At 54.6% G+C, this 52,332-nt stretch carries 40 protein-coding genes and 1 tRNA gene (1 of these 41 cut by a window edge); 16 read left to right on the top strand and 25 right to left on the bottom strand.

All coding sequences use genetic code 11. The annotated features are described in order from the left end of the window. Positions 1-335 precede the first annotated feature (335 nt). The 4 genes from ABQ298_02810 to ABQ298_02795 form a co-directional block, all read right to left on the bottom strand. Entirely contained in the window at positions 336-596 is a 261-nt protein-coding gene (locus ABQ298_02810) for a hypothetical protein (protein MEQ9823294.1), read from the bottom strand. A gap of 1,447 nt (positions 597-2,043) precedes the next feature. Further along, complete coding sequence (locus ABQ298_02805; GenBank protein ID MEQ9823293.1) at positions 2,044-3,183, bottom strand: ABC transporter permease; 1,140 nt, start codon at positions 3,181-3,183, stop codon at positions 2,044-2,046. Beyond that, on the bottom strand, positions 3,180-4,487 hold the full coding sequence (locus tag ABQ298_02800) for an ABC transporter permease (protein MEQ9823292.1): 1,308 nt from the start codon (positions 4,485-4,487) through the stop codon (positions 3,180-3,182). The genes ABQ298_02805 and ABQ298_02800 overlap by 4 nt, the downstream gene beginning before the upstream one ends. A 31-nt stretch (positions 4,488-4,518) precedes the next feature. Beyond that, positions 4,519-5,457 (bottom strand): ABC transporter ATP-binding protein, encoded by a 939-nt coding sequence (locus tag ABQ298_02795; protein MEQ9823291.1) that lies wholly within the window; start codon positions 5,455-5,457, stop codon positions 4,519-4,521. A gap of 249 nt (positions 5,458-5,706) precedes the next feature. On the opposite strand from ABQ298_02795, the gene ABQ298_02790 reads away from it, so the two are divergent. Together ABQ298_02790 and rapA are read left to right on the top strand one after the other, a co-directional pair. Continuing rightward, complete coding sequence (locus tag ABQ298_02790) at positions 5,707-6,054, top strand: carboxymuconolactone decarboxylase family protein (protein MEQ9823290.1); 348 nt, start codon at positions 5,707-5,709, stop codon at positions 6,052-6,054. Between the two features lie 84 nt (positions 6,055-6,138). Further along, positions 6,139-9,009 carry an RNA polymerase-associated protein RapA gene (gene rapA / locus ABQ298_02785; protein MEQ9823289.1) on the top strand — a complete coding sequence of 957 codons (2,871 nt, stop codon included), beginning with the start codon at positions 6,139-6,141 and terminating at the stop codon, positions 9,007-9,009. Positions 9,010-9,063: 54 nt separating this feature from the next. Here the strand turns inward: rapA and ABQ298_02780 are convergent, their stop codons facing one another. The 6 genes from ABQ298_02780 to ABQ298_02755 all read right to left on the bottom strand — a co-directional run bounded on the left by ABQ298_02780 (position 9,064) and on the right by ABQ298_02755 (position 16,015). Further along, positions 9,064-10,128, bottom strand: a complete 1,065-nt coding sequence (locus tag ABQ298_02780) for a spermidine/putrescine ABC transporter substrate-binding protein (GenBank protein ID MEQ9823288.1) — start codon at positions 10,126-10,128, stop codon at positions 9,064-9,066. After that, on the bottom strand, positions 10,125-10,913 hold the full coding sequence (locus ABQ298_02775; protein MEQ9823287.1) for an ABC transporter permease: 789 nt from the start codon (positions 10,911-10,913) through the stop codon (positions 10,125-10,127). The genes ABQ298_02780 and ABQ298_02775 overlap by 4 nt, the downstream gene beginning before the upstream one ends. Continuing rightward, positions 10,910-11,758, bottom strand: coding sequence for an ABC transporter permease (locus ABQ298_02770; GenBank protein MEQ9823286.1), 849 nt, complete (start codon positions 11,756-11,758; stop codon positions 10,910-10,912). Before ABQ298_02770 ends, ABQ298_02775 begins: the two co-directional genes overlap by 4 nt. 10 nt (positions 11,759-11,768) lie before the next feature. Beyond that, entirely contained in the window at positions 11,769-12,926 is a 1,158-nt protein-coding gene (locus ABQ298_02765) for an ABC transporter ATP-binding protein (protein MEQ9823285.1), read from the bottom strand. A 210-nt stretch (positions 12,927-13,136) separates the two neighbouring features. Continuing rightward, positions 13,137-15,287 (bottom strand): lysylphosphatidylglycerol synthase domain-containing protein, encoded by a 2,151-nt coding sequence (locus ABQ298_02760; GenBank protein MEQ9823284.1) that lies wholly within the window; start codon positions 15,285-15,287, stop codon positions 13,137-13,139. Positions 15,288-15,499: 212 nt separating this feature from the next. Beyond that, positions 15,500-16,015 (bottom strand): ACT domain-containing protein, encoded by a 516-nt coding sequence (locus ABQ298_02755; GenBank protein MEQ9823283.1) that lies wholly within the window; start codon positions 16,013-16,015, stop codon positions 15,500-15,502. Positions 16,016-16,400: 385 nt separating this feature from the next. Between ABQ298_02755 and ABQ298_02750 the strand changes: the two genes are divergently transcribed. The 4 genes from ABQ298_02750 to ABQ298_02735 all read left to right on the top strand — a co-directional run bounded on the left by ABQ298_02750 (position 16,401) and on the right by ABQ298_02735 (position 19,753). Next, positions 16,401-16,781, top strand: coding sequence for a hypothetical protein (locus ABQ298_02750; protein MEQ9823282.1), 381 nt, complete (start codon positions 16,401-16,403; stop codon positions 16,779-16,781). An 85-nt stretch (positions 16,782-16,866) separates the two neighbouring features. Beyond that, positions 16,867-16,941 (top strand) — tRNA-Arg (locus tag ABQ298_02745). 935 nt (positions 16,942-17,876) lie between these two features. After that, positions 17,877-19,280, top strand: coding sequence for a chromosomal replication initiator protein DnaA (gene dnaA / locus ABQ298_02740; protein ID MEQ9823281.1), 1,404 nt, complete (start codon positions 17,877-17,879; stop codon positions 19,278-19,280). A gap of 23 nt (positions 19,281-19,303) precedes the next feature. After that, positions 19,304-19,753: a hypothetical protein gene (locus tag ABQ298_02735; GenBank protein ID MEQ9823280.1), complete on the top strand. Its 450-nt coding sequence runs from the start codon at positions 19,304-19,306 to the stop codon at positions 19,751-19,753. A 73-nt stretch (positions 19,754-19,826) separates the two neighbouring features. Here ABQ298_02735 and ligA read toward each other — a convergent pair whose 3' ends face one another. Beyond that, a complete protein-coding gene (ligA, locus tag ABQ298_02730; GenBank protein ID MEQ9823279.1) occupies positions 19,827-21,845 on the bottom strand; it encodes an NAD-dependent DNA ligase LigA in 2,019 nt (672 codons plus the stop codon). 163 nt (positions 21,846-22,008) lie between these two features. On the opposite strand from ligA, the gene htpG reads away from it, so the two are divergent. Next, the gene (gene htpG / locus ABQ298_02725) at positions 22,009-23,856 is read left to right on the top strand and encodes a molecular chaperone HtpG (GenBank protein MEQ9823278.1); all 1,848 of its coding nucleotides are present in this window, start codon (positions 22,009-22,011) and stop codon (positions 23,854-23,856) included. A 131-nt stretch (positions 23,857-23,987) separates the two neighbouring features. Here the strand turns inward: htpG and ABQ298_02720 are convergent, their stop codons facing one another. Genes ABQ298_02720 through ABQ298_02690 form a run of 7 tightly spaced genes read right to left on the bottom strand, consistent with a single transcriptional unit; the run spans position 23,988 to position 31,287 of the window. Beyond that, complete coding sequence (locus ABQ298_02720; GenBank protein MEQ9823277.1) at positions 23,988-24,845, bottom strand: HDOD domain-containing protein; 858 nt, start codon at positions 24,843-24,845, stop codon at positions 23,988-23,990. A gap of 35 nt (positions 24,846-24,880) precedes the next feature. Further along, positions 24,881-25,255, bottom strand: coding sequence for a response regulator (locus ABQ298_02715; protein ID MEQ9823276.1), 375 nt, complete (start codon positions 25,253-25,255; stop codon positions 24,881-24,883). A gap of 9 nt (positions 25,256-25,264) precedes the next feature. Then, positions 25,265-26,104: a protein-glutamate O-methyltransferase CheR gene (locus ABQ298_02710; GenBank protein MEQ9823275.1), complete on the bottom strand. Its 840-nt coding sequence runs from the start codon at positions 26,102-26,104 to the stop codon at positions 25,265-25,267. Positions 26,105-26,109: 5 nt separating this feature from the next. After that, entirely contained in the window at positions 26,110-27,279 is a 1,170-nt protein-coding gene (cheB, locus tag ABQ298_02705) for a chemotaxis-specific protein-glutamate methyltransferase CheB (GenBank protein MEQ9823274.1), read from the bottom strand. Positions 27,280-27,328: 49 nt separating this feature from the next. Then, positions 27,329-30,388 carry a chemotaxis protein CheW gene (locus tag ABQ298_02700; GenBank protein MEQ9823273.1) on the bottom strand — a complete coding sequence of 1,020 codons (3,060 nt, stop codon included), beginning with the start codon at positions 30,386-30,388 and terminating at the stop codon, positions 27,329-27,331. Positions 30,389-30,425: 37 nt separating this feature from the next. Then, positions 30,426-30,740 carry an STAS domain-containing protein gene (locus tag ABQ298_02695; protein ID MEQ9823272.1) on the bottom strand — a complete coding sequence of 105 codons (315 nt, stop codon included), beginning with the start codon at positions 30,738-30,740 and terminating at the stop codon, positions 30,426-30,428. Positions 30,741-30,780: 40 nt separating this feature from the next. Then, entirely contained in the window at positions 30,781-31,287 is a 507-nt protein-coding gene (locus ABQ298_02690) for a chemotaxis protein CheW (GenBank protein ID MEQ9823271.1), read from the bottom strand. Positions 31,288-31,568: 281 nt separating this feature from the next. On the opposite strand from ABQ298_02690, the gene ABQ298_02685 reads away from it, so the two are divergent. Genes ABQ298_02685 through ABQ298_02670 form a run of 4 tightly spaced genes read left to right on the top strand, consistent with a single transcriptional unit; the run spans position 31,569 to position 37,971 of the window. Continuing rightward, positions 31,569-33,134 carry a response regulator gene (locus ABQ298_02685; GenBank protein MEQ9823270.1) on the top strand — a complete coding sequence of 522 codons (1,566 nt, stop codon included), beginning with the start codon at positions 31,569-31,571 and terminating at the stop codon, positions 33,132-33,134. Positions 33,135-33,181: 47 nt separating this feature from the next. After that, positions 33,182-34,723 carry a response regulator gene (locus ABQ298_02680; GenBank protein MEQ9823269.1) on the top strand — a complete coding sequence of 514 codons (1,542 nt, stop codon included), beginning with the start codon at positions 33,182-33,184 and terminating at the stop codon, positions 34,721-34,723. A gap of 48 nt (positions 34,724-34,771) precedes the next feature. Further along, positions 34,772-36,145: an NAD-dependent succinate-semialdehyde dehydrogenase gene (locus tag ABQ298_02675; GenBank protein ID MEQ9823268.1), complete on the top strand. Its 1,374-nt coding sequence runs from the start codon at positions 34,772-34,774 to the stop codon at positions 36,143-36,145. Next, positions 36,142-37,971 carry an SLC13 family permease gene (locus tag ABQ298_02670; GenBank protein ID MEQ9823267.1) on the top strand — a complete coding sequence of 610 codons (1,830 nt, stop codon included), beginning with the start codon at positions 36,142-36,144 and terminating at the stop codon, positions 37,969-37,971. Before ABQ298_02675 ends, ABQ298_02670 begins: the two co-directional genes overlap by 4 nt. A gap of 64 nt (positions 37,972-38,035) precedes the next feature. Here ABQ298_02670 and ABQ298_02665 read toward each other — a convergent pair whose 3' ends face one another. Both ABQ298_02665 and ABQ298_02660 read right to left on the bottom strand, forming a co-directional pair. After that, a complete protein-coding gene (locus ABQ298_02665) occupies positions 38,036-39,916 on the bottom strand; it encodes an ATP-binding protein (GenBank protein MEQ9823266.1) in 1,881 nt (626 codons plus the stop codon). A gap of 137 nt (positions 39,917-40,053) precedes the next feature. After that, entirely contained in the window at positions 40,054-41,100 is a 1,047-nt protein-coding gene (locus ABQ298_02660; protein MEQ9823265.1) for an FAD:protein FMN transferase, read from the bottom strand. Between the two features lie 220 nt (positions 41,101-41,320). On the opposite strand from ABQ298_02660, the gene fbaA reads away from it, so the two are divergent. The 3 genes from fbaA to ABQ298_02645 all read left to right on the top strand — a co-directional run bounded on the left by fbaA (position 41,321) and on the right by ABQ298_02645 (position 44,853). Continuing rightward, a complete protein-coding gene (gene fbaA, locus ABQ298_02655; GenBank protein ID MEQ9823264.1) occupies positions 41,321-42,388 on the top strand; it encodes a class II fructose-bisphosphate aldolase in 1,068 nt (355 codons plus the stop codon). Between the two features lie 279 nt (positions 42,389-42,667). After that, entirely contained in the window at positions 42,668-43,837 is a 1,170-nt protein-coding gene (locus ABQ298_02650) for an ATP-dependent 6-phosphofructokinase (GenBank protein ID MEQ9823263.1), read from the top strand. 50 nt (positions 43,838-43,887) lie between these two features. Continuing rightward, a complete protein-coding gene (locus tag ABQ298_02645) occupies positions 43,888-44,853 on the top strand; it encodes a cation diffusion facilitator family transporter (protein ID MEQ9823262.1) in 966 nt (321 codons plus the stop codon). A 57-nt stretch (positions 44,854-44,910) separates the two neighbouring features. Here ABQ298_02645 and ABQ298_02640 read toward each other — a convergent pair whose 3' ends face one another. Then, entirely contained in the window at positions 44,911-45,534 is a 624-nt protein-coding gene (locus ABQ298_02640; GenBank protein MEQ9823261.1) for an outer membrane beta-barrel protein, read from the bottom strand. Between ABQ298_02640 and ABQ298_02635 the strand changes: the two genes are divergently transcribed. Beyond that, the gene (locus tag ABQ298_02635; GenBank protein MEQ9823260.1) at positions 45,533-45,760 is read left to right on the top strand and encodes a hypothetical protein; all 228 of its coding nucleotides are present in this window, start codon (positions 45,533-45,535) and stop codon (positions 45,758-45,760) included. The genes ABQ298_02640 and ABQ298_02635 overlap by 2 nt on opposite strands. Before the next feature lie 151 nt (positions 45,761-45,911). Here ABQ298_02635 and ABQ298_02630 read toward each other — a convergent pair whose 3' ends face one another. From ABQ298_02630 to ABQ298_02620, 3 genes are all read right to left on the bottom strand, one after another. After that, entirely contained in the window at positions 45,912-46,907 is a 996-nt protein-coding gene (locus tag ABQ298_02630) for an NAD-dependent epimerase/dehydratase family protein (GenBank protein ID MEQ9823259.1), read from the bottom strand. 11 nt (positions 46,908-46,918) lie between these two features. Then, positions 46,919-48,634: a fatty acid CoA ligase family protein gene (locus tag ABQ298_02625; GenBank protein MEQ9823258.1), complete on the bottom strand. Its 1,716-nt coding sequence runs from the start codon at positions 48,632-48,634 to the stop codon at positions 46,919-46,921. Between the two features lie 97 nt (positions 48,635-48,731). Continuing rightward, a complete protein-coding gene (locus tag ABQ298_02620) occupies positions 48,732-49,892 on the bottom strand; it encodes an ATP-binding protein (protein ID MEQ9823257.1) in 1,161 nt (386 codons plus the stop codon). Between the two features lie 174 nt (positions 49,893-50,066). On the opposite strand from ABQ298_02620, the gene ABQ298_02615 reads away from it, so the two are divergent. Next, complete coding sequence (locus ABQ298_02615; GenBank protein ID MEQ9823256.1) at positions 50,067-51,575, top strand: glycine--tRNA ligase; 1,509 nt, start codon at positions 50,067-50,069, stop codon at positions 51,573-51,575. Positions 51,576-51,634: 59 nt separating this feature from the next. Here ABQ298_02615 and ABQ298_02610 read toward each other — a convergent pair whose 3' ends face one another. Beyond that, positions 51,635-52,332 carry the 3' portion of a hybrid sensor histidine kinase/response regulator gene (locus tag ABQ298_02610; GenBank protein MEQ9823255.1) on the bottom strand. The gene runs 430 nt beyond the window's last position, so the window shows 698 of its 1,128 coding nt (coding positions 431-1,128); the start codon falls outside the window, past its right edge — the gene reads right to left on this strand; it ends in the stop codon at positions 51,635-51,637.

Raw genomic sequence — 52,332 nt, 5'->3', positions numbered from 1 at the left:
AGAGAGAAGAACAAGCTGAAGGTGGTGGGGGCTTCGGTGCGTTGTGTTGTTTTTGAACTCCAACGTGGATCCGAATTCTTATCCCGACTTGTCGGGACTACGGAGGTGAGGGGATGTGTAGGAGGAGGGTCGAGTTCGCTGTGCTCTGAAGGGGGTTTTATTTCTTTTTCGCGAGCTGGAAGCTCCCGCTACCTTCATCCTGTCCTTCCCTCTTAGACTTGCTCCTGGCTACTTGCTACTTACTACTGACTCCTTGCTACTGCGCTAGCTCCTTACTCCTTGCTCCTGGCTCCTGCGGTCCATCCACCTGAGGTAGACGGGAAGGAAGTCGTTTGCTACACCTGCACAACTTCGGTGATGAGGATTTCTTTGATGGCATGGTCAACGTAGTAGGAAAACAGAAACTCATCCACTAACACGCTGTGAACGCTCCGTCCCTTGGCATCTGTAAGCACGAGATCTGAAATTCCTTCGGGCCATTCCGCGATTCGGTCAGCAATGTCCAAAACCCGGTTCTGATTTCGTTTGCCTAGAGAAAACAGGAATCCTACCGCTTCCCTCGAGAAAGAAGCCGTGAAGTGGGGATTATTCTCCATTCAGGATCGAACGCAGAGACTCGGATGATTGGCGCATTGAAGTATCGCTTTGCATTTGATCCAAGCGTTGAGCGGTTTCAAGCTTCCATGATTCCCCTTCCTGACCCAAACGAATGAGGTAAGCGGAAACTTCCCTGCGTTCCGATTCATTGAGTTGGTTCAGTTTTTGTTTTAGTGAAAGTAGTTCCGCGCCGCTCATAGTAAGAAAAAAATTATCGAAATTTGCTAGAACCTCAAGTTTTGTTCTGTTTCAAGGGTAATTCAACGGGTGATTGTGGATGGGATTCCACTGCACTAGTCGCCAATCACGAATCGTAGCGGAAGCTTCCAGCTCGCGAAAAAAAGATCGAACCACAGATGCCTAATGCCTGATGGCGAATCTTACTGCTGGCTTCTAACTCCTTACTTCTGGCTCCTGGCTCCTGGCTTCTGGCTCCTGCGGTCCATCCGCTAAGTGAGAACCACCGATGCCACAGATGGGCACAGATATTGGATGAGGTTCTTCGCTCACGATCTGTGGTATCCTGAAATTTGCTTCGCACCCTACAAGTCAGGTTTGAATGCCGCTGCGTTCTGGAGTGGTTCAAATTCGGCCCCATGCAGACTCGCCAAGGTGAGTCTCACAAAAGGAGATGTTGTGATAAAGACGCGAGCTGGAAGCTCCCGCTACCTTCATCCTATCCTTCCCTCTTAGACTTACTCCTTGCTACTTGCTCCTTGCCACTGCGCTAGCTCCTTACTCCTGGCTTCTGCGGTCCATCCGCTAAGTGAGAACCACCGATGCCACAGATGCCACAGATGGGCACAGATATTGGATGAGGTTCTTCGCTCACGATCTGTGGTATCCTGAAATTTGCTTCGCACCCTACAAGTCAGGTTTGAATGCCGCTGCGCTCTGGAGTGGTTCAAATTCGGCCCCATGCAGACTCGCCAAGGTGAGTCTCACAAAAGGAGATGTTGTGATAAAGGCGCGAGCTGGAAGCTCCCGCTACCTTCATCCTATCCTTCCCTCTTAGACTTGCTCCTTGCTACTTGCTACTTGCCACTGCGCTAGCTCCTGGCTCCTTGCTTCTGCAATTCATCCGCTAAGTGGAACACGTTGGTTTTCGGCAACTCCGACGCTTCGGGATTTTCCCAAATCCCGCTACATAAACGGAAATCCATGCAGCGGAACAACACCCCCCCTGCTTGTTTCGTATTCTCACCTCCGTAGTCCCGACAAGTCGGGATAAGAATTCGGACCCACGTTGCAGTGGCAAACGCGTCCCGTCCACCCGCATTGTCCATGTTCTCCCGAACATGGCTACAGGACAAGATCACCTCCGTAGTCCCGACAAGTCGGGATAAGAATTCGGACCCGCGTTGCAGTGCGAAAACGCGTCCCGTCCACCCGCATTGTCCATGTTCTCCCGAACATGGCTACAGGACACGCCGCCCCGTGATCGCTTCACACCCGGAAAAAACGGGCGGCGAGCAGGTTGGCGCCGAGGCCAAAGGCTGCCAGCACGAGCAGTGGACGCACGATGGTCTCGATGCCGCCCCCAAAACTGATCAGCTGGTGCAGACTGTGCATCGCCCATGCGGACGGCGTAAAATAGGCAATAGTGCGAACACCTTCCGGCACGATTTCCATCGGCCACCAGCACCCGCCCAATGCCGCCAAAGGCAGCGCAATCATGATTCCCAGGCCCACCACACGATCCTCGGACTTCACCAGAAACCCGATGAGCAATCCCAATGAGGATGCCACCCAGGAAAACACCAGCAACGTCAGCACAATGCCGGGCAGCTGGTCACCCAGATTCACCCCAAAGACAAACTGACCGAAAACCAGGAATCCGACGATCTGCACGCAGCCCAACAGCATCAGCCCGTAGATCTTTCCAAACACCAGTTGGTATGCATTGACAGGCTGAATGCTCAGACGCCGCAACACGCCGCTCTGTCGCTCTGACGCAACACCGGCACCCCCGAAAATCAACAGGTTCATGAGCAAATACATCACCATGACTCCGGGCAGTGACATGCTGAACCCCACGGGCATGGGTTTGCGTCCTGCAAAGCTGGAATCGAGTGTGACCGGGTTTTCGAGTTCCATCAGCCGACGCAGGGCGCGCTCGCTGAGCGGTCGTCCTCCCGTGTTGGTGGCATGCTCCAGCAGGTATCCATTGATGGCGATGACCGCACGGATCAAGTTGGCTTCCACCAACTCCGCCCGAAGATCCTGACCTGACCCGGAATCATTCATATCAAAAAATGCGAGCCTGACCTGTTGCTCCTGCAAGACCTGTTCGGTGAAATTCGCCGGAATGCGCAGCCCACGGCGCGCGTCCTCCACCTGCTCACCGCTCACGGGTCTCACACCCTCAGCGCCGAGAATGTCGAGAAAGACTGTGCCCAGAAAGCCTTCATCCAGATTCTCCACCCAGATCGCGGGCTGTGCATCCCTTGGGTCGCCGGGTGGACGGCTTACAAAGCTCATGAAGTAGACAAACGCCAGCGGAATCACGAGTAACCAGACGAACGCCGTGCGATCTTTGAGGAATACACGCAAATCATGGTGCCCCAGGGTAAAAATGGTTTTCATTCCTTGATTCCTTTCTCCAGTCGAAAGCGAAAGACCCACGATGCGGCTGAGATCATTCCGATGGCCAACAATCCCAACAGCGCGGTATGGAAGATCCAGTTGGCCTCATCCGGTTGCATTTGCAGGGTGCGCAGGGTTTCACCAAACCAGTAGGTGGGCGACAATGGCGTTATGTATTTCCCTAGAAAGGGTGGCAAACTTTCAGCGGGCCACATGGAACCCCCGACCGCTGCCAGAAAAATCACAATCATGGTGTTGAACATGTCAGCCCGGCGCTCCTTGCCCGCCAGTGCCGCGATGAACCCCATGAATCCTGCAGCAAACAGACTGTAGCACAGAATCAGGAGCAGAGTCGGCCCCAAGTGGCTCCAGGAAAATCCAAAGATCAGACTACCGCCGCCAAGCAGGATGAGCGAAGCCAACAGCAAGACAACCACGGTATACACCGACTTTTCCGCAAGCAGAATCCACAAGCCATCCCGAAAAGTCCGGTAGCGGTCAAAGGTGCGATTGCGGTATTCCCGATAGAGATCGCGCATGCAGTTGTCTGCGATCATGAGCAGAAACATGGCCGTTGTGCCGATGAGAATGTAGGCGAACGCATTAAACTCCCCTGCCGCTTCGGCTTCCAATTCGTCTCCTTCCTCAAGGACATCGGCCTCACTGGACTCTCGCTCGTAAGAAACCAGCGGTGGATTGAGATAGACCTCCGCTGCGTCGAGACGATTCCGCGCCCGCTCGATCAACGTGCTCACCGCGAGTACATCACGGAAAAAATCAAACTCGCGCTCCGAATCGATCAACCCGTGCAACTCCTGCAAATCCTTTTGAAAGTTTCGAACCAGGGCGTTGAGCATACTGACCAGCACATCCGCTCCCTCCTGAGCGAGTGTGGGATAGATCCACTCTGAGGGGTTTTTGATGAGGTAGAGCTTGATCCCATTTTCCCCACGCACAAATGCATCCGTAAAGCCCTCCGGGATGCGCAGCACTGCACTGAGCTTGCCATCCTGAATGAGCCGGACACCGCTGGCTTCATTCTCAAGAAAAGTGATCTGGATGCGCTCGGCAAACTCATCCTGCCCTGCGGCTCCGCGCAGAAACTGCGAAAACAGAGAGTCATCCTCATCCACAATTCCCAGACGAATCGGTGCGATGGCATCCTGACCTGACCCCGAACCGCCAAAAACCAATCCGATCATCGACGTGATCGCTACGGGGATGCCCAGAAGGATCAGAATCGGCACCGGATTGCGCAGCACGCGCCGCAAATCCTTCCACAAGAGGGTGATGAACAATTTCATAGCGCAAATTTCAGGGCTGGCATCCGGTTTCCTATTCCCGCAAATCGCGACCCGTCAATTTGAGGAAGGTATCGTTGAGACTGGGGCGTTTGAGCGTCACATTCTCCAGCTGTACGGGTAGCGTGAGCAGTTGTTTCAGGCCTGCAGCCGGATCCATCTGTGTGCGAGTGGATACAACCATTTGCCGCTTGCTCTGCTGCACGAGGTTGAAAGTCTCGAGAAACCCGGACCACTGCTCGGGGTCAAGTCCTTCAAAGTTCCCCTCAATGACAAAGAGCTGCTCAAATCCGGTCTGGGTGCGCAGCTCATCCAAAGTTCCCTCAGCAAGGATGCGACCATGATCAATGATACCGATGCGGTCACAGAGGGACTCAGCCTCCTCCAGATAATGCGTGGTGTAGAGGATGCCCACCCCCTCGGCCACGAGCTTTTTGATAAACTCAAGAATATTGGCACGAGCCTGGGGATCGATGCCGACGGTTGGCTCGTCGAGCAGGATCAGACGGGGACGATGCATCAGGGCACAGCCGAGATTGATGCGGCGCTTCATGCCACCGGAGTATTTTTTCACGGCCTGCCGGGCCTTGTCGGCAAGAGACAGTGCCTCGAGCAGTTCGGTGGCACGCGAGCGTGAATCCCCCATGGAGAGTCCGGCAATGCGGCCCCAGAACTCAAGGTTCTCCCGACCACTCAACTCCTCATAGAGCGCAAGATCCTGCGGCACAACGCCCATGCGGGAGCGCGCCCGATGCGGGTCGCTCCAGAACGACACACCCTCAACCGAAACGGAGCCGACATCGGGCTTGAGCAAACCGCAACTGAGCGATATGGTGGTGGTCTTGCCAGCCCCATTCGGCCCCAGCAAGCCATAAATCTCTCCGGCTCGCACCTCGAACGATACGTCGTCAACCGCACGAAGTTCGCCATAGCGTTTGCAGAGTTGTTGGATTGAAAGCAGTGGTGAATCCATGATGGGAGGGGGTTGTGTCTGACTAAACGAAGCGCAATCACATCGATCCCGCAAAAGACGGCAGCAATCAAGGGAATGTTTCAGTTTTTTTGAAATTTGTTGCACCGGCTCAGCCAAGCGACAGGCGGTTACCAGAGCGTAACCCACGGAGTTCGAAATCAAAATGCCATCAAAAAGACTCGAAAAAGCGTTGAAACCTTTTCAATAGTTGGCCTGGACTTGGCAATGAACCGCCAACACCAAAGTTTTATGGACGAATCTAAAAAATACACCCAAATAAACCGCAACTTCCTGCGGGGAATGAATGCGATCAACCGCGAAAATGCGGACCTCACGCGCAGCTTCAACGGACTGCACCAGACGGTCATGAAAGCGGGTACCCTCGACGTTGCCACCAAAGAACTGATGGCACTGGCCTGCGCGATCGTCACGGGCTGTGAGAGCTGCATCGCCATGCACACCGACGCCGCGCTTCGCGCTGGAGCTACGCGCGAAGCCTTTCAGGAAACCCTGAGCGTGGCAGTCCTCATGGGTGGCGGACCGGCCCTGACCTACGCCACGAAGGCTGTGGAAGCCTTTGACGAGTTTTCCGGATAACCCCACCCACCCTGCCCAAACGAAACCCGCTTTGTTGCATCCAACACAAGCGGCGTGCTTCAACCTTTTCCCATTTTCCATTCCATGCAGCTGAACACCGTCGGACAACGATGCATGAGCGAACCCGAGCCTGAGCTGGGGCTCGGCATTGTCGTGAGAGTTGAAACCTATCGCATCTGGGTGGATTACCCTGCAGTGGGCGAACAGCGCCTCTATGCGCGGGATACGCCAGCGCTGCGCCGCATCCGCTTTCACGAAGGAGAACGGGTGGCAGAGGCTGACGGCAAACAGGTGGTCATCGCCTCCATCGAAGAAACCGATGGATTGTGCACCTATGTCAGTGCCGAGGGAGAACGCATCCGCGAGGATGCCATCACGGGACTGAGTGACTTCAGCGCGCCACAGGAACGCTTCATGAAGGCACAGGTGGATGCCAACGCGCTGTTCAATCTGCGTTATCGGGCACTTCGCTCGCATGCAGCCTATCGCAGTTCCCACCTGCGGGGATTGATGGGGGGACGTGTGGAGCTGATTCCGCACCAGCTATCGATCCTCAATGAAGTCGCGTCCCGCCAAAACCCGCGCGTACTGCTTGCAGATGAAGTGGGCATGGGGAAAACCATCGAAGCCTGCCTTATCCTGCAGCGCCTGCTCACAACTGGTAAAGTATCGCGAGTGCTGGTGCTCGTGCCCGATGCACTCGTCAATCAATGGTTTGTTGAGCTGCTACGACGCTTCAACTTCTGGTTCGCGATCTACGATGAGGAGCGATGCAGGGCACTGGAAAAAGGAGATGTCGACGGAAACCCGTTTCGAGATGAATCCCTCGTGCTGTGCAGCCTCGATCTGCTGGCGGACTCCGAAGTACGTGCGGAACAGGCTGCCGAAGCCGGATGGGACATGGTGGTCATCGACGAAGCGCACCACCTGGAGTGGTCCGAACAGCAGGCCAGTCGCGAGTATCAGGTGGCCGAAGCGCTCGCCCGGGCAACACAGGGACTGCTGTTGCTCACCGCTACGCCCACCCAGCTGGGCATGACCGGGCACTTCGCCCGCCTGCGCCTGCTCGATCCCGACCGCTTCGACGACTACGCGCGATTTGTCAGCGAAGCCGACCACTACGCAAACATCGCGGAAATCGCAGCGCGCGTGCTGGATGGAAAGCCCCTGCGCAAAAAGGACCAGAACTTGCTCGAATCGCTCTTTTCCCGAAATCCTGACCGGCTGGAAACATTGATGGAAGGCATGCAAAAGGGTCAAAAAGGCGCGGAAACGGCCCTTCTGCGCACGCTGCTCGATGAGTATGGCACCGGGCGCGTCGTCTTCCGCAATACGCGCGACCACATCCAGGGATTTCCCGAGCGATGCTACCATGCCATCCCCCTGCCCGCTCCGGAAGGCAGCTTGCTGCACGCGCACCTGCGCAAGGAAGTACAGTCCATGGCGGGCAAGGAGGAAACGGACATTCGCTACGACTTTTCGAAGGACCCCCGCATCGAGTGGCTGGTCGGCTTTCTCAAGTCGGACACCGAACGCAAGGTTCTGCTGATCTGTCGCTCCCTTCGCAAGGCGAAGGCCATTCAGAAAGCCCTGCACGAAACTGCCGTTTCCTTTGCCATGTTTCACGAGGAACTGTCACTGGTGCAGCGGGATCGCAACGCCGCCACCTTTGCCGAACCCGACGGGGTTCAGCTGCTGGTCTGCTCGGAAATTGGAAGTGAAGGGCGCAACTTTCAGTTTGCCCATGACCTCGTGCTCTTTGACCTGCCGCTCGACCCGGGCTTGCTCGAACAGCGCATCGGACGTCTGGACCGCATCGGTCAGCGAACCTCCATCCAGATCCATGTGCCCTACGTCATCGGCAGTGCGATGGAAATCATGGCGCGCTGGTACCATGAAGGATTGAATGCGTTTGAATGCTCACTCAAGGGCAGTGAGGCCTATGTGGAGCGCTTTGAGCAGAGTCTGTTGGGATTTGCACTCGCGGTGCCCGACAAACGCAAGAAAGCGGTAAAACCCAGCTTTGAAGAACTGCTGGACGAAGCGCGAAGCTTTCGCGCGGAACTCGACAAACAGCTGCACGACGGTCGGGACCGACTGCTCGAACTGAATTCCTACAATCCCGATGCGGCAGCAAGGCTCATCCAGGAGATACGGGAGCGGGAGCAGGATTCCGAAGCACGCACGCTGCTCTTCGATCTCATGGAGCACTACGGCATTCAGGTCACCGAGCTGGAGGGTGATGCCTTTCACCTGGATCCCTCCCACGCCTATCTCGAAGCCTTTCCGAGCCTGCCACCCGAAGGAACCCTTGCCAGCCTTGACCGCAACCGGGCCGTCAGCCGGGAAGACATGACCTTCATCACCGAGGACCACCCGATCTTTCGCGATGCCATCGAGGCACTGCTCTCGTCCCCTGCGGGTTCGAGCGCATTCAGCGTGATGCCGAGCGAAGACACCAATCTGCTGCTCGAGTGCATCTTTGTGATCGAACCGATCACGGAAAGCCGATGGCAGGTCGAACAGTTTCTCTCACCCACCCCGGTTCGCATTGTGGTCGATGTGCGCGGACGCAATCGCACGGAGGATATTCCTGCCGAACAGATCGCTACCGAGTCGCTCGATGGCAACATTCACCGCTTTCTGGAGCAGCCGATGTTCAACTTCGACATCCTCAAAAATCTCATCTCCGGAGCCAACCGCTACGCACAGCGCCGCTCGGATCGCATTGCCAACCAGGCTGCCGAAAATGCATCGACCACGCTTGGCTACGAGTTGCGGCGTCTGGCCGATCTCAAAAAACTCAACGACCACGTGCGCGATGAGGAAATTCAGTTGCTGCAGGAGCGCATGGAACGCGTCGACACCGCCATCCGTGAAGCACGGCTGCGCCTCGACAGCATGCGTGTCGTCATGATGGGACCGCAGGCAACCCTGCAAAACGTGCTGCAATAGGAGCGACACAGGGCATCGGGTACTGAAGCCGACGCCCTGCGCGCCTGCAAAAACTCAGGGCGCAGCCTTGACCAGATCCCAGTAGCGTGTGAACAGCTGCGTGTGCTCTCCAAGCGGACGAATGACCTCTGCCTTTTGCATGAGTTCATCGGGGACAAAGACCGTCTCATCCTCTCGCAGCTCGGCGGAGATCAGCTCGTAGGCAGCCGTGTTGGGTGCTTTGTAATAACAGAACTCCATGTTGCGTGCACTGATATCGGCCTCGAGCATGAAATTGATGAACGCATGCGCGAGTTCCGGGTTGGGCGCATCCGCAGGGATCACCATGTCATCACACCAAATCCCGAAACCTTCCTGCGGAAGCATGTAAGTGATCTCAGCCGCTTCGTTTTCTTCCATGACCTGGGAGATGTCTCCACTGTAACCGTGAACCAGCAAAAACTCGCCCGAAGCGATGCCCGGTTTATACTGTTCATTCTCAAACTTGGCGATGTTGGCCTTCCACTGCTTCACGACCTCTGCGGCCTCCGCAATTTCGGATTCGTCAATTGAATTGAGACTGTATCCAAGATACTTGAGAGCGGCACCGAGGGTTTCGCGCATGTCGTTGAGAAGTGTCGCCCGATTCTTCACCTCGGGCATCAGGAAGACCGACCATGACGAGGGAAGTTCCGGCAAGGCTGCTGCGCTGTATCCAATACCGGTTGTGCCCGTCATGTAGGGAACACTGTAGTGCATCTGCTGATCAATGGCACCCGTTGCCAGATAGCTGGCATCCACATTGGCCGTATTGGGAATCTGAGCCAGATCGAGAGCCATCAGCAACCCTTCCTCCTGCATGATCGCCGCCTGATAGCTCGAGGGGAAAAGAACATCATAGCCACTCGCACCCGCTTTGATCTTTGCATACATCGATTCGTTGGAATCAAAAAAATCAAGAATGACCCTGCACTGATACTTGTCTTCAAATTCCCGCAGCACCGATTCGTCAACATAATCGGCCCAGTTGTAGAGATGAAGTTCGGGTTTCTTTTCAACACTGCAGCTCGTCAGCAGAAGTGAGACCACCAAACTGGCAGTCGCCGTAAACAACACCATGCTTGTGCGTATAGTTGTCATGATTGAGTCGGTTTTGGATCGTGATGATAGAGGAATCGTTGTCCGAGAATAACGATTGTAAAAGTAACCAGCATAAAGAGCGTACACAAGGCATTGATCATGGTCGGTGAACCCATCTTCATCATGCTGAACACATAGACCGGAAGCGTCGCACTGCCCGGACCGGAAACAAAAAAGGTGATCACAAAATCGTCGATGGACAACGTGAAGGCCAATAGCGCACCGGCCAGAATGCCGGGCCAGAGAATGGGAAGGATAATGCGTGTAGTCAGGGTCCACCAGCCAGCCCCGAGATCGCGGGAAGCTTCGATCAGAGAATCATCAAAATCCTGCAAGCGCCCCAGTACCACAAAAGCGACATAGCTTGAACAGAAGGTGATGTGCGCAAGAATGACGGTTGGCAATCCCAATGGCACTCCCACGTTCACAAAGAGGAGCAGCAGACTGATCCCCATCAGAATATCGGGAAAAACGAGCGGGGCATAGACCAGCAGGTAGTGAAAGCCCTGAAGCCGGGAGTGATAGCGGTGCAACGTCCAGGCAGCGAGTGTGCCGAGCACGGTGGATACCATTGTGGAGGTCAGGGCAACGACAGCGGTGTTCTGCACGGCACGCCAAACGGCGGGAGAATCAAAGAGCAGTGCATACCACTTCAGCGAAAAGCCATGCCACGCACCTCCGTACTTGGCCTCATTGAAGGACTGCAGCACCAGAAACAGAATCGGAAGATAGAAGAAGGTCAGCACGAGCATCGAGACGACCCAGGGAATGCGGCTGCGTTTCATCGGCTCCGACCCTCCCTTCGCTTGCGCTCGGCCAGACCCGTTCGCAACTGATACAGCACGACCGGAGTCAGAACCAGGATGGCCAGGATGCTGGCCAGTCCGCTGGCATGTGGCAGGTTGCGATCCGAAAAGGTTCGCTGGGCAATCTTATTTCCAATCATTTCGCTGCTGGGTCCGCCCATGATGTCGGGAATGGCATACGAACCCAGTGCCGGGATCAGCACGACCAGAACTGCCGTGATCAGGCCGATCCGGATGCCCGGTAGAAAAATGCGCACAAAGGCCTCCAGCCGGTTTGCCCCGAGATCTGCCGCTGCATAGAGCAGGTTGAAGTCAAACTTCTCCGCTGCGGCATAAATCGGCAGAATCGCAAAGGGAAGGTAGGTGTAAACCAGCACCAGCAAAATGGATCCTTCGTTATAGAGCAGTGAAGTTTCGGGAGCAATCCATTGCAGGGCCACCAGTGCCTGTTTCACCCACCCCTCCGGGTGCAGGATGGTCTTCCAGGCAAAAATGCGGATGAGAAAATTCGTCCAAAAGGGAAGGATCACCAACAACAACATCAGGTTGCGCCAGCGCAGCGGCAGCGTCACCAACCAATAACTGACCGGAATCGCCAGCACCAGGCAGATCAAGGTGGTCATCACACTGAGCCACAATGTGCGCCAGATGATCTGGGGATAGCTCGGTTGGGCAAGCCCGCGCAACGTTTCCAGGGTCCACCCCTCGCCGATTCCACCGTACACCGATGCCGGTTTGAAGCTAATCACCCCGATGATCAGGGTGGGCAACAGGAAAAACACACAAAGCCAAACCAGTGTCGGCGCAGTTAACCACCACTCCATTCGCCTGGAATCAGCTCTGGGCATTTTCGCTCACTTCCTCCCCCAGCGCCATCAGCGCTTCATCCGACTCATTGTAGCTCTGCAGCATGTATCCATCCTCCGCATGCCAGCCCAGCCAAACCGATTCGCCCCAGGTGATGGGCTGTTCGTCGAGCAGGTAGCGTCCATGCTGCTGCTCAACGATGAGCGTGTATTCCCCACAGACCAGGCGGTATTTTGTGAGGGACCCCATGTAGATGAGATCCTCCACACGCGCCTGGATCACGTTTCGCATCGGATTCGGCTCCGGCCGATTGCGAAAGAGGCGAAACTTCTCGGGTCGAACTGAAAGGCTGACATCATCCCCCACCCTGAGTTTTTTGTCATTCCAGACCAGAACTTCCCCGATGGAATCCACTGTGACCACGCAAAGGTCACGATCCTGCAATGCTTTCACCTTGCCGATCAGGAAGTTGGTATCCCCAATAAAGGCCGCCACAAAACTGTTCTGGGGTGCTTCGTAAATTTCGGCGGGCGAGCCAATCTGCTCGATTCGCCCTTCGTTCATCACTGCGATGCGGTCGGACAGGCTCATGGCTTCACCCTGATCGTGCGTGATGTAGAGAAACGTGATGCCCACCTCGTCGTGAATGGTGTCGAGTTCGATCAGCATGCGCTGGCGCAGCTTGAGGTCGAGGGCAGCCAGGGGTTCATCAAGCAGCAGGAGTTGGGGCTTGTTCACCAGTGCACGAGCGATCGCAACCCTCTGCTTCTGCCCGCCACTGATCATGTTGGGTTTCTTATAGGCGTGCTGTTCCAAGTCCATCAATGCCAGCATGGCCTCCACTTCCCTGCGAATCTGATGACGCTCCAGACGCTTCATCTGCAGCCCGAAGGCGATATTTTCATACAGCGTCATGTGGGGAAACAGCGCGTAGTTCTGAAAAACGGTATTGATGGCACGCCGATGAGGAGGCAACTCGGTGATGTCCTGTCCATCCAGCAATACCCGGCCCGAGTCCGCTTTTTCAAATCCAGCCAGAATGCGAAGCAGTGTGGTTTTGCCACATCCACTGGGTCCCAGCAACGAAAAGACTTCGCCTCGCTTGAGCGTCAAATCCACTTGATCAACCGCCTGGAGCGAATCAAAGCGTTTGTTGATTCCTTGCAATTCTACCAACTCACCCATGGAACGCATTCATGACATTCGAGCCTTTTCCCAGACAACCGACAATGGAAGGGCGTTGTTTCGTGCCCTTTGAACCGCACCGTTTCAAGCGTATTCTTGAAAAATGCACAACCGAAAAGCACACCCACACCCGGGGAAAATTCAATTCCCTTTCATCCCTGCTTCCAAGAGGAAAACAGAATCAGGCACGCGTTGGTGCCTGAGTGTGGCTCACCTGCCCTGCGGAACAAACAGATCGGGCCAGGAATCGTTGCCCGGATGGTTCGTCAAGCGCTGGATGCCATCGGTCGCACTGCCGACCTTCCACACAAAAACCTCATAGTCCGCAAGGTCGTGCTCATGCCCCCCTTCACTTGCGGCGTAGATCATCCAGGTTCCATTTGCAGAGAAACGGGGGAAATAGAGGTGATGAAAAGCACTGTCGAGATCGAGCAGGACTTCCGCATTGCGACCGTCCGGCTGGATGCGGATGAACGCATTGTCACCCACTCTGCCGTCTGCAGTGTACACCAACTGCGACTGACCCGGAATCCAAAGCAGTTGGCACCCTTCCGGTAATTCCACCGGTGCTCGATCCTGCCTCGGAAAATAGAGCATCTTGGTGCGACGCGATCCACGAATCGTCACCGCCAACGTTTCAGACTGTGGATCCCAGGAAGGTGTTAGGAACTGGAATCCGGATGGGACTCCTCTCGACCCGGCCTGAAGCAACGTCTCGGTGGTATCGCTTTGCAGATCGTGCAGCACGATCTCGTTTCCTCCCCTGGAGTACACAACTTGGTGAGAACTGCCTGCCCAGGATGGATGAAACCCGTCGGGCGCAAGCTCGCGCGATTCACCGCTCTCCAGATCATAAAGCACGACCGACCATCCGGTGAGATGACGGAAGGAGTGATCCGCACGAGCGGCATAGGCATACAGCAGGGACTGCCCATCAGGCGAAATGCTGACGTAATACTCCTTGCCCGGCGTTTCAGTGAGCCGTTCCAATGCGCCCGTCGCAAAATCGAATTTCAGAACCTCGTGGTTGCCAAAGCGGTTGCTCGTCCACACGGCAAACCCCTCTTGGGGCAATTTACTATCGGTATCGGAGATGGGTTCTCCCGCGATGGATGCGGTCTGAATCACGGCAGCATCGGAATGAGAATCAGCAGGATGGGACTCCGGTAGAACCGACAGTGCTGGTTCTGGAGCGTCGTTTCGGGCTTTTTTCAACTCGTACACAAGCACCCCAGCCGCGACCACGGCAAGCACCACGACAAACAACAGCGCGATTCCCGCACGAACACGCGGTGTCTGAAGTGCGGGTTGGGTCGCTGGAGACTGCAGCCAACCAGCCAACCAGGCAATCAACAACGCGCAGGCACCAAGACTGTAGTCTACCACCTGACTGAAGAGGTGCACAATAAACATCGAAATTGCCGCTGCCTGAAGGGTAAATCCAAGGCCCACCAGTGTGACAGCACCCCCTGCTTCATAGGAACCAAAACTCATGAAAGTGGGCAGGGGAAGACTCGCTGCAGCTTCACCCGCCACGACTCCCAACAGCATGCCACCGATCTGGTCGAGTCCGACCGGGGCAAAGGAGCGATCCAGAATCACGAGCAACAGGGTCACAATGCCACCATATTTGAACGAACGAATCAGCAGTGAAAGCAGCGTGATGTGCAGCAGTTTGCCGCTCTGGCGGATTCCGTCGATGCACTCGCGGACCTGCTCCAGCAGGGAGTGCAGTGAACCGATCCAGCCCGAACGAAAACGATCTCTGCGCCAGGACTCCGTTTGGGCCATTGCCCAGGGAAACAGCCCAAACACAGACCATGCACCACATGCAACCCCAAGCACGAGGAACAACACCCAGGCGAACGGAGGCAGCTGGGAGGCAACCCCAAGCGACGCAAATCCCAAAACGGTAAGGATGAGCAATACCAGGGCAACCAAATCAAAAACGAAGGCCGCGCCAAGCGAGGTCAACCCGTTGGCAATGCGCGCTCCCAAAATGCGTTTGACCAGCCACACGTACACCAACTCTCCCAATCGGGAGGGCAGCATGTCCACAAACATGTTGCGCGCAAAGGTGATGGCCAACAGGCGAAAACCGCTGCCCTGCACTGGCACCCCCTGCTCCCAGCGCAGCAGATAGCGATAACGCACGGCCCGCAGCATGCCCTGCATCAGCTGGCAGCCGAGAGCAACGGCAAGTGCCCATAGGGGAATGGCCTGTGCAACTGAAAGCAGGTCATTCAACCGGAAATCCCCTGCAGACTTGCGCACACCCTCGGCGAGTATGAATAGCAGTGTACCTGAAACCACCAGTCCCGCCAGCATCTGCACCCATGTCTTTAAGTATGCACTCTTCATCTTCCCTGATCAGAGCAGACAAAGTCTGGAGCGTTCAAACCTTTCTGGAAAAAAATGTCGTCAATCCCAAGGCTGGTTACTTCCGGGTCACGATCCCGAGAGCAAATCGCGATGCACTGTGAAGTGTGGATACTTGGATCCCATGCACACTTCTTTTTCCCCTACCCTTGCAGAGCAAAAAAGTTCATGCGAATGCCTGACATTCCTGCTTGCTAAAGCAGTTCCAAATCCACCATGAGGTCTGCGGCAACCGCTTCGAGATCGGTTCGCAGTGCATCTACGTTTCGATCTGCAGCGAGGGACAGGCGCACATTCGCCACAAATAACGGCTCGCCCGACATGGGTTCGCTTCGCAGTTCCGTGTGCAATTCCTCCACATTGGCATCGTGTTGAAAGAGCACTGCAGAAAGATCGCGAATGATCCCGGGATGATCCTGTCCCACCAGAGAAATGCGCATCAAGGTCTCCCGGCTCGGAGCAACCTCCTGTTCATCCTCATGTACGATGATGCGAAGCCCCTGTTCCGAAAGCTCATGCAGACTATCCAGCAACTCCATGCGTTGCCGCTCTTCCACTTCTACCTGAACAATGCCTGCAAACTGACCGCCCAAACGGCACATGCGACTCTGCTCCCAATTTCCACCAGCGTTGGCAACACAGGATGCAAGCGTTTCCACCAGTCCCGGACGGTCGGCGGCAATCACGGTCATGACAATAGGAGTCTTCATAGCGATCAGTCAGTTGGATGAAAACCCGCAGCATAACCATGCAACCGCAACAATCAATCCCCAAGCTGCACAATTCCAACTCCTCCGGAATGATGCAATAACAGCTGGGAACATGAGAATTGATGACAAGACTTCCGCATAACCATTCACTGCACTCATTCAAATACCAAACTCCACATTGAACGAAGTATTGCACCTTTTACACTATATTGCATTTGCTGTTGATTCAGTTTCCCGTCATTTGATATAAAAATAGCAGAACAAAACTTAAATAGAGTTTGTAAACGCATCAAATCTTACACAATACTTCATCTTTGAAGTTGCAACCCGACGAAAGTCCCTGCAATGCTTTCCATCCAAAAATCTATTTAAATCCAAATATCTTATGATCGATATAGAAAAGAAACTCAAGGAACTCGAAAACGAAGAACGCAAGCTTGCTGATAAAAAGCAGAAGCTCATTGAAGAACAAAAACTCATTGAGGCCAGACAGGCGAAACTTCAGGATCTTTACAACAACAGTGGTTACAATAGCCCTCGCGAACTGGTGGAAGACCTGATTCAGAAGTTTGGACTCCGCCTGGGTTCCAGCTCCGCTTCCGATTCCCAGCCCCGCCGCACCCGCACCCGCATCACTGCGCAACTGCGGGATGCCGTCAAAGCCGATATCGAAGCAGGAAACACCAAAGTTTCCGTTTCGAAGAAGCATGGCATCAGCTACGTTGTCGTCGGAAAGATTGCCAAGGGCGAATACGACAAGCTCTGATTCGTTGCCCATTAACGCAACTTTTGAGGCCAGTCGGAAAAAAACTTGACTGGCCTCCTGCTTTTCAGCCTTGTTGGACATCACTGCTTCCATAGTTCAATGGATAGAATGTTGGCCTCCGGAGCCGAAGATTTGGGTTCGAATCCCAATGGAAGCACCATCCTTCGCCAAGGCTACGGCTGGCATGCCATAATGGGTCTCTGAAATGGAGACCTTTTTTTGTGTACATTTTCCCCGGAACCGGACGGTGAAAGAATCACCCTCTGAAATTCTCATGCTCCCTCATCCTCTGAAGCAGCGCGATTCCATGCCTGAAGCTGACTTGTGCAATGAACCCAAGAACCTTTCACCAGCCCTGTTGGGGTTTGCACACTCTCAAATCAGAAGGAAGGCTTGCATCAGCGGAGTCCTCAACTCCCTGTCAAATCGTGACTTGAGAAACTGAACAGCGCAAAATTGCTCGCCATCATTCGGCTTTCTACAGCCAACAAAAATCATTACCTCTTCATTACGAGCAGCTTAGCTCACTTCTTCCAAAAAAATCATGGAAATTTTAGCTGCGAATCACAGGAATGAAAGTCCCGTTTCCCGCATCAAAAGGTCAGAAACTCCATCATTTTTTCCGCTCATTTTTTCTCTTCCAACATGGGAGAAAATTAGCTTCCCGCACTTTGCACGACTGTGTCACAAGGCTGTAACACAGGATAGATCAAGGCTTCAGAGAGCCTCTGCGAAAGCATGCCAGTTTCGTAAATTTCACCGTTTTTTTCCACCCAAACCCAGTGTGAATAATTTGTGCACAACATAAACTTGAAGCACCTTCGTCTCTCCCTCTTAAACTACAACCCTCGACTGCCCCAGCATGCCCCTCAATACCGACAATCGGCCTTTGGGGATGCGCGGTGCCGCGAAACCCAAACCGACATCTCATAAAATCTTCTATTACAATAATTTAACGATTTATCAATCCTCATCTATTCCGATCCACCTTCCCTGTATCTCCACTATCAAAGGGGAATGCTTTTTCACCCACATCCAGAGGTGTGCGCGGAAATAGATTGATGCCATTGTGAATAACCTTAATGTTTAGTCCGAATGTCCACTCCGAACACAGTTAATGAGTCTTCCAAATTGTGGTCGCAACTTTGCGAGGAATTGCGCGTTCTTTTCAATCGTGACCTCTTCGAAGAATGGTTTGCTCCACTGACATGCCTCGAAGAAACCCAGGACACCCTGATCCTGGAAACCCAGACCGACTTTTCCGCGATCTGGATTGAAGAAAACTACTTGGAAATCCTGACCCGCAAGGCCCAGGAACTCAGTGGACGCACGATGACCGTGGAACTCAAGGCAGCGGTGCCGGATAACGAAGCGGTTTCTGTATCCGCTCCAGTTCAGGCAGCCCGACGCCCCCAGTCCATTCTCACGGCTGCAGATCGCCATCTCAACTCCCGCTTCAAATCCAAGGAAAGCTTCCCGCTCAATCCTCGAAACACCTTTGAGAATTTTGTGATTGGGGGTGGTAACCAACTGGCACACGCTGCCTGCATGGCCGTCGCCAACGCACCTGCCAAGGCCTTCAATCCGCTCTTCATTTACGGTGAAACGGGTCTCGGAAAAACACACTTGATGCATGCCGTTGCCCACCAGATCCTTAAGCAGCGTCCCGAATCCAAAATCACCTATATTTCTTCGGAAAAATTCACCAACGAATTCATTCGCGCCATTCAGGAAAACAGTCTGGTGAAGTTTCGTCGCCACTATCGCAGTGTCGATGTGCTGCTGATTGATGATGTGCAGTTTCTCTCGGGGAAAGAGCGCATACAGGAGGAGTTCTTCCACACCTTCAACGAACTGTTTGAAGCTCAGAAACAGATTTTCATTACTTCGGATCGTCCCGCCAACGAAATTGCCAAACTGGAGGCCCGCCTCATTTCCCGATTCCAATGGGGTATGGTGGCCGACATTCAGAGTCCGGACATGGAAACCCGACTGGCCATTCTGTCGAAAAAGGCTCGCTCACTGCAACTCGACATTCCGCACGACATCCTCTGTTTTCTCGCCGAACGCGTATCCCGCAATGTCAGACGACTGGAAGGCGCGCTCACCCGCGTGGCAAGCTACACTTCACTGGTCAAAAAACCCATCGACATTCCGAAGGTGGAAGCATTGCTCGAAGACATTCTGCAGGAAGAAATGCAGAATCAGGTAAGCATCGATAAGATCCAGAAGAAGGTCACCGAACAATTCAACCTGCGCATGCAAGACATGATCAGCAAGCGCCGCCCAAGCAACATTGCCTTTCCCCGTCAGATTGCCATGTACCTCAGCCGCATGCTCACGGGCTGTTCCCTTCAGGAAATCGGTGAAGCCTTCGGGGGACGTGACCACGGAACGGTCATCCATGCTTGCAAGACGGTCGAAAACATGATGGAGCAGGATAATTCGGTCAAACAGAGCGTTGACTATCTGATCAAACAACTTTCCAAGGCCAACTGAGCCACCCGAAATCCCAGTTCCTGATGTCCCTTACCGACGACCAAAAAGCTGCCATCGCGCGATGGCTCGAAGCCGGCGAAACCCTCAGCCAGGTACAGTCCCGGCTGAAATCCGAATTTGAAATTTCCATGACCTTCATGGAGGTGCGCTTCCTGATTGACGACCTCAATCTGGAGTTGAAAAAGGAAACCCCTGCCCCAGCGCCCGAAGCAGACGCGGATGAAGAGTCCTCACCCGTCGATGCGCTCAGCCCTGAGGGTGTGAGTGTGGAGGTTGACTCCATTGTCACCCCGGGTGCACTGGTCAGCGGATCGGTTCGGTTCTCCGATGGCGTCAACGCCAAATGGCAGCTTGATCAAATGGGTCGTCTGGGATTATCCGACGTCGAACCGGGCTACAAGCCCTCTCCTGAGGACGTGCAGGAATTTCAGGCACAGCTGCAGACCGAGCTTCGCAACAAAGGATATGGGTGAGATTGATGAGTGCGCGGTATGAACTGCGCACGCGTGCAGCCCCAGATGCCCATGCGCATCGAATCGAGGCTGACTAAACCTCAAGCCTGTCGAGCAACCCTTGTTGATCGAGAACCTCGATCCCCAATTCGAGTGCCTTGGTGAGCTTCGATCCGGCGGATTCCCCCGCAACGACGAGATCCGTCTTTTTACTCACACTGGAGGCAACCTTGCCACCATGCTGCTCGATCAGGGCAGTAAAGGCATCGCGCGAAAAATCGGGCAAAGTACCTGTCAGCACGACGGTCTTGCCCTCCAGTTTGCGCGTTGCTGCACCATCTGTGCTTGTGTTTTCCTCCGTATTCAAGCCGAGTTCCTGCAGGCGATCGATCAGGGCACGGTTATCCGCATCGGCAAAAAAATCACAAATCGAATCGGCAATGATCGCACCGATGCCCTCGACTTCCTGCAACTGCTCCAGCGTGGCATTTGCGAGCTGATGCAAACTTCCAAATGCGCGGGCCAGTGCCTTGGAGGCAGCCGCTCCGACATGCAGAATGCCCAGCCCATGGATCAGGCGCCAAAGCGGCTGCTGCTTGCTCGCTTCGATGGCCTGGATGAGATTATCCGCCGATTTTTCTCCAAAACGTTCTAGCCCGAGCAGGAAGTCCCGATCCAGGCGATAGATCTCATCCAGCGTGTGCAACCGGTCCGCCCGCATCAGTTGCTCGACAACCGCCGTACCAAAGGAATCAATATCCAGACAGTGCTTGGAAACAAAATGCTCAACGCGACGACTGACCTGGGGCGGGCAGGCGGCATTCTGACAGCGCAGCACCACCTCGTCCGCAAGCCTCGCAAGCGGTCCTCCACATGCCGGGCACTCGCTCGGAAATGCATAAGGTTGACTGCCCTGTTCCCGGCGCTCAAGCAGGACCCCCACAACCTGTGGAATGATTTCACCAGCCTTTTCCACCTCAACCCAATCTCCTTCCCGAATGTCCTTTCGCGCAATTTCATCCGCATTGTGAAGCGTCGCCCGGGATACGGTGGTTCCTGCGAGCAGGACCGGTTCTAGGTTCGCAACTGGCGTAACGGCACCTGTTCGACCCACCTGAAGATCGATGCGATGCAGGCGCGTGATGGCCCGCTCCGCCGCAAACTTGTAGGCAATTGCCCAGCGGGGTGCCTTCGCGGTGCTGCCAGCCTCGCGCTGAAGATCGAGGTCATCCAGCTTGATGACGACACCGTCCGTCTCGTAGCCCAGTTCGAGCTTGCGCTCGGCAAAAGTTTCAATCGCATCCCAAACAGCATCGATGCCCGACACACTCTGAGTGAATTCGACAGTAAAACACCCCCAGTCCTTCAATTGGGAGGTGAACGCGCTCAGGGATTTCCACTGGGCTGGCTCGCACGCTCCCAATCCATAAACCCGCAGTTCCAGTTTGCGCTGTGCCACGATGCTCGCATCGAGCAGTTTGAGAGTACCCGCTGCGAGATTGCGGGGATTCGCGTAGAGCGTGAGTCCCTTTTCCCTGCGCTCTGCATTGATGCGCGCAAACTCCTCTCGCGAGATGAACACCTCACCGCGAATCTCCAACAGATCCGGAACGCTGCCACCTTCCAACATTTTGGGCAACCCATCGATGCGGGTGACATTGCGGGTGACGTCATCACCCTCGGTGCCATTGCCACGGGTGACCGCGCGCACAAAACGCCCCTTCTCATAGGTGAGACTGATGGCAAGACCGTCAATCTTGGGCTGGACCACATACACCAGTTCTCCACGGGAAAGTCGCTTTTCCAGGCGTTGAAAAAACTGCAGAATTTCCTGCTTGGAATAGGAGTTTTCCAAACTGCCCATCGGTTCGCGGTGGACCCAGGTTTCAAAGCCGCGTGATCGATCATCGCCGACACGCTGCAGCAGTGGATCGAGCTGCGGGTTTTCCCCCGACTGTTCCAGCAGCGTCGCATATTCCCGCTTGAGACGGTCGTACTCCGTATCACTCACCTCGGGCTGGTTTTGCCGGTAGTACAACTGGTCGTGCGTTTCGATCTGCTGGCGCAGTGATCGGATGCGTTGCTGCAATGATGGAGATGATGTGTCGGACATGGATCGGGACGTGGGATTCAATTGCAGAAGTGAGGGATGCCAGTCGGCAATTGCGTGTTTCTTTTGTTGATTTTCACCTGCACTGAACGTTAAAGCTAAGGATTGGTATTCAAAGAACAGCGCACACGCGCTTCAATGGATTTACTGAAGTTTACGGAAAATCATGAGTGATACAAACACACACAAACACAGTTTCAATGCCGATGTGAAAAAGGTTTTGGACATCGTGGTGAACTCCCTTTACACCGACAAGGAAGTTTTTGTCCGCGAGCTGATCTCCAACGCCTCAGATGCTCTGGAGAAACTGAGGCACATCCAACTCAGTGAAAGCCAAATCCACGACGCATCGTTGAACCTCGAGATTCAGGTGCATACCGACGAATCGGCCGGAACACTGACCATCCAGGACTTTGGAATCGGCATGAATGAAGAGGAGCTGACCCAGAATCTCGGCACCATTGCCCACTCCGGCTCCAAGGCATTTGTCGAAGCCCTTCAGGAAAGTGCAGAAGTTGCTGGCAGCTTGATCGGGCAGTTTGGCGTCGGATTCTACTCGGTCTTCATGGTCGCAGAAAAAGTGGAAGTCTTCACGCGCAGCTGGCGTCCGGACGGACAGGGACTCAAATGGACTTCCGACGGCAGCGGGGAATACGAGATCGAACCGTGCGACGGTGAGCGGCGTGGGACCAAGATCGTGATCACGCTCAAGGAGAACAGCAAGGAATTCGCAAAGGCAGATACCCTGAAGTCCATCATCCAGCGCTATTCTGCGTTTGTTCAGCATCCGGTTCTCGTCGATGGAGAGAAACTCAATACCGTACAGGCGATCTGGACGCGCAGCAAAAGTGATGTATCCGAGGAAGAATACAAGGAGTTTTATAAGTTTCAGGCAAATGCCTGGGACGATCCGCGCTTCTGGCTGCACTTTAGCTCAGATGCCCCGATCAACATCAACGCCCTGTTATTCGTACCCACGGAAAACCCGGAAAAATTCGGTTTTTCCCACTCCGAGCACGGTGTTTCCCTCTACTGCAAGAAAGTTCTGATCGATCATCACCCGAAGGGACTGCTGCCGGAGTGGATGCGCTTTGTGAAGGGCGTCATCGATAGTGCCGATCTGCCGCTGAACATTTCACGGGAGTCCATGCAGGACTCTCAGCTGGTTCAAAAAATCGGTACCGTGCTCACCAAGCGTTTCATCAAATTTCTCGCGGAGCAGGCCAACAAGGATGCCGAAGCCTATCAGCAGTTCTGGGAGGCCTTTGGCCACTACATCAAAGAAGGGATCACTTCGGACCCGGTGAACAAGGAAGCCTTGAGCAAACTGCTTCGCTACGAATCCTCGTTGACCGAACCTGGAAAAACCACCTCGCTCGAAGACTATATCAGTCGGGCCAAAGAGGGGCAGAAGCAGATCTATTTCCTGCTGGGTTCCAATCGCAAAACCATCGAAAACGGCCCCTACCTCGAAGCCTTCAAGGCAAACAATCTGGAAGTGCTGTACCTCTACGAAGGAGTCGATGAGTTTGTGATGAACCACCTTCGCACCTTTGCGGAAAAGGAGCTGGTTTCGGCTGACCAGGAGGGACTCGAACTCGAATCCGTCACTGTCGATACCGATGCAGGGGCACTGACTGAAGAACAGGGAAAGGCCCTTTGTGAATGGATGAAAGAGCAGTTCGGCGAGTCCGTCAGTGAAGTGAAGATCAGTTCGCGTCTGGTGAACAACCCGGCTGTCGCGCTGAGCAAGGATAAACTCATGACCGCCAACATGCGGCGTATCATGAAGGCCATGAATCAGGAAATGCCCAGCGAAGTGCCGGTGCAGCTGGAACTCAACCCAACCCACCCGCTCATCCTCAAGTTGCATGAACTTCGGAGTTCAGGCAGCAGCAATGCTCCACTGGTTGCAGAGCAAATTCTGGACAACTGTCGCATTGCAGCAGGTCTGATGGAAGATCCCCAACCCATGGTTCAACGCATCTACTCCCTGTTGCAAAACATCAACTGAGGCTGAACCGTCAGGATAGAGGCATTTCCTCTATTTCTCCTTAGCACAAAAGCCATCCCCACGACGCGGGGATGGCTTTTGTGCTAAGGACGCATGCACGGCTGCGGAAATCAATCGTAATGCTCCGACCTTCAAGTCGCCGCATCGAGAATGATCTTCGCGCGATCCGTGATTTCGAGAACCTCTTTCAGCAACGCAGGAATATCCTCCACTTTCAGACCGACGCTGTCCCAGGCCTCATCATAAAAACTCACGGGAAATCGGTCGATCCCAACGCCGATTCCCTGATTCAGACACGCAAAATTGGCAATATGCACGATGTAGATCATGTCCCTCGTATCATTCGGAGCGTTCACCGGGTCATTGTAGTGAAGCGCTACATCTGAGACTTCGCGTGGAAACTGCCAATGATCAAACACAAAGCTTGAGGCCTCGGGGTGACTGACACCGATGATCTCCTTTTCGAGTTCCCAGAGATCTTTTTCATCCTTTTCAACCTCATCAAGAACCTGCTGGTATTGCTCGGGAAAGTTCTGTGCCAGCAACAGAATGCCAACCTTGTGTAGCAGACCTGCAGTGTAGAGATGATCAGTGGTATTCACGCGTTTTCCCGCGTGCCTCTGGATGGCGTCTGAAGTCAGGGCCACGCCCAGGCAATGCACCCAGAACTGTCGAAAATCAATGCCATTGAGCGACTTGAACTTACTCACGAGCGAGACCGAGAGCACCAAGTCCCGCATGGCCGAAATCCCTACACGTGAGATGGCCTCAGAGATGGAGGAAACCTTGCCAGCATACCCATAGGCCACTGAGTTTGCAATTTTCAGCACGGATGCGGACAGGGCCATGTCCATTTTGACCAGATCCGCGATCTCGTTGGGATCTGCGTAAAAATCCTGGGTCAGGGATACAATCTTATGAGTCAGCTCCGGAAAGGGAGGTAACTCGCAGGTTTTGAGCTGATCAGCAATCTCTTGGGAGAATTCCATGGTGCACGTGTTTCAGGTTGGCAATGGATGCAATGTCAAAATCCCTGCCCCAGACACTGCATGATTTTAGTTTCGAGGTCTTCCTGTGCAAACGGTTTCACAAGGTAGTTGGTTGCTCCGGCAACAAGTGCCTTTTTCACATTATCCGGGTTCCCCTCACTGGTCACCATCATCACTGGAATGTCCTTCCAGCGGTCATCTGCCTTCACTTTCTGAAGAAATTCGAGTCCCGTCATGCCAGGCATGTTCCAGTCGAGCAGGATCATGTTGATGTCTGCACCCTGCTCCTCGAGCACCTTCAGTGCAAGAGATCCATTCCGGGCCGTCACCGTTTCCGCACCAATCACGCTCGCTGCATCGGAAATGATGCGCAACATCACCAGTGAATCGTCAACCCTCAGTATTTTCATAACTCTACCTTATTTCTTTTTGTAATAAATCGCACCTTGACCTTCTTTCATCTCAAAATCGGTGGAATATCCAACCAGCGACTCTGAAGAACCCAGCAGGAAAAATCCGGGTTGGTTGAGAATGCCGTGAATTCGGCGGAACAACTCGCGTTTGAACTGGTCCGTAAAATAGATCGCCACGTTGCGGCACAGCACAAAATCAAACTTTCCCAATGCGGACGGATGATCCTGAAGGTTGAACTTTTTGAATGTGATGCGACTCTTCAGCGATGGATTGACTACCCATATTTTTCCCTGCTGGGTGAAATACTTGGTCCGATAGTTCTCCGGCAACCCTCTTGACATGGCCAGCTGATTGTACCGACCGGAATTTGCCAGAAACAACACGCTGGGTGAAATATCGGTTGCCACAATTTCGAACTGCTCAAGTCTCACTCCGGGGTACTTTCCCGAGTGCAGCACATCATCAATAACCATTGCGATCGAATAAGGTTCCTGTCCGGTGGAACAGGCCGCCGACCAAATGCGAATCTTTGACCCGGGTTTGGCACGAGCGGTATTCATCAACTCGGGCAGAATCGACTCCCTCATGAGTGTCCACGGTTTGGCATCGCGGAACCAGAACGTTTCGTTGGTGGTCATCGCATCGATGATGCGCTCCCTCAGCTTCCCGCTGGTATCCTTTTGTGCATTGTCGTAGAACTCCTTGAAATTGGATGCACCCAACTCAACCATCATGCGACTCAGGCGACTCTCAATGAGGTAGGTCTTTTCCGGCTTCACCTCGATCTCGCTGTGCTTGAGGATGAAGTTTCGCAGCAAATTGAACTCTTCTGTGCTGATTGCCATGGGGACTAACTGACCTTTCTTTTTAAAACTAACTCGGATATGCGACCCGCGATTTGATCGAGCGGCAGGACCTCATCGGCCAGCCCCCTTTCGACAATTGCTCTGGGCATGCCATAGACCACACACGACTCTTCGTTCTGCGCAATGGTGTATGTGCTCGGCGAACGCCTCAGCGTCGTTACTCCCTGGCATCCGTCCTCCCCCATTCCCGTCAGGATGATCGAGAGGATGGAACCGCTGAACTCGGAGGCAACCGACTGGAACAATACATCGACCGAAGGGCGACACGAGTTGACCGGCGCTGCTTCATTGGTCGTGATTTCATATCCACCCATCGCATCGGTGCGCTTGCGGATTTCCATGTGCTTGCCGCCCGGAGCGATGTAGATGCGATCCGCCTGCATCAGCTCGCCATGAGTGGCCTCCACCACATCCAGTCCAGACTTTTTGGACAAAAACGAAGCCAGCGACGCCGTGAAAAAGGGCGGCATGTGCTGCACAATCAACACAGGACAACCCAACCGTTTTGGCAGCATGCACATCAACTGGTTCAGCGCATTGGGACCGCCCGTGGACACTCCAATCACGATGAGCGAGCGATGGGCATCAAAATTCACGAACCGACGCACCACTCCCACACGCCCCGTACCCACACTTGCCACAGGTCGGGATGCGGCACTTGATGCGACTCCCGCAGCTCCCGGGGCTGGTCGCTCCGTCGTCCTCGCACTGGGTGATGCAGAGATGCGTTTGTGGATCTGACGGATCTTGAGCAGTCGTACCACCCGATTCAACTCCTGGGCGAGCAGGCTCATGCTCTCATCCAGACTGTTGGTCTTGGGCTTGGGAATGAATTCCAGTGCGCCGATTTCCAGGGCCTCCACGGTGGTTTCCGCATCTGCACTGGTGACTCCACTGAACATCACCACCGCCGTACTCGGACTCAATTCATGAATCTTGCGCAGGGCCTCCACCCCATCCATGCGTGGCATGCAAACATCCAGCAGAAAAAGATCCACTGACTTGTTCTTGACCACTTCCACTGCGGCAACCCCGTCGACGGCAACCCCTACGAGTTCCGCCGATGGGATCTTCTCAACTGCCATGGAGAGAATTTTCCGATACAGTGCTGTATCATCAGCGAGGGCAACTCGCACTTTTTGACCTGCGTTCATTCCACAAATAGACAATCCACTTTCAACAACGATGCAACGCCACAGACCGTTATCGGCTAACCGACTCCTCAAGACGCGGCGTGCGCGAATCGAGAGTCTGCAGAATCAGGCGATGCAGTTTCTGCTTGTTGAATTTCAGAAGAAACTGATCCACTCCGACCTCACGACAGCGCGCCTCGTAAATGGCTTCATTGCGACTGGCGGTGACGACGATTGGCAGGTGTTTGTAGCGGTCAGAATTGCGAATCCGACGGGCGAGTTCGAGTCCGTCCATCTGGGGAAGCTCGGCTTCGGTGATCAGCATGTGATAGCTGCCATCATTGAGTTTTTCCCACGCTTCCACACCATTGCGCACGACAACCACCTCCCCAAAAATCTCTTCGAGGAAGGACTGCTGCACGTTGCGGAAAAAGACATTGTTCTCCACCAGCATTACCCGCAGCTTTGCAAAGCGATCATCAATGTACCCGACCTGGAACACATTGGGATCCACTGCCTCGAAGAGGTTGTAGATGTCCACCAGCAAGACCAGCGCATCGTTGATGAAGGTGCTGCCAAGGATACCGGTGCCAGTGATGGTTTCCCGGTCGAGATCGACCACGGTTTCCACAGTGTCCACAATCTGCGTGGCAATGATGCCCATCGGCTTTGCCACCAGTTTTGGAATCAACACATAGAGTTCTTCCGGGCTGTTCTCCGGGTGCGCTACCGGCATGTAGTGATGCATGCGAACCAGGCGAATCGATTTGCCGCCAAGATTCAGGTATTCCCCACTTCCGACATTTTCGATGTCCGCTGCCTTGATCTTTTCAATGCGCGCAACCGTCGAGAGATTGATGGCAAAGAGTTCAAACCCTTCATTGCGGAACAACAGGAGCGACTCACTGTCGCTGCTTCGCAGGGCGAGACTTTCCTCCTGCTCGCGTTCTTCACTGAGGGCCTCAATTTCGCCAAAGTCGAGATTTGCGATCATGGCGATACCGGCTACGTCGAGAATCATGGCAACCTTGCCATCTCCCATGATCGTCACCCCCGAGTAACAGCCTGCATCCTTCGTGTACTGACTGAGTGGTTTGACCGCAATCTCCTCACTGTCATAAAGATCGTTGACGATGAGTCCATACTGCTTGTTGTCAAGATGCAGCACGAGCACAAATCCTTCATCCTTATTGCGCTCTGCCTCACCTTCGACCTGTTCAATATCGAGCACCTCCGCAAGGTCCAGCAACGTCAGCAGGGAATCCCTCAGGCGCAGCACGCGCGTGCCCCGCACCATCTCGGTCTTGTTCTTTCCGCCCAAACGCACGACCTCTTCAAGATTCACCTGCGGAATAGCAAAGCGGCGTCCCCCGGCACCCACGATCATGGCTGGAATAATGGCCAGCGTCAGTGGCAGGCGAAGGGAAATGGTCGTTCCCCTTCCACGCTCGGAATCGATGTCAATGAAGCCGCCGAGATTCTCAATGTTTGTGCGAACCACATCCATGCCCACACCACGACCAGAGACATCGCTGACCTTTTCCGCAGTGGACAGCCCGGGAAGAAAAATAATGTTGAACGCCTGCCGGTCGGACATCACCTCTGCCTCTTCCGGTGTGATCAGACCCTTTTCAATTGCCTTGCGCTTGAGTTTGGTGGTGTCGAGGCCGCGCCCGTCATCCTTGATTTCGATCAACACCTGACCACCGGCATGCTTTGCCGAGAGGCGGGCATTTCCCATGCGGGGCTTGCCTGCGGCCTCACGCTCATCCGGCGTCTCAATACCATGATCTGCCGTATTGCGAATCAGGTGTGTCAGTGGATCGGACAATGCTTCCACAATGGATTTGTCGAGTTCCACATCCTCACCCTCGATTTCGAGACGAATTTCTTTGCCCAGCTTGTTTGAGAGGTCACGAATGATGCGATTGAACTTTCCAAAAATGACACCCAGGGGCTGCAGACGGGTCTGCATCACACGCTCATGCATTTCAGAAGTCACCAGATTCATGTTCTGAATCACGCCCTGCAGGCCGCTGACCTCCTGACCGCTTCCCTCTGCAATGCGGATGAGCTGATTGCGACTGAGCACAAGTTCGCCCGCGAGATTCATCAAATCGTCGAGCAGTGAAACATTCACGCGTATCGTCTCATCCGCCTTCTTGCGAACGCTCTGAGTCTGCGGACTCGCTTGCGCAGATGCCACAATCTTATGGTCCTCTTCCGACTTGGACTGTGGCTCTGCGGTATCCGATGCAGATGGTTGCGAAGCGGGCATGACCTCATCCTCCCCTTCCACCACTTCGAGAAACACTTCCTCGGAGCGGGACTTGGGTTCGGTCTTCTGGGGATCGGTACCCAGCCACTTCTTGAGGATGCCAAGGTCCACTTCTTCCACCTGCTCGGACGGAATGTCAAAGACGCTCGTGATCATATCAGGCGATCCCATCACGGTGGTGAACAGGAACGAAACGACCAACTCATTCTCCAGCGCATCGTCGAGACCGCTGATCACTGAAAAGTCAAAGTTTGCATCCAGAAATTCACCCAGGGATTCAATCTCCTTGAAGTAGTCATAGGGTGTTTTCCCATGATCCTTGATGTCCTTGTTCATGAACAACTTGATCACAAAGACAAGATGTCCGTGACTCAGCGCATTCTTGATCAAAAGCGGATCGAGTACAAACTGCTGCAGATGTGCAGGCAGTTCGACCGTCTCATCCACCTTGGGTCCGGCAACCGGCGCACCGGCTCCGTCAGGTTCCAGCAACGCATTGAGCTTGGTCAGGTGATCTTCGATAGGCACGTTCGCACTGTTCTGCGGATCGTCGATCATCAGTTTGAGCGAATCCGTGCATTCAAGGAATACATCGACCATTTCGCGTGTGGGTTTCAGGTCACCCTCGCGCACCAGTGCCATCACGTTTTCCATGACATGACTGAGCTTCGCGATCTGATCAAAACCAAAAAATCCGGAAGAACCCTTGATACTGTGAACTCCGCGAAAGATGGTGTTGACTCCCTCAGAATCACTGGAGGCAGTCTCCATGGCAAGGATCTCAGGTTCCAGCGCATCCAGGTGTTCCTTCGACTCCTGAACAAAAATCTCGATCAATTCATTGTCTACCATAGGTCGGACTCCTCAAAAGATGGGTTTGTCGATAATTTCAACTGGAAGCGTTGACCCCAAAAACTTCGGTCAATTTAAATATGGAAAACAGCCAGCGCACGTTCTCGGTGCAATGGCTGACACGAAAGCCCCACTTCTTGCGCTTGCACTCCTGAAAAAGTCCGATCAGCAGATTCAGGCCCTGGGAGTCGATGGTATCCACCCCGCTCAAATTGACCTCAATCTGATTGACGCTTGCCGAAGCAGAATCGATGCCCTCCCGAAATTGTTTGGCCAGGGTTTCGACGTTGGTTGAAAGGATGTCTTCTCCTACCTGAAAACTCAGTTTGCGATCTTCAATGACATGGTTCATAGCGTGGGCGGGCTTTAGATAAATTTGGGTTGAGGGCGGATCATTCCCCTTTTTGTTCCGGATTCAGAACTTCTTTCAGATTCAGGAGAATGAGAAGCTGGTCGTTCAGGCGCACCACTCCCTTGATGAAACGCTTGTCGAGCTTACTGTCACGGGTTGGGGTACGAATGATTTCCTTGGAAGCAATGTTGAGCACATCACCGATGCGGTCCACATACAGACCGACCTTATCGGCCAGTGTGCGGTCATCCAGAGAGTGAGAAATATCACTGCTGTCGATCTCCGTATTGGTCTTGAGCACGATGCAACTGGCATCCTGACTTCCCTCGGCACCGTCAAAGGACAGGCGTTTGGCCAGATCCATAACGGTCACCACCTGTCCACGAAGATTGAGCACACCCCTGATGTATTTGGGAACCTTTGAGACTGGAGTGATGTCGAGATTCTGGTTGATCTCCCGGACCAGCAGGATCGAAATCCCAAACAGGTGCTGCCCCAGGTAAAAGGTCATGTACTGTTGTTGGGTGTTTTGGATTTGCAGATTCACAGCAGTGGTTGGTTGCAGAGTATTTGATATGGCCGATGGGCACACCGACTGGTGGCTTCTTTACAAGCTATCGTCCTATTGCTTTCGGAGTTTAGGCGAAGTTTGTAAAATTCTTCATCTCCGGATTTCGACTCAAATCCCCGGACGGAGACATGCTTTCAACACACACAACCCGGAAAAATTCCTGAACTTGGTCTTTATTGAAAGCTCAGACTGCCGAACATTATATCATGGTAGGATTCGCGACCTCATCCACCCCCAAAAGGCATGACCTCAAATTCATGCACGACTACTGCCTGCTCACGCGCAAGGGTAGTGAGGTACAGTTTATCTGTGACGAACGGGATCGCCTGTTTGCGGTGCACACACCAGGTTCTTTGAAGGAACTCGACCCCGCCACGCACTCCCTGGGCAGCGGATTGCCTGAAATTGCCGCACTTCTCGGCAACGCCAAGGGTTCGATTGTTCGCACTACCCTACCGGTTCCGGACTCCCTGCGATCCTATGTGCCCGAGCAACCTTGGATGCAGTCCCCAAGCTTGGGTGTCACGCTCTATCCGATATTCCAGGGGAAAATGCGCTGCGAATGGTACAATGTTACCCTTTTTCCCATCAACACTGACAATGCGTCGGGCAATTCTCATTCTGACGCAGCTGAAGAACTCAAAACCACCATCGGGAATTGCCTCATCGATGCACGCACGGGTCTCTTTCTTGAGGCGAACCAGGCATTTCAGGACGTCATGGGATTCGACGCCGAGCACCTGTTTCGAGCGCGGTGCGAAGAGCTGGGCATGAACGACCTGCTGTTGCTTGCCACACTCAACGCAGACCGCAAGTGCTTCTTTCAGTCCCAGTTTCGTGCCAGTGATGTGCCGCGCTGGTTTCTATCGGAAAGCTGTAAAATCGATGAGCATGAGTGCATCCGTATCTGGAGTCCGGAACAGGTCAGTTGCCCCGAATCCCATCTGGTGGGTTTTCAGCTCGCGCGCACCTACTGCGCCTCCTGGAAGGACAAACCGGAGCGCGTACTCATCTGCGATGACAATGAGCTGTTGCTCGACACCTGCTGCTCCATCATGGACTGGGCTCAGATCGGCTACGATGTCGCACACAACGGAAAGGAAGCCCTGCAGCAACTTGAACGTCAATCCTACCAGTGTGTCTTTCTCGACCTCAACATGCCGCGCCTCAATGGCTTCGACACGGCGCGTCTGATCCGAAAATCCCGGCGCGACTACCGAAGCATCCCCATCATTGCCATGACTGCCACTCCGCTCACCCAGGCCGACCTTGCGCGACAGCTGAAGCACTTCGATGCCATCCTGCAAAAACCCTTCGACGTGGAAGATGTGAAAGCCTCGGTGCGCCAGGCACGTGAACGACTCGACATTCAACCCTGTCGCGAAGCTGGCGATCACTCCAACCTGCCTGACAAGGCAAACTCCAATCCGACAGCCCATGCCCATGAGGATTATGAACCCACTCCGTTCATGACCCGATTCTGCACCCGGCCCGAGGTCATGGAGGGTCTGCGCAATCACATGATGCGCACTCTCGAATCCCACCTCGCCTTTCTGGAAACACTGGAAACGGGAGTATTGGACAAAGCCATAACCTCGGTCGTACAACAAATGCAGAGCATGTCCATCTCCATCGGTGCCTGGAAATTGGCAACCCATACCGGTCTGCTCCACGCTCACCTGCTCGCCAATTCGACGCCGGAAACTCTCGATTCTGCACGGGCATCTGTGGTCACCTGCATCGAGGAAGCACTCTGTTTTTACAACACCGTGAACTGGGAAACCTTTGCCAAGCGCGAACCCTCACCCTCTCCCGTGGGTTGAGCGGCGGATTCCGACCTTCTGAAAGAAACGCAGTCCAGACCGCTACGATGATTCCACGGCTATCCAACGCACACATTCTCATTGTTGACGATGAGTCCATCAACCTCACGATCATGGAGATCTCCCTCGAAGAGCAGGGATGTAAGGTGAGCACCTTTCGAAGTGCTGAAGAGTGTCTGAAGCTGCTACGCAGCACCAACCTCAAGAACTACGATTGCCTGATCACAGACTACAGCATGCCGGGCATCTCCGGCATTGACCTGCTCGAGAAAGTGAAAGCGCTCGATCCGACGCTCGAGGTCATCCTCGTGACGGGTGAAAATGAACGCTTCATCATCCAGGAATCCCTCCGCCACGGAGCTTTTGATTTCCTCGACAAACCGCTCGAACTGGAAAAATTCTACCAGTCCGTCGAACGTGCAGTTGTGGCCACCTCCCTTCGTCGCAAACGCGATGCCACCGAGGCCAGCCTGCTCGCGGCCCGCTCTGCGGGCATGTTCAATACCGTCGACACGCTCAACTGGTCGACTCATTTTGAACTGACCTATACCCCAAAACATGAACTCGGGGGCGATTTCATAGAGGTCTTTGAAACCTCCGCCGGCCAGCGCTGTGCCGTGTTCGGGGATATTTCCGGGCATGACATTCAATCGGCCCTGCTGAGCAGCCACTTCCTCGGCAGCCTCGTGGGTCGTCGGGCCGTGCAGTCACCGCTGGACATTCGCCAAATGCTGGAGGACTATAATAACCTGCTGCTGCGCAGGGCGGAAAATCTCGGCAACAGCCACCATGTGCGCGTCGGCAGCTCCCTGAGTGCCTGCACGATCGAACTCGTGGAACAGGAACAGTACATGCACCTCACCAACTGCGGTTTACCTGCCCTCTACCTGATCGATTTGCAAGGGGATGTGCAACGCCTCGAACCCGAGCACTACCCGCTCGGATGGTTTGAAGATTTCCAGGCCAGGCGCAGACGCTTCCGAACCTCTGACTTTGCCTGTTTGCTCGGGTTTACCGACGGTCTTGTGGAGTTTGCGATGAAACATCACTGGGACGTGCTCAGCCTCATTCATCACTTGCGCACCCTCAACAAGTCCGACACCCAGAACTTCCTCATCAATGCTGACGACGATATTCTGATCGCCAATATCCGCTTCAACGAAACCGAACCCGACGCCGTTCCCATTCTTTACGACCACTATCACGGCGATGCCTGTCAAAAGGTCGACCGTTATCAGAGTGTATGGAAACGCAGTCTGGAGCTGCTGTTCCCGCAGGGCAATTCCACCACACTGGAGCGCTTTGTTCTCGCCTGTCGCGAAGCCGTGCTCAATGCCATGAAACACGGGTGTGAGGGAAGATCTGAGCAAAGCGCAGAATTCTGTGTGAAGTATCGAGCTTCCACCCACACGCTCGAAGCAATCGTGCGGGACCCTGGCCCTGGTCACAACTTTGACTTTGAGCTGCGCGATCAGCAGCTCGAACACCTGAAACCTGGCAATCTGGGCTTGGTACTGATTTCAAAACTCGTTGACGAAATGCAGCTGGAGCACAATGGTTCCCAGCTGCGCCTGAAAATGAAACTTTGACATTCGTCGGGGTGCCCATACCCGGCAGGCGCGTTCCCACCGCTGCCCATGTCACTTGCGTCCATCAATCCTTATTCACTCGAAACGATCCGCACCTTCCCGGAATGTCCCCCCGACGAGATGCTGCGCATCGTCGCAAAGACGGTCGAAGCCCGTCAGGAATGGGCGCACACCGAACTGGAGTCCCGCTGCTCCCTGCTTCGCGAACTCGCCAAACAGCTGCGCGACGGCATCCACTACCATGCGCGCACCATAACGCTGGAGATGGGCAAACCCATCACCGAAGCCCGGGCCGAGATTGAAAAATGCGCAGCACTCTGCGATCACTACGCCGAACATGGCCCGGGGTATCTGCAGTCCCGCCCGCTTTCATCCGACCATGATCGCAGCTTTGTGCGCTACGAACCCATCGGAATCGTGCTGGCCATCATGCCGTGGAACTTTCCCTACTGGCAGGTCTTCAGGGCCGTGATCCCCGCCATCCTTGCAGGCAACGGTGCCATTCTCAAGCACGCGTCCAACGTCACGAGCTGTGCGCTGTCCATCGAAGCACTTTTCCCATCCTGTGGATTCCCATGCGATCTCATGCGCGCCATTCCCGTCACGGGTGCAAACACCGCCCTGCTGATCGCGCATCCTCACATCGCGGGTCTTTCGTTCACTGGCAGCAATGAGGCCGGCGAAAAAATCGCCGGACTCGCGGGCACACAGATCAAACGCACCGTGCTCGAACTGGGAGGCAGCGATGCCGCTCTGGTTCTCCACGATGCCGACCTTGACCTCGCCGCCGAGCGCACCGTGCGCGGTCGCATGCTCAACGCTGGCCAGAGTTGTATCGCCTCCAAGCGCATCCTCGTGCACACCAGCGTCCTGGACGACTATCTCGACCGTGTGCGCCACCACATCGACAAGCTGGAAATGGGAGACCCTCTCGAACCCTCAACAACCCTCGGTCCGCTCGCTACCCAGTCGGTTCATGAGCAGATACAGCAACAGGTCGAAGGCAGCATCCTGAAAGGAGCCGACTGCTGGATGCCCGAGTGCTACGCCGATGCCGCGCTGAAGGGGTGGCAGTATGCGCCGACCCTGCTCACCCAGGTCACTCCAGAAATGCCAGTGTGGAATGAAGAAACCTTTGGTCCCGTACTCTGTGTGAGCACCTTCGCTAACGAGCGCGAAGCAGTCCAGCTGGCCAACCATACGCGATGGGGACTCGGTGCATCCATTTATTCAATCGACCTTGAGCGCGCGCTCGGAATCGGCGAACAAATCGAGGTGGGAACCTGCACGATCAATGACATCGTAAAATCGGATCCACGCATCCCCTTTGGTGGAGTGAAAAAAAGCGGATACGGTCGCGAACTTGGCATTGAGGGAATTCGCGAATTCACCAATGTGAAAACCTACCACATCCAGTCATGACTTGGGAAATCCTCTTCGCCCTGCTACTGCTCGGACTCACCATCGGTAGTTTCATTTGGGAAAAAGTATCCAGCGATGTCACCGCCATTCTCGCATTTTCGGTGGTACTGCTCGCTGCCACACTCTTTCCCGGTGCTCAGTTGCCCCAGATCCCCGACCTCATTCAGGTGTTTTCAAATCCGGCCCCGCTGACCATCGGTGCAATGTTCATCATCAGCTCCGCGCTCAACAAGTCGGGTTCGATCGACGCACTTTCGAATGTGCTCAATCGCTTCAAGCATCTGGGCTACAAGCGCATGACGATCCTGCTTGTGTTCACGGTCGGATTTGCCTCGGCCTTCATCAACAATACCCCGGTGGTCGTCATGCTGCTGCCCGTGATGCTCAGTCTGGCCAAGTCCATGTCGCTCAGTGCCTCCAAGCTGCTGATTCCACTCTCGTATGCCTCCATTTTCGGAGGAACCTGCACCCTGCTCGGAACCAGCACAAATATCCTGGCCAGTGGCATGATCGAAAACCAGGGACTGCCCCCACTGGGAATGTTTGAGATCACCGCCATCGGAGTCCCGCTGCTGTTGTGCGGAGCGGTGTACCTGGCAACCATGGGCAAGCGCCTGCTTCCCAACCGGGAAACGCTCATGTCCATCCTGAGTGAGCAGGAACGCAAGGAGTTCATCACCGAGGTCTTTGTCAAGGAAGGTTCTCCGATGATTGGGAAAACCATCAAGGACTCCGACTGGTACCGAAAACACGGATTCCGCGTCATGGAAATCATTCGAAGTGGTGTTGCGCTCGGTGAAAACGCGAACCTCACCCCCCTGCGTCGGGGTGACCGTCTCGTGCTGTCGGCACGCCCCTCCGGCATTGCCCGGGCGCAGGAAATTTCCGGTCTGCACCTTGACCCCGAAGGCGATGTGGGACTCTCTACGATTTCTGCGCACGAAGGAGCAATGGTGGAAGCCATTCTGGCACCCAACTCCAGCCTCATCGGCAAGACACTCTCGGACATCAATTTCCGCCAACGCTACCGCATGCTCGTTCTGGCCATTCACCGGCATGGGCGCAATGTGCGGGACCGCATCACCACACTTCAGCTCGAACTGGGGGATACCCTGCTGCTGATGGGTTCGGAACAGGCCATTGAAAACCTGCACAACGGAGAAGACCTGATCCTGCTCGACCGCCCTCCGGTGCCCGGCAAGCAAATGCGACGCAAGGCACCCATCGTGATCGGTATCCTGCTGTCCGTCATTCTCGCCTCCACGTTCAACTGGATGCCCATCGCCGCCGCAACGGTCATCGGCGTCGGCCTCATCTTCCTCACCGGCTGCCTGAAGCCCAAGGAGGGATATGCATCCATCGAATGGAGCCTGCTCTTTCTCATCTACGGCATGCTGGGCATGGGCATGACGCTTGAGGTCACGGGTGCAACAGACTGGATCGTCGGCTCGGCCTGGCAATTTATCGAGTGGACGGTGGCGGAACCCTGGCGACCCATGGTTTCGCTGCTGGTGATCTACATGATCACTTCCCTCTTTACCGAGGTGCTCTCCAACAATGCCACGGTTGTCATCATGATTCCGATGGGAATATCCATTGCCCAACAGCTCGGGGTGGACACACGCCCATTCATCATCGCCGTCTGTATTGCCAGCTCCGCCAGTTTTGCCACCCCTATCGGGTATCAGACCAACACCTATGTTTACAGCGTCGGCGGATACCGTTTCAGCGACTTCTTCAAGATCGGTATCCCGCTCAACCTGCTCTACATGGTCGCGTCCATGCTCATCATTCCGCACATCTGGCCCTTTTTTCCGGACACCTGATCACAGCCTTGGCAGGAGCGCCAGCAGGGATGCCACAGCTCTACTTGTTTGCACCAGCTCCCCGTCAGCGCGACGCTGTGCGTTCGGTGATGCAATCCATCAGCACACAGTCATAGCGTCGGCGCTTCAACCGTTGTAATGCAATGACCCCATTCTCTGCTACGTCTACCTCGTGCCCCATTTTATTAAGCAGAATTGTCGAAAGTTTGCGGTTCGTCAGATTGTCCTCCACGAGCAGAATGTTGAGTCCTGCCCTATCGTTCTGCGAGCACCTATCGGTTGCTTCCCTGGCAGCACTGGACACAGGCAATTGCTTGGCGTGCATTTTTTCCCAGATCAGTTCCATCCGGAATGGGTAATACAAAAACTGCGTCACACCCAGCGATTCAAAACTGGAGCGGGTGGCGTCGTTGACTTTCAGTAACACCAGCACACGCGACACTGAAACGGTTGCGTTCTCAATCCAGCAACGCAGCTTTTCCACACATTTGGCACTGTTCTCAAACGCATCGACGACAACGATGACATCGGGGTTGATCGGATCCATGGGCTGCTCCAGTTCGCTGCAGCGCAGCACCACCTCGAAACGACGCACACCCTTGCAAAAATGATCCCGAAGAGGCAAATTTGAACTGATGAGCAGCAGATCACCTGATCTTCGCTGGGGTTCCATCAATTCAGCCGATGCAGAGTTCACGACCGGAGCCGGAATCCGGAATGAAAAGCGGGATCCCTTTCCCGCTTCACTCTCGACCTGGATTTCCCCTCCCATCAGGGTCACCAGGCGGTGACAAATCGACAAACCCAACCCGCTCCCATCCCGGCGGCGCTTGCTCGATCCATCCACCTGAACGAAGGGAAGGAACAGGCATTCGAGGTGGTGTCTGGCAATGCCGACACCCGTATCCTCCACGTCAAACTGCAGTCCTGGTCTCGATGCACCCTCGCTTTCCAGATGAGTCGGGCGGACCCGAAGGGTAATCTCACCGTGCTCGGTGAATTTCACTGCATTCGCCAGCAGATTCACAATCACCTGCTGCAGCCGGACCGAATCCCCCAAATACATGTCAGCAAGCCCACTGTCAAAATCGATCAACAACCGGATCGGTTTCTGGGCCGCCCGTGAAACCACCTGCTGCATGCAGGAATCCACCAATTCCACCAATACCCAGGGTTCCTCCAGCAAATCGATGCGGTCGGCTTCAATTTTTGAAAAATCCAGAATGTCATTGATGATCGTCAGCAGGGATTCCGCGCTGGAGTGTATCGTCTCCGCAAAAAACCGCTGTTCCTGAGTCAGGTGTGTATCCATCAGCAAATCCACCATGCCAATGACCCCGTTCATCGGAGTGCGAATTTCATGGCTCATGTTCGCAAGGAACTCTGATTTCAATCGCGTCGAGGCCAAAGCTTCGTCCCTGGCCCGCTCCAGGGCTTCATTTGTCGCATTGAGTTCGGTCGCCACTGCAAGCAGTTGCTGATTTTTTTCGGAGAGTTCCTGTTCGTGGCTCTGCAGCACCTGCAACTGTCGGGTCATCAACTCATGCTGAAGCTTTGCCAGTCGATGCACAGGAATCAGGCCATGGAACGAACCATCCGACAACGTCACGACAATATCATCATAGTAGCAATGCTCTTCCCGGGAAAATGCCTGGTTCAGAAGTTCTGAAATCGGGATCGACGCATCCACCACCAGAACCGGCTCCATCAAATGTCGCTGAATGGGGTCTTTTGAAAACAAGTCAAAACCATATCGGTTCGACATTTTGGAACGCAGTTCACGGCTCGCGCACAAACCGACAAAGCGATTGCCATCCACCACCGCCAGAAAGCGCAATTGGGACCGATGAAAATACTGATTGGCCTGCTCGAGCGGAAGCGTCAGCGGGATGGAATCCCGTGTGTGAATCAATTTGGATAGGCTGGAGTCGCAAACAGTGGGCATGAGCGAAGAAAGATGACAGGCACCCGGATATCCAGTTCGCATCAGGTGCTTCTTCGATCTTCGGCAGATCTTCGATTTTCCACAGCCTCGCTGTGTTACGTTCAGGCAACAATGCCGTAACACAGGCGTGAAGGAACTCAGGGATGCGCGACTCCCAGCTCGGGAAATCCCGGAGTATGCACAACCGCAAGTTCGTCTCCGCCCGCCTCCCGCATGAGCAGATGCGCCTCGACTCCTGCAGGCAGTAACTCCACTCCCCGCCGACCCAGCACACTCAGGGCGGTCGCCCACACATCGGCCTGCAATGCATTTGGTGCAACCACCGTCACTGTCGGCACCTGTTCAGTCGGATACCCCGAAACCGGATCCACGATGTGGGAGTAACGCTTTCCTTCGATTTTGCGATAGCGCGCGTAGTCACCGCTCGTACAAACCGCGCCCTCGCCCACCAGTTCAAATTCACCCAGCAGGCCGTCGGATCGCGGGTCCTTGATCTGAAAGTGCCACCCTCCGGAGGCCCGGGCGGAGTTCCCATACACTCGCACATCCCCACCAACATCAACCAGAGCACCGTCTACACCCTGCGCCACCATTGCCTGCAATGCTGCATCGATGGCATATCCCTTCGCGATGCCACCCACATCGACCGCAACCGATTCAGCGTGTCGGATCGCTGTTCGCCCGGATGCATCCAACTCGATGAGACTCCACGAGGATTGCTCCCGTGCCTGCGCTATTGCAGCCGCATCCGGCAGCACTCCTTGCTCGGCGGCCCGCTTCCAAAGTTCAATCAGCGGTCGACACGTCACATCAAAGGCGCCCTCAGTTTGCTCAAAGGCCTCTTTTGATGCCTGGAGTATCTCCCAATTCACCTTGGAGAGTTCAAACGCTCCGGGAGTTGCGCGATTGAAACGACTCAATTCAGAGGCTTCGATCCAGTTACTTGCGAGGGATTCAATATAGCGCAACTGAAACTCCGCTTTATCCAGGATCTTCTCTGCTCGCTGCGATTCCCGATAGTCCAGCATCACCAGCAGGCGGCAACTCGTGCCCATGATGCCCTCGGGCTGCCGTTCGAATGCCGCCATGCGGGTCGTCCCTCCGGATTGCGTTTTCCAAAGCGCAACTGCCAGCAACAGCAGTCCAGCGCACCAAACTCCAAGAATGTAATGTCTTTTCGCCATGCTTCTCGCGTGTCCGTGTCAAGCCTCACACCTTCAGTTCGCAAACACAAGCGTATCCCTCGATGCCCTTTCGGTGCAATAAGACATGCTAACGTTTGTGAAATCACGCATTAGCTCCCGTGTTGCCCAGATGGGGATTGACATTCCCCTGGCTTTAAAAATGAATCAACTTTCGCATGCCCCCTCTCAGGGCACTTGAACACAATTACAGGAGAAACCTATGGGCGCTTTAGATATCGTAAAACCCGGCATCGTCACAGGTGACGATGTGACCAAACTTCTCAACTACGCGAAGGAAAACAACTTTGCCCTTCCGGCAGTCAATGTTGTCAACAGCGGCTCGGTCAATGCCGTGCTCGAAGCTGCCAAGGCAGTGAACTCACCGGTGATCGTGCAGTTCTCCAACGGAGGCGCAACCTTCTTTGCGGGCAAGGCATGCCCCGCCAAGAACAAGGATGTGATCGGCGCGATTTCGGGTGCGTACCACGTCAAGCGCATGGCCGAAGCCTATGGCATTCCCGTGATCCTTCACACCGACCACGCCGCACGTAAACTGCTGCCCTGGATCGACGGTCTGATGGAAGAAAACGAACGCCACTTCAAGCAGTTCGGCTGCTCGCTCTTCAGTTCTCACATGATCGATCTGTCCGAAGAACCTCTTGAAGAAAACCTCGCCACCTGCGTTTCCTATTTCGAACGCATGGCCAAGGTCGGCATGACGCTCGAAGTCGAGCTGGGCGTAACTGGTGGTGAAGAAGACGGTGTGGACAATACCCATGTCGACAATGCATCCCTCTACACTCAGCCTTCCGAAGTGGATGAGGCCTACACACGCCTGAGCGCGATCAGCCCGAACTTCACGGTCGCCGCTGCCTTTGGAAATGTGCACGGTGTCTACAAACCGGGCAATGTGAAGCTCACTCCGATCATCCTGAAGAACTCGCAGGATTTCATCCAGGAAAAGCACAAGACCGCTGCCAAGCCCGTCAACTTCGTCTTCCACGGCGGTTCCGGTTCCAGCCGCTCCGAAATTCGCGAAGCCGTTGGATATGGTGCGGTGAAGATGAACATCGACACAGACACCCAGTGGGCAACCTGGGAAGGCGTGCTCAATTTCTATAAGAAAAACGAAGCCTACTTGCAGGGTCAGCTCGGCAATCCAGAGGGTTCCGACGCCCCCAACAAGAAGTACTACGATCCACGCGTCTGGCTGCGCAAGGGCGAGGAGACCATGGTCGATCGCCTCAAAGTTGCCTTCGAAGACCTCAACGCGATCAACCGCAACTGAGTGTTCGTTGCTTCAAACTGCGAATTCAAAAACCCGGCAATTTGTAAATGCCGGGTTTTTTCTTGTGCGCATTCATGGATAACCCCATCGCTGCCGCAGGTTCTGCCTTGGGCGTGCAGCAATGGAAAAAATGACGGAAACTTCGAGTTCCCGTGGGATGTTCTCCTGCTCCATCAACGGTGCACAACGCAAGCACGATCTGAATCCCGACACGAGGGAATGCACGGCTCCCACAACTATGGGGGTGACATCTGCTCGCCAATAGCTAGACTGGAGGGCATGAGTCAGAAGAAAGTGAAATGCATCGGCATCCTGACCTCCGGTGGCGATTGCCCGGGTCTCAACGCAGCGATCCGGGGAGTTGCCAAGGCCGCCATGCACCACGGCATTCGAGTGGTAGGGTTTCAGGACGGATTTCGGGGACTCGTGGAAAACCGGCATGTCAATCTGGAGTCCCTCCAGGTCAGCGGCATCCTGACACTTGGTGGCACCATTCTCGGCTCGAGCCGCGACAAACCCCGCAAGATGAACATGGGTGGAGAAATCATGGATATGACGCACGTTGCGATCGAAAATGCGCACCGCAACCAGATCGACTGTCTCGTCTGCCTTGGGGGAAATGGAACACAAAAAAACGCAATGCACCTGGCCAGCACGGGTGAGCTGAATGTGATCACCCTGCCCAAAACCATCGATAACGATGTTTACGGAACCGATATCTCCTTTGGCTTTGACACGGCAATGAACATTGCCACCGAAGCCATTGACCGGCTACACACCACCGCCACCAGTCATCACCGCGTCATCGTCTGTGAAGTCATGGGACACAAGGCCGGATGGCTTGCCCTCGGGGCCGGACTTGCCGGAGGAGCCGATGTCATCCTGATCCCGGAAATCCCGTATGACATCGAGGTCATCTCCGAACACCTGCTCTACCGTCGCAGCACCGGACGTCGCTTTTCAATCATCGCTGTGGCCGAGGGTGCCATTTCCCAAAAACAGCTTGATTCCGAAAACAAGAAGACTGCGGAAAAAGGAAAAAAGAAGGGCAAGAAAAAACAATCCCCATCAAACTCAGAATCCGAGCAGGAGGATGGGCACTTGCTGATTCGCGAACCCATGGCCAACCGCATCGCCCGCAAGATCACTGCACGCACCGGGATTGACTGCCGCACCACATCGCTCGGCCATGTGCAGCGCGGCGGTTCACCCTCTGCCGCGGATCGCCTCCTGACCACACGCCTTGGCACCTGTGTCGGCCACATGCTCGAAAAACAAAAATTTAATGTGATGATTGCACTTCGCGGCGATCAGTGTGTGCCCGTGCCACTTGAGGAAGTGGCAGGCAAAACCCGGCGGGTAACTCTGGAACACGACTGGATTCAGACCGCGCGCTATGTGGAAACCTGCATGGGGGATACCCGCCCGCACCTGCACCACTCATTCTGACTCCGACTGCGTCGATCTTCCATCCCCAACAGCCTGTCATCCTGTCTTGCATGAAACACACTCATGAGGCAATGCCACCCACAACTGCTGACCAGCAGACCCAGCACAACCGCGATGATCGGCGATGGATGTCGATTTCCCTTGCCGTTGCGGTCGTGCTTCTGGTGGTCAAACTGACCGCCTTTGCCCTGACCCGTTCCACCGCCATTCTCGGAGATGCGGTTGAGTCCATCGTACACCTGCTCGCGGTGGTATTTGCCTTCTACAGTGTTCGCATTTCCCAACGTCCTGCCGACAGAACCCACCCATACGGACACGCAAAAATTTCGTTCTTCAGCTCGGGCTTTGAGGGCCTGATGATCACACTGGCTGCCCTCTACATCGCCTGGGAAGCCATTGCTGCCTGGATCCGCAATACAGAGGTTTTACGCATCTCGGACGGCTTAGTGCTCAGTATGGTGGTTCTGGTTTCAAACCTGATTCTGGGGTTTCTCCTGCTGCGGGTCGCCAAGCGCACCCGTTCCATCATCGTGCGTGCCAATGGACTTCACATCCTCACGGATGCGTGGACCAGTGTCGGCGTCTGGGTGGCGCTCTTGCTGGTGCACTTCACCGGGTGGAATCGCTGGGATCCCATCGTCGGCATGCTGATTGCCATCAATATTTTTGTGACGGGCTACCGCCTCATGCTCAGGGGTTTTGATGGCCTGATGGATCGGGCCGATCCCGCCGTTGCCAAAAAGCTGCACGAGACGCTGGAGGCCTCCTGCGCCCAGTGGAACATCAGTTACCATCGGCTCAAGTTTCGCGATGTCGGTGACACTCTCGATATTGATGTTGACCTGCTTTTTCCCGATCAGATGAGCATCAAGCAGGCCCATGAAATCGCAACCGATATCGAACAGGCCATGGCGGCGAGCATCCAGGGCAAGGCCATCATCAGCACCCACCTTGAGCCTGCCAAACATCACGCCCAGATTCACCCCTCAAAACAGGGTAATCCCGGGAAAAATTGACACTTTCCCGACAACTCCACGGGCCAGGCATCTGCCAATATCGTCAACGCATCGTGCTTAGAAGTGTAGCTCGACTGACAGGCGATTTGACTGCACCTTTCGGTCACCAATGACGGACTGCGCCCATTGCCCACGCACCGAGATCCGGTCCAGCACTTCCCATTTGGCTCCAAATCCGAACTCCAGCCCATGGTCCCCGTTGGAGATGTGTTCCACGGTGGCTCCGATACTCTCCGAAAATCCACCTGAAAAATAGCGGTCAAAATCATAGTAGGCATACCCACCTGTTGCATAGATGCTGAATCCAAAGGTGAGCGGATACTCCGCCACCAGCATTGCCGAATAGCGCGCAAAATCCACTCGCTCCCGGTAGTTTGGAGTACCGATGGACACCACTTCATCTGAAAGTTTGTAGTCGGCTTCCAGCTCATTGAACTGCGCATACGCGATCTCAATCGCAAAGACATCCCCAAGATCCAGCCCCAGGTAGGCTTCGTAAAATCCCTGATCATCCTCGGCTTTCTGACCCGTCAACAGCAACGGATCCTTCACTTCATCGCCGACGTACCGGGCAATACCGTAGCCCACACCGACATAAACCGGAAAGGTTTCAACCGCACTCAGGACGAGCGGCAGCAATAGACTGGGAAGGATAAAAGAGAAAAAACGAGTTGCTTTCATGATCGTTGAAAATTTCCGCATGGTAATAGTGCAAGCCAGTCACAATGACGAGCGAAAAACCGGGCCATGTGCGGTTCAGTCCAATTTCTTCAGAAAAACTCCTCCATTCGCATTGCAAACTCCGCAAGTATTGAATTTATTTAAAGGGCTTTCCTTTTCAGCAATGTCCACCTCCTCTTCTTCACCTGCAATGCAAGCATTTGCTCCATTTTTTCACCTTCGCTGACACTTGGGAATTTTGTCGTGCAATCTGATCACGACAAGCAAGAGATAGAAAGAGATAGTGTGTTAGCGTTTCACGAACCTTGTTCGTGAGAACATTGAGACAGGAGCCATCCTTTCATCGGGATGGCTCCTCCACATTCGAGATCACTGCCCTACAAGTCGCTCAAGTAGCGGATCAAATCCGTGCGCTGCGATGGCGTAACGCTCGGATGATACCCGAGATCCCTGCACGCCGCTGAAATATCAAAGTAGTGATGCTTGGAAAGCTCGACTGCTACAAAACGCGTCATGGCAGGTTCCCCCTTGGTGTGAAAGGTGTGGTACCACGCCTCCATGCACGCAGCAGCTGCATACGCCACCGCAAACGGTACGCGCTTGCGAATCGGATTCATGCCCAGTTCCAACAGCAAATTCTGAATCCACTGCCAGAGAACGACGGGTTCTCCATCTGAAATGAAATAGGCCTTCTGTCGAACCTGCTGAGCATTTTCCATCAGTTGCTTCATGGCAAGCAGGTGAGCATCTGCAGCATTGTCCACATGTGTGAGATCCACACGGTTGGTGCCCTTTCCAACAATTTTGAGTCCCCCAGCCCTGGCTCTTCGCAACAGGCGCGGTAACAGATGGGGATCTCCCGCACCCCAAATCAGGTGGGGGCGCAGTGCCACCACGTCGAGATCAGCAGCCACATCATCGCCCAATACCCAGGCCTCCGCGAGCTGCTTTGTATGGGCATAGTGACAAAGCCAGTTGCTGCCGTAGGGAAGCGATTCATCCGCCCCCTCAATGGCTTTTCCCGAAAACACCACACTGGGCGTGCTCGTATAGACCAGCTTGCGCACACCATGCAGCTGGCAGGCATGCACTACATTGAGCGTCGCCTCCACATTGCTCTGGTAAAACGCTTCCCACGCGCCCCAGACTCCAGCAAACGCAGCTGTGTGAAAAACCACGTCCACTCCCTCAAAGGCAGACAAAATCTCGATTTCATGGCTGAGATCCCCCTGGATGTAGCTCACACCCTCAATTTGCTGAATCACTGCAGGATCCGAGCGCTGGATCGAGCGAACCTCATGTCCCTCCTGTATTAGGCGCCGGGCAATGTGACTGCCGAGAAATCCGTTTCCTCCGGTGATCAGAACTTTCATGATGACTGCGCTTAGTGGGATGCGTGAAAAGGGATCGGTTCCTGTTTTTGAATCGTCCGGCGAAGGGTCAATCGATGGATTTTGGCGTTGTGTCGCACATCCACCGGAAGGGACCTCAGAAAGTATACCATCTGTACCGGTGTATGCAACCCGTTGCTGCGCAAGTGCTCTGCGAGCATTGCAGCAAATGCAAACCGCGCACCCCTGCTGCGAGGCCAGCTGCCTTCGACAGGTTGCACGACCAGTGCGATGCGATGGGCATCCCCCGAATGCGGTTTCGCTGCATCCACCAAGGCACAGCGCTTTACCTGCGGATGTGTCAGAAAGGGACCTTCCACCTGTTCGGTAAACAGATCGTTCCCATCCTGAAGGTGGATCGCCTCGATCCTGCGGCCACAGAACCAGAGGCGCCCCTGCTCATCGAAATAGCCGACATCCCCCATGCGATGCCAAACCTTCCCAGCGTCCAGAATTTTGGCTCCTGCCGTTGCCTCGGGCAGCTGATAGTATTCGCGTGTAACCGAGGGGCCATTGACCACAATTTCTCCCACTTCACCCGGCTTGGGTTTCAGCGCAAGGTCTACCGGGCGACCATCGAGCGGAGCCAGCCTCACGGTGACCGCTTCAAGTGGTTTGCCCACACAGATCCCCGCTCCACGATCTGTCAGCGCAGCCGTGCCGGAGAGCACTTCCTGACCCGAAATCAATGATACAGGCAAACATTCCGTCGCACCGTAGGGTGAGATCAACTGCCCCTGTGGAAGGATGCGCTCGAACTGACGGTAAAGTTGCGTAGGTGCCGCCGCACCCGCCACAAGGATGCGGCGGAGCTGAGGAAACTGAATCTGCTGCTGATCACAATGATCACCAATCTTACGCCACAGCACAGGCGATCCAAAGGAATTGGTGACCTGATATCGCTGAATCGCGGCAACGATCTTCACCGGATCAACACTTGCCGGACGACTGGGATTGATCTCCGGCAACACAGTGGTCATGCCCATTGCCGGATTAAAAAGTGCAAAGATTGGCAGCATGGGCAGGTCCACCTCACCTGGCTCAATATTCAGCTGCTCGCGCAGCAGGCGGATCTGGGCATCAAACATGCCGTGTTCGTAACAAACTCCCTTGGGTGCACCCGTTGATCCCGAGGTGAACAGCACTGCAGCAGCATCTGTGGATTGTGTCACTCCAAGATCCTGCGTTTGCAGTGAACCTGCACGATCAAGTTGGGCAAGCAGGGAGCGTGGCTGCACGACGATGCGCTTCTCAATACTGGCAAAACTCTTCGGAAACAATCGACTCACGCAATGTGCCAGCGGAATCCCGATCAGGCCAACCGGAGCACTTTGCGCGACCGCTCGTTTGAATTTCCCAAGCCCCATGCCAGGGTCAATCACGATCGGAACCACTCCCAGGCGAAACAGCGCAAAACAAAGTGTGATCAATTCCATGCCCGGTCGCACCATCAATAATACTCGGTCTCCAGGCTCCAATCCCTGCTGCCGCAGCCAAGCCATGCACTGCAGCACCCGTTGCTGCAGATCGGAAAACGTCCAGATACACTCCCGCTTCAGCTCTCCGTTTCGATGCCAGGTCGCCGTGATCAGTCCGGGACGATGCAGCAGCTCACGAGGCAGCCGAAACAGATGATTTGCGACATTCGCATCACCTTGCAGCCTCGCGGGCAATGCACGCATCGCATACTGCACGCCGACCTCACTCACTGCATGCTCCTTCCCCGATAGCGCAAAACCGCACTCCCCTCAGGTGGCAGCTGATCCACCACTGCAAACTCCAACACATCCTCAAGGTGGGCATGGTTCAGTCCGGATTCAGAATCGTAGCAACCAGTTTTTGCAGGTCCTTCAGCGAGTAAGGTTTCTGGATGGAGCCGGAAAAACCAAAATCCCGGCAATGCAGCATTGCTGGATCATTGGCGTGTCCGCTCGATACCACCGCCTTCACCTCCGGATCGATCTCTCGCAGCCTGCGTACGGTTTCGACGCCCCCCATTCCACCGGGAATCGTCAAATCCATGATCACCAAACGGTAGGGCTTACCTTGGTCCATCGCACGCTGATAATTCTCGATCGCGTGCTCTCCATCATCTGCAAATTCGACGTCAAATCCGAACACACCGAGCATGTCCCCCAATGCCTGTTGCACCATGGCTTCATCATCCATGACAAGGATGCATCCACTGCCATCGACGGGCTTGCTCGGCTGCGGCGTCACTTCGGAATCCAGCTTATCCAGCGCTGGCAGCAAAAGCGTGAAGGTCGAACCCTGACCTTCCTCCGACTCCACATGAATCGTGCCACCGTGTTTTTTGATGATATAAATACAGGAGGCGAGTCCAATCCCGGTTCCCTCCTTTTTGGTCGTGAAGTGCATCTTGAAGATCTGCGTGAGGTTCTGCTCCGGTATGCCCACACCATGGTCTTCCACACTGACTCGCACGTAGCGTCCCGGTCGCAGGCGATACTGGGATTGCTCGGTCACCGTGAGATTTCCCAGCCGAACCGTGACCACACCGCCTTTTGGCATGGCCTGCTTTGCGTTGACCAGCAAGTTGTTGAGCACCTGCATCAGGCGGGTCTCATCCCCATGGACAAGGCAAAGGTCCGAATCAATGACCACCTTGGAAGAACAGGAACTGCCACCGATCATCATATCGACAGCATCCCGCACCAGTCGCGCCATGCTCACTTCAACCAACTCGCGCTCCCCACCCTTGGCGTTGGCAAGCATCTGCAGCGCCAGCTGGTTCGCATGGCGCGCCACCCGTTCCGCCGCCTCAATAAAGGGATAAGCCTGATCTTCGGGATTACTCCAGTCCTTCGCGATCGCCAAGTTGCCCAAAATGCCAGTGAGGATATTTTTGAAATCATGAATAACCTCCGTGGTCATCATTTTTTCAATATCCTCACCCATGCAACCCTCGAGGTTTTTCAAGGGATCCTTATGGCTTGAGTCCGTCATGTAGCGTTCGCAGTCGGCACGTTTGCAGCAATGTAGATTTCCTTGGGAAATAATTCAATCACAATACCTTAGCATGAGAATACTCGTTAGTCGCAAGCCCATGTTTGCCGGGCATGGCATGCCCAACGAAGGCTTGACGCCATCAGCGACACAACCATGCTTGGGCGTTTGATCATGTCGACTGAACTTCTTACAATGGACACTCTCGTATCCCTGCTCAAGCGCCGCGGATTCATTTTCCCGGCTTCCGAGATTTATGGAGGGATCAACGGATTTTACGATTATGGCCCACTGGGAGTGGAGCTTCGCCAAAACCTCAAAAATGTCTGGTGGAAAGAAATGGTACACCAGCGCGATGATGTGGTCGGCGTCGATTCCACCATCATTCAGAGTGCCAAGGTCTGGAAGGCCTCAGGTCACCTCGACAATTTCACGGACCCCCTGGTGGACTGCAAGGCTTCGAAAATGCGTTACCGCGCCGATCAGCTCTTTTACGCCCAGGTCAAGGTCGATGGAAATCAGATCGGATACGTCTGCGTTCAGGAGGGAGCCGACACAGAGAAGGAGCTTGAGGCAAAGGCTCAGGAACTCAAGCGCAAGGCCGGTGTGCAAGGCCAGCTTGACGCGCTGGAGATCAGGGAATTTACCGAAGCTGCTGATGAGGAAATCCCGTTGATTCCATCGCCCGCCACCGGAAAGCCGGGTTCCCTCACTCCGCCCCGTGCCTTCAACATGATGTTTCAAACCTTTGTGGGTGCACTGGCGGATGAAAACTCCAAAACCTACCTGCGACCCGAAACCGCGCAGGGAATTTTCACCAATTTCAAGAATGTCGTCGACTCGTCCCGCGTGAAACTCCCCTTTGGAATCGCGCAGGTAGGCAAGGCATTTCGAAACGAGATCACACCGCGCAATTTCATTTTCCGCTCCCGCGAGTTCGAGCAGATGGAGATCGAATATTTTATTCCCGGCGATGACGACCTCTGGCCAGTCAAACACCGGGAGTGGATTGACCTCTGCATCGACTGGCTCGTTGGCATCGGCATCCCGCGGGAACGCCTGGGTGAGCACATTCATCCCAAGGAAAAACTGTCCCACTACTCACGTGCAACAACGGACATCACTTTTGATTTCCCGTTTGGACGCCAGGAGCTGTGGGGCATTGCCGCTCGTGGAAATTTTGACCTCAGTCAACATCAGGAGCATTCCGGCAAGAATTTGGAGTATTTTGACGAAGCTCGCAAGGAGCGTTACCTTCCGCATGTGATCGAACCGTCTGTCGGAGTCGACCGCACCATGCTTGCTGTGCTCTGTTCTGCCTATGCCGAAGACGAGATTGATGGCGAGCGCCGCACTCTGCTGCGCTTCCACCCCAAAATTGCTCCTGTCACAGCGGCCGTATTCCCGCTGGTCAAGAACAAGCCCGAGATTGTGGAAATGGCGCAGCAACTCTATCGCAAGCTGCAGCGCCGCTGGAATGTGTTCTACGATCAGTCCGGAGCCATCGGTCGTCGCTACCGCCGCATGGATGAGATCGGCACACCCTTCTGCATCACGGTGGACTTTGACTCTCTCGAAAATGCAACCTTCACCGTGCGGGATCGCGATACGACCCAACAAACACGCATGACTGAGGCCGAAATCCTTGCCCACATTGATGCGAGCATGTTTGGCGATGCGTAAGTGCGGGTGCTGTCAGTGCCTTTCAGACTCAATGTGCTGAGTTAACCTGCCAGGCATATTCACTCCTGTGCAAGGGGTTCCGCACTTCGGAACCTCAACATCATGGTGGTTCCGTGATTGCGGTTGTCTGCGCTCTTGGCGGTGGAATCAATCGCAATACCTCCACCGTATACCGTCATCAATTTGCGAACCAGTCCCATCCCGTAACCTGTGCCCTGTTCATTCAGAGTGCCGGCCCGTCGGGTCACTTTGCGCGGATTGAAGATTTGGGGCATGAGGAACTCGGGAATGCCCATACCGTAGTCCTTGATGCGCACCTCCACGATGCCATCCGATTCAGTCGCACTGATCTCCACCTTGGAATTCGGGTAGGAAAATTTGATCGCATTGCTCACCAGATTGCTGAACACCACATTGTTCAGCGAAGTGTGCTCCGACTGCACATACAGATCCTCCGGGATTGAATTTATCACCCGAATTCCCTTGCGCTGCATCACCTCGGCAAAATCGTCCAGCACACTGTCCATCTCGCGGCGTATCAGGATCGGTTCCAGGCTCAGCTGAGATACATCTTCCTCCAGCAAGCCTTTCTTGCGAACCAGTTCGATGGTATCGAGGCATTTCTGCATGGATTGCCGCAGCCGCGGCCCCATGGTGAGAATGTCGGCATCGCCCGCTTCGACCAGCTCAACCAGTCCTCGGCAAGCCACCAGTGGATTGCGCAGATCATGGGCCAACACATGGATGAGTTCCTGCT

Source organism: Puniceicoccaceae bacterium (assembly GCA_040224245.1).
In the GTDB taxonomy this organism is placed as follows: domain Bacteria; phylum Verrucomicrobiota; class Verrucomicrobiia; order Opitutales; family JAFGAQ01; genus JAKSBQ01.
Note: the sequence above shows the minus strand (reverse complement) of the source record. Positions and strands in the feature narration are given on the sequence as shown.

Bases quoted from the DNA above. Each gene is read 5' to 3' on its own strand.
- ABQ298_02810 (MEQ9823294.1), bottom strand. From the start codon at position 596: ATGGAGAATAATCCCCACTTCACGGCTTCTTTCTCGAGGGAAGCGGTA.
- ABQ298_02805 (MEQ9823293.1), bottom strand. From the start codon at position 3,183: ATGAAAACCATTTTTACCCTGGGGCACCATGATTTGCGTGTATTCCTC.
- ABQ298_02800 (MEQ9823292.1), bottom strand. From the start codon at position 4,487: ATGAAATTGTTCATCACCCTCTTGTGGAAGGATTTGCGGCGCGTGCTG.
- ABQ298_02795 (MEQ9823291.1), bottom strand. From the start codon at position 5,457: ATGGATTCACCACTGCTTTCAATCCAACAACTCTGCAAACGCTATGGC.
- ABQ298_02790 (MEQ9823290.1), top strand. From the start codon at position 5,707: ATGGACGAATCTAAAAAATACACCCAAATAAACCGCAACTTCCTGCGG.
- rapA (MEQ9823289.1), top strand. From the start codon at position 6,139: ATGCAGCTGAACACCGTCGGACAACGATGCATGAGCGAACCCGAGCCT.
- ABQ298_02780 (MEQ9823288.1), bottom strand. From the start codon at position 10,128: ATGACAACTATACGCACAAGCATGGTGTTGTTTACGGCGACTGCCAGT.
- ABQ298_02775 (MEQ9823287.1), bottom strand. From the start codon at position 10,913: ATGAAACGCAGCCGCATTCCCTGGGTCGTCTCGATGCTCGTGCTGACC.
- ABQ298_02770 (MEQ9823286.1), bottom strand. From the start codon at position 11,758: ATGGAGTGGTGGTTAACTGCGCCGACACTGGTTTGGCTTTGTGTGTTT.
- ABQ298_02765 (MEQ9823285.1), bottom strand. From the start codon at position 12,926: ATGGGTGAGTTGGTAGAATTGCAAGGAATCAACAAACGCTTTGATTCG.
- ABQ298_02760 (MEQ9823284.1), bottom strand. From the start codon at position 15,287: ATGAAGAGTGCATACTTAAAGACATGGGTGCAGATGCTGGCGGGACTG.
- ABQ298_02755 (MEQ9823283.1), bottom strand. From the start codon at position 16,015: ATGAAGACTCCTATTGTCATGACCGTGATTGCCGCCGACCGTCCGGGA.
- ABQ298_02750 (MEQ9823282.1), top strand. From the start codon at position 16,401: ATGATCGATATAGAAAAGAAACTCAAGGAACTCGAAAACGAAGAACGC.
- dnaA (MEQ9823281.1), top strand. From the start codon at position 17,877: ATGTCCACTCCGAACACAGTTAATGAGTCTTCCAAATTGTGGTCGCAA.
- ABQ298_02735 (MEQ9823280.1), top strand. From the start codon at position 19,304: ATGTCCCTTACCGACGACCAAAAAGCTGCCATCGCGCGATGGCTCGAA.
- ligA (MEQ9823279.1), bottom strand. From the start codon at position 21,845: ATGTCCGACACATCATCTCCATCATTGCAGCAACGCATCCGATCACTG.
- htpG (MEQ9823278.1), top strand. From the start codon at position 22,009: ATGAGTGATACAAACACACACAAACACAGTTTCAATGCCGATGTGAAA.
- ABQ298_02720 (MEQ9823277.1), bottom strand. From the start codon at position 24,845: ATGGAATTCTCCCAAGAGATTGCTGATCAGCTCAAAACCTGCGAGTTA.
- ABQ298_02715 (MEQ9823276.1), bottom strand. From the start codon at position 25,255: ATGAAAATACTGAGGGTTGACGATTCACTGGTGATGTTGCGCATCATT.
- ABQ298_02710 (MEQ9823275.1), bottom strand. From the start codon at position 26,104: ATGGCAATCAGCACAGAAGAGTTCAATTTGCTGCGAAACTTCATCCTC.
- cheB (MEQ9823274.1), bottom strand. From the start codon at position 27,279: ATGAACGCAGGTCAAAAAGTGCGAGTTGCCCTCGCTGATGATACAGCA.
- ABQ298_02700 (MEQ9823273.1), bottom strand. From the start codon at position 30,388: ATGGTAGACAATGAATTGATCGAGATTTTTGTTCAGGAGTCGAAGGAA.
- ABQ298_02695 (MEQ9823272.1), bottom strand. From the start codon at position 30,740: ATGAACCATGTCATTGAAGATCGCAAACTGAGTTTTCAGGTAGGAGAA.
- ABQ298_02685 (MEQ9823270.1), top strand. From the start codon at position 31,569: ATGCACGACTACTGCCTGCTCACGCGCAAGGGTAGTGAGGTACAGTTT.
- ABQ298_02680 (MEQ9823269.1), top strand. From the start codon at position 33,182: ATGATTCCACGGCTATCCAACGCACACATTCTCATTGTTGACGATGAG.
- ABQ298_02675 (MEQ9823268.1), top strand. From the start codon at position 34,772: ATGTCACTTGCGTCCATCAATCCTTATTCACTCGAAACGATCCGCACC.
- ABQ298_02670 (MEQ9823267.1), top strand. From the start codon at position 36,142: ATGACTTGGGAAATCCTCTTCGCCCTGCTACTGCTCGGACTCACCATC.
- ABQ298_02665 (MEQ9823266.1), bottom strand. From the start codon at position 39,916: ATGCCCACTGTTTGCGACTCCAGCCTATCCAAATTGATTCACACACGG.
- ABQ298_02660 (MEQ9823265.1), bottom strand. From the start codon at position 41,100: ATGGCGAAAAGACATTACATTCTTGGAGTTTGGTGCGCTGGACTGCTG.
- fbaA (MEQ9823264.1), top strand. From the start codon at position 41,321: ATGGGCGCTTTAGATATCGTAAAACCCGGCATCGTCACAGGTGACGAT.
- ABQ298_02650 (MEQ9823263.1), top strand. From the start codon at position 42,668: ATGAGTCAGAAGAAAGTGAAATGCATCGGCATCCTGACCTCCGGTGGC.
- ABQ298_02645 (MEQ9823262.1), top strand. From the start codon at position 43,888: ATGAAACACACTCATGAGGCAATGCCACCCACAACTGCTGACCAGCAG.
- ABQ298_02635 (MEQ9823260.1), top strand. From the start codon at position 45,533: ATGATCGTTGAAAATTTCCGCATGGTAATAGTGCAAGCCAGTCACAAT.
- ABQ298_02640 (MEQ9823261.1), bottom strand. From the start codon at position 45,534: ATGAAAGCAACTCGTTTTTTCTCTTTTATCCTTCCCAGTCTATTGCTG.
- ABQ298_02630 (MEQ9823259.1), bottom strand. From the start codon at position 46,907: ATGAAAGTTCTGATCACCGGAGGAAACGGATTTCTCGGCAGTCACATT.
- ABQ298_02620 (MEQ9823257.1), bottom strand. From the start codon at position 49,892: ATGACGGACTCAAGCCATAAGGATCCCTTGAAAAACCTCGAGGGTTGC.
- ABQ298_02615 (MEQ9823256.1), top strand. From the start codon at position 50,067: ATGTCGACTGAACTTCTTACAATGGACACTCTCGTATCCCTGCTCAAG.